This is a genomic window from Chitinophaga sp. 22308 (genome assembly GCF_052045305.1).
Taxonomy (GTDB): domain Bacteria; phylum Bacteroidota; class Bacteroidia; order Chitinophagales; family Chitinophagaceae; genus Chitinophaga; species Chitinophaga varians_A.
Window position 1 is genome coordinate 460,157 of record NZ_JBQEOP010000008.1, and the last position, 57,671, is coordinate 517,827.

General features: G+C 52.1%; 19 protein-coding genes (2 of these 19 running past the window's edge). 6 read left to right on the plus strand and 13 right to left on the minus strand.

Translation table 11 applies throughout. The features are described from left to right. The 12 genes from ACTJJS_RS30010 to ACTJJS_RS30065 all read right to left on the minus strand — a co-directional run. On the minus strand, positions 1–12,532 hold the 5' portion of the coding sequence (locus ACTJJS_RS30010; RefSeq protein ID WP_440667385.1) for a non-ribosomal peptide synthase/polyketide synthase. 8,354 nt of this gene lie to the left of the window's left edge; the window shows 12,532 of its 20,886 coding nt (coding positions 1–12,532); the start codon lies at positions 12,530–12,532; its stop codon lies beyond the left edge, outside the window. A gap of 24 nt (positions 12,533–12,556) precedes the next feature. Continuing rightward, the gene (locus ACTJJS_RS30015; RefSeq protein ID WP_440667387.1) at positions 12,557–19,141 is read right to left on the minus strand and encodes an amino acid adenylation domain-containing protein; all 6,585 of its coding nucleotides are present in this window, start codon (positions 19,139–19,141) and stop codon (positions 12,557–12,559) included. 36 nt (positions 19,142–19,177) lie between these two features. Next, positions 19,178–33,613: an amino acid adenylation domain-containing protein gene (locus ACTJJS_RS30020; RefSeq protein ID WP_440667389.1), complete on the minus strand. Its 14,436-nt coding sequence runs from the start codon at positions 33,611–33,613 to the stop codon at positions 19,178–19,180. 106 nt (positions 33,614–33,719) lie between these two features. Next, the gene (locus ACTJJS_RS30025; RefSeq protein WP_247655048.1) at positions 33,720–35,354 is read right to left on the minus strand and encodes an MBL fold metallo-hydrolase; all 1,635 of its coding nucleotides are present in this window, start codon (positions 35,352–35,354) and stop codon (positions 33,720–33,722) included. A 240-nt stretch (positions 35,355–35,594) separates the two neighbouring features. Then, positions 35,595–36,563: a 2,3-diaminopropionate biosynthesis protein SbnB gene (sbnB, locus tag ACTJJS_RS30030; protein ID WP_440667391.1), complete on the minus strand. Its 969-nt coding sequence runs from the start codon at positions 36,561–36,563 to the stop codon at positions 35,595–35,597. Positions 36,564–36,568: 5 nt separating this feature from the next. Then, positions 36,569–37,537, minus strand: coding sequence for a 2,3-diaminopropionate biosynthesis protein SbnA (gene sbnA, locus ACTJJS_RS30035; RefSeq protein ID WP_211092739.1), 969 nt, complete (start codon positions 37,535–37,537; stop codon positions 36,569–36,571). 1,088 nt (positions 37,538–38,625) lie between these two features. After that, positions 38,626–42,903 (minus strand): discoidin domain-containing protein, encoded by a 4,278-nt coding sequence (locus ACTJJS_RS30040; protein ID WP_440667393.1) that lies wholly within the window; start codon positions 42,901–42,903, stop codon positions 38,626–38,628. Between the two features lie 45 nt (positions 42,904–42,948). Next, on the minus strand, positions 42,949–43,482 hold the full coding sequence (locus ACTJJS_RS30045; RefSeq protein ID WP_440667395.1) for a hypothetical protein: 534 nt from the start codon (positions 43,480–43,482) through the stop codon (positions 42,949–42,951). Positions 43,483–43,494: 12 nt separating this feature from the next. Then, positions 43,495–44,286, minus strand: a complete 792-nt coding sequence (locus ACTJJS_RS30050) for a heme ABC transporter ATP-binding protein (RefSeq protein ID WP_440667397.1) — start codon at positions 44,284–44,286, stop codon at positions 43,495–43,497. Further along, positions 44,286–45,314, minus strand: a complete 1,029-nt coding sequence (locus ACTJJS_RS30055; RefSeq protein ID WP_440667399.1) for a FecCD family ABC transporter permease — start codon at positions 45,312–45,314, stop codon at positions 44,286–44,288. Before ACTJJS_RS30055 ends, ACTJJS_RS30050 begins: the two co-directional genes overlap by 1 nt. After that, on the minus strand, positions 45,295–46,167 hold the full coding sequence (locus ACTJJS_RS30060) for a heme/hemin ABC transporter substrate-binding protein (protein WP_440667401.1): 873 nt from the start codon (positions 46,165–46,167) through the stop codon (positions 45,295–45,297). Before ACTJJS_RS30060 ends, ACTJJS_RS30055 begins: the two co-directional genes overlap by 20 nt. 27 nt (positions 46,168–46,194) lie before the next feature. Then, positions 46,195–48,519, minus strand: coding sequence for a TonB-dependent receptor (locus ACTJJS_RS30065; RefSeq protein WP_440667402.1), 2,325 nt, complete (start codon positions 48,517–48,519; stop codon positions 46,195–46,197). 293 nt (positions 48,520–48,812) lie between these two features. On the opposite strand from ACTJJS_RS30065, the gene ACTJJS_RS30070 reads away from it, so the two are divergent. From ACTJJS_RS30070 to ACTJJS_RS30095, 6 genes are all read left to right on the plus strand, one after another. Continuing rightward, on the plus strand, positions 48,813–49,586 hold the full coding sequence (locus ACTJJS_RS30070; RefSeq protein ID WP_440667404.1) for a hypothetical protein: 774 nt from the start codon (positions 48,813–48,815) through the stop codon (positions 49,584–49,586). Positions 49,587–49,681: 95 nt separating this feature from the next. After that, complete coding sequence (locus tag ACTJJS_RS30075; RefSeq protein WP_440667405.1) at positions 49,682–50,101, plus strand: hypothetical protein; 420 nt, start codon at positions 49,682–49,684, stop codon at positions 50,099–50,101. A gap of 355 nt (positions 50,102–50,456) precedes the next feature. Then, the gene (locus ACTJJS_RS30080) at positions 50,457–52,775 is read left to right on the plus strand and encodes a PSD1 and planctomycete cytochrome C domain-containing protein (protein ID WP_440667407.1); all 2,319 of its coding nucleotides are present in this window, start codon (positions 50,457–50,459) and stop codon (positions 52,773–52,775) included. Positions 52,776–52,826: 51 nt separating this feature from the next. Then, on the plus strand, positions 52,827–54,281 hold the full coding sequence (locus ACTJJS_RS30085) for a DUF1501 domain-containing protein (protein WP_168873509.1): 1,455 nt from the start codon (positions 52,827–52,829) through the stop codon (positions 54,279–54,281). A 15-nt stretch (positions 54,282–54,296) separates the two neighbouring features. Next, positions 54,297–55,322, plus strand: a complete 1,026-nt coding sequence (locus tag ACTJJS_RS30090; protein WP_168873508.1) for a 6-bladed beta-propeller — start codon at positions 54,297–54,299, stop codon at positions 55,320–55,322. Continuing rightward, positions 55,322–57,475, plus strand: a complete 2,154-nt coding sequence (locus tag ACTJJS_RS30095; RefSeq protein WP_440667409.1) for a c-type cytochrome domain-containing protein — start codon at positions 55,322–55,324, stop codon at positions 57,473–57,475. Before ACTJJS_RS30090 ends, ACTJJS_RS30095 begins: the two co-directional genes overlap by 1 nt. Before the next feature lie 49 nt (positions 57,476–57,524). On the opposite strand, the gene ACTJJS_RS30100 is transcribed toward ACTJJS_RS30095, so the two are convergent. Beyond that, positions 57,525–57,671, minus strand: partial view of an SUKH-3 domain-containing protein gene (locus ACTJJS_RS30100; protein WP_440667410.1) — the 3' portion only. The gene runs 141 nt beyond the window's last position; only the last 147 of its 288 coding nucleotides appear in the window; its start codon lies off the right edge, out of view; its stop codon occupies positions 57,525–57,527.

Consider the following 57,671-nt stretch of genomic DNA (forward strand, 5'->3'; position numbering starts at 1 on the left):
GTTGCTGCAACAGGTGCTGCCAGCTTTGCATGAAAGCATCGATATCCGGTTGATGTAATAAATAGGTGAACTGCTCCGTATAGGCGTCTACGGTATTATCGTACAAACCATGGAACAACATGCCTTCCTGCAAGCCGCTCAACCGGTACATGGCGGTAATTTCGTCGCGGCGTTTGGTGCCGCCGGCCATTGGCATGTCCAGGAAGCGGTCCAGTTCCGTGATGCTTACCAAACCGCCCAGTCCGTAGTCAGACGGCGTCAGCAATGGTTGTTGAGCTGCCTGAGCCACCGCGTGCAGCACCATTGTTTCCAGCGCATCGATATATTTTTGCGCCAGCGCCGCGATGGTATCGCTATTGTAATGTTGACTGCTATAGCTCCAGTCCAGCACCAGTTCACCACCGGTGACCATACTGTTCACGGCTATCTTACGGCGTACAGTGTAATCGTCGCCCGCCTCTGCACCAGCCTGTTCGTCTGTAATGGTAAACCATTTGCCTCCGCTGGTCACCGCATCAAACTGCCCGAGGTAGTTAAAGGTGATATCCCACGGATCACCACCCTGCAATGTTTCCAGCTTATTAATATATTTCAGCACGCCGAAACCGATTCCTTTGTCGGGTATCTGACGCAGCTGTTCTTTCAAGTTGCGTAGCAAGGTACCGCTATCTCCTACGGTATTGCCTGGCAGCAACACCGGGTACAGGCTGGTGAACCATCCTACGGTACTGCTGATATCAACGCCTTTGTCGATGTCTTCCCTGCCATGTCCTTCCAGCCCGATCAGCACATCGCCATCGGCCCAGCTGTTGAGCGCCAGGGCGAGCGTGCTCAGTAATACATCATTGATTTCCGTGCGATAGGCGGCCGGTACTTCGTGCAGTAATTTTTGCGTGAAGAAAGTGTCCAGCTTCACCTGGCAGCTCTCCATATCTTTTATCCGCAGCACGCCGTCATAGGCTTTATCTACCGGCAAAGGCCGGTATTGCTGTACAATGCCGGACCAATAGTCCGCCTGTTTCAGCAAACGGTCTGTCTGCCCATACTTCACCAACGCTTCATACCACTGCCTGTAGGAACTGCTCTTTTTGCCCAATGACACGGGTTCATTACGGTACAGGCCATCGAGCAAACGCTCCAGGTCTTCCAGCAGAATACGCCATGACACGCCATCTACGGCAAGGTGATGAATGGCCAGCAGCAAACGGTTATGCTCCTCCGCCGCAGGTGTCAGGAATAACACCGGACAGATACAACTGCCTTTGGTAACATCAATATTGCGCTGATAGCTGTTGCCATACGTTTGCAGCATGGCCGGCAGCTCGTCCATTGATTCCGTTTGCAGGTTCACAATGTTCAGCATGGCTTCTGTATTGCTGTATGCCTGCTCCCATCCGTTGGCGCCGTACGTATATTTAAAACGCAGGCCGTCGTGGAACTGCACCAGTTGCATAATGGCGGCTGACAAGGTAGAAGATGGAATTCGCTTGTCTATCTTCAGCAGCATGCTCTGGTTAAAATGAGAAGGCGTGGTCCCTTCTTTTTCAAAATACCATTGCTGTACTGGTAACAAGCCACAGCTGCCGGTTTGTATTTCCTGGTCGGCAGACAGGCTGGTGGCTGCCCCTTTACGGGCAGACATCACGGCGTACAACATGGCAATGGTCTGGTAATCGAACAAATCACCTACCTGCAATTCGTAGCCAGCCCTTCTCACACGGCTCACTACCTGGATGGTGATAATGGAGTCACCGCCCAATGCAAAGAAGTTGTCATTGATACCTACCCTCTCCACGCCCAGCAATGTCTCCCAGATACCTGCCAGGGTGCGTTCCACGTCATTGCGCGGCGCTACATAGCTGTCTGTTTGCAGGTTTTGTCCGTCGGGGTCCGGTAATGCTTTTTTATCGATCTTGCCGTTTGCCAGCAGCGGGAAATAATCCAGCACCATCAGCAACGACGGCACCATGTAATCCGGCAGCTGCGCCGTAAGCTGCTGTAATATTTCATCTTTATCAACGTCTTCTTCGGCAACTACATAAGCTATCAGGCGTTTGTTGTCAAGATGGTCTTTTTTGACGATCACCACCGCTTGTTTTACGGTAGCGCAATTGTTCAATGCTCTTTCTATCTCTCCCAACTCGATACGGTAACCACGTATTTTCACCTGGTCGTCCATACGGCCCATAAAGAGAATATTACCGTCCGGCAGATATTTCACCATATCGCCGGTGCTGTACAACCGGTCGTTGGTATCAGGCGCAAAAGGATTGGCAATAAACTTAGTGGCGGTCAACGCTTCATTATGCAGGTACCCCTGCGCTACACCTTCCCCACCAATATACAAACCGCCGGGAACCCCTACCGGGCATAATTGCAGCTCGTTGCTCAACACATAGACCTGTGTATGGGAGAAAGGTTTTCCTACCGGAATACTTTCACCATAGGCCGCATCTTTATCGACGATATGCAATAATTTACCGATGGTGGTTTCAGTTGGTCCGTAGTGGTTTACCACCAGGCAACCGGTGCCCGCTGCATACACGGATGCCGCAACGGCTGACTCCAATGCTTCTCCGCCAAAGATCAACAGCTTCTCCGGCAATAGCAACCTGTCTTGTAAACACAGGGCCTTCCAGTGTGAGGGCACTATCTTCATACAGTCTATCGGATGTTTGTCCAGATAGTCATATAAGAGCGTGGTGTCCTGTACCATCTCTTTAGAGAAGATATGCAAGGTGCCACCAGTGGCCAGCGCACCGAAAATCACGGTATTGCCAAGGTCTGTCGCCATGCTGGACATGAGCCCGAAAGAGCTGCATTCCCTGATGGGCAGCGTATTGGTGAGACCGAATATATAATCTGCCAGGTTGCCATGCGTGACCACTACTCCTTTAGGTTGACCCGTACTGCCGGAAGTGTAAATAACATACACCGGATGGTCAGCCCTGGTGAGGCCAGGGAGATTGTCCGTTCCGTGTACTTTAATATCGCTCCAGTCATCATCCAGTAAGATGATATCTGCCGGACCGGCCTGTAACCTGTCTGCATATTTACCAAGGGTGATGATATTGGAGGCTTCGGTATCTTCCAGCATAAACCGGATACGGTCTTCCGGGAAGTCCGGTTCCACCGGCACATAGGCGCCTCCGGCCTTCAGGATGCCCATGATGCTGACAACCATGTCCAGGGAGCGTTCCATACAAACCGGCACCAGCGTGCCTGCTTTCACTCTTCTGCTTCTTAAATAATGCGCCAGACGGTTGGCGCGTTCATTCAGCTCGCCGTAAGTCAGCGTATCGCCCTCAAAGGCCACTGCCGTAGCTTCCGGCGTACGGCTCGCCTGCGCTTCAAACAGGTCGGCAAAAGTGATCTGTTTCGTATATTCTTTCTCGTAAGTTCCTTTAACGGACAGCAGTTGCTGTTCTTCACCGGAAGTAAGCATCGGCAACAACGCAATAGTTTGGTCCGGTGATGCCACTACAGCCTGCAACAGTTGCTGGAAATGGCCCACCATACGCGCTGCGGTAGCTTCGGTAAACAGGTCTGCGCAGTACACTACTGTTCCGTTCAATCCGTCCTCATCTTCGTCCATGCTGAAGACCAGGTCAAACTTGGCAGAGGTGTGTGCCACCGTTTCTTCTGACAAAACAATATCACCAAACCGGAGGTCCGGCTGGTTCACATTGTTCTGCAAACCGAATACCACCTGGAATACCGGCCGGTGGCTCCTGTCGTTGTCTACCACCACCTGGTCCACTATCTTTTCAAACGGCACTTCCTGGTGTTCAAATGCATTCAGTGTTGTTTGTTTTACCTGTTGCAACAGTGCGCGGAAAGAAGGATGGTTGCTCAGGTCTACCCGCAGCGCCAGCATATTAACGAAGAACCCGATCAGCCCTTCTATTTCCTGTTGCGTTCTGCCCGCAACAGGGCTGCCCACACAGATATCTTCCTGGCCGCTGTAGCGGTACAACATCACATTAAAGGCAGAGAACAATGTCATGAACAGGCTCACGCCTTCCTGGCGACTGAACTGATGCAGCTGCGCCGTCAGTTCAGCAGGCAACTGGAAGCTGATGGCACCTCCCCTGGTGCTTCTCACCGGCGGCCTTGGATAGTCTAACGGCAGGTTCAACGGAGTGATGCCAGCCAGGTTTTCTTTCCAGTAAGCCAGCTGTTTGTCCAGCATATCACCGGTAATGTAAGTCCGTTGCCAGATAGCGTAGTCTGCATACTGAATGTTCATATTGTCCAGCTGTAGCTGGGCGCCGGTGGACGCGGCCATATAAAACGCTACCAGCTCTTTCACCAGGATGCCGGTGGACCAGGCATCAGAAGCAATGTGGTGCGTGGTGATGATGAGGATATGTTCATCAGGCGCCTGTACCACCAGGTCTGCCCGCAGCATATGGTCCGCAGACAAATCAAACGGCGCGTCTGTCACCTTTTTGATAAAGGCTTCCAGCGCAGCCGGATTGTTTTTATATGCCGGTTGATCTGTGATGTTTAATGTCCAGTTGTCCTGTTCCATTATGTGCTGATATCCGCGGCCATCATTCTGCCGGATCACGGTCCTTAACACCTCATGGCGGTTCACCACACTGCGCAGGGCAGTTGACAGCGCTTCAGTATCCAGCGAGCCACGCAGGCGCAACACCGCAGGTACGTGATATTGTACGCTGCCTTCCAGCTGGTCAATAAACCAGAGGCGCTCCTGCGCGAAGGAAAGCGGAATACGGGCAGGCCGTTTTACAGCCTTAACGGCAGGCAGGGACGTTTGTCCGGCTTCCCGCTGCAAGAAGGCCGCCAGCTGGTCTATCACGGGGTACATAAAGATAGCCCTGACCGTTGTTTCTATGCCTGTTTTGTTGCGCAGGGCAGCTACCATACGCATAGACAGCAGGGAGTGCCCTCCCAGTTCAAAGAAATTATCGTAAACGCCTACACGCGGCAGTAGCAGTAATTCCTGCCAGATATCGGCCAGCACCTGTTCCATTTCGTTGCGCGGCGCTACATAGGCCTGCTGTGGCAGCAGGTCCGTAGGCAATGCCAGCAACGCTTTGCGGTCGGCTTTTCCATTAGGCGTTAACGGTACCTTCGCTATGGCTGTGAAGAAAGAAGGTATCATGTATTCCGGTAAACGGCCGCGGAGATAAGCGATGATTTCCTCCCGCTTAAAGTCTCCATCCGGCACTACATAACCGATGAGCGATTTATTGCCGTCAGGCCCGGTCTTCGTCAACACCACGGCTTCTTTTACCAGTGGGCATTGTGTCAGCACATTTTCGATCTCTCCCAGCTCTATACGGAAGCCGCGGACCTTTACCTGGTCATCGATACGGCCAAGATATTCAAGCGTTCCGTCCGGCAACCATCTGCAGATATCGCCGGTGCGGTATAACCTTCCTGCGGCTGATGACAACAAAGGATGATGGATAAACCGTTCGGCTGTCAGTTCCGGCCGGTTCAGATAGCCGCGGGCCACCTGTATGCCGCCGATATGCAGTTCTCCCGGTATGCCTGCCGGCGCCAGGTTGCCTGCCCTGTCAAGGATATAGAGCGGCGTATTGGCCACCGGCGCTCCTATAGGCACCAGCCCGTTTGCCTGTACTTCCCTCGGTGCATGCCAGCAGGTAACATCGATAGCTGCCTCCGTAGGGCCGTATAGGTTATATAATGCCGCCGTCCGGGATTTCTCATAAAAACGCACCACCTGCTGCGGCTTCAGTGCCTCACCGCTACAGAGCGCCCTGCGCAGTGACCCACAGGTATCGGCCGGCATATCGTCCAAAAATGCGTCCAGCATAGATGGCACAAAATGGATAGTGGTGATATTTTGCGCGGCGATCACTTCCCGCAGATACCCGGCTTCCTTATGCCCGCCCGGTTTGGCAAACACTAATTTAGCGCCGGCTATCAGCGGCCAAAACAGTTCCCAGACAGATACGTCGAAACAGAAAGTCGTTTTCTGCAGAACGGCATCACTTTCATTCAATTTAAAATAGTCTTGTGTCCACAGCAAACGGTTCACGATACCACCATGTTCGTTCATCACGCCTTTAGGCTGACCGGTAGATCCGGAGGTATAAATCATGTAAGCCAGGTGATGCGGCGCCAGGGCCGTTTCAACGGGCGTGACCGGTTCCTGTGAAATGGCATCAGGCGTCACCAGCTTAACCACATCTGCAATAGTTGCCAGTCTATCGGCGCTGACAGCATCGGTCAACAGGATATCCGCCTGAATATCCGCCAGCATAAAACGGATTCTTTCTTCCGGATACTCCGGGTCTATAGGCACATAGGCGCCGCCTGCCTTCTGGATGCCCAGAATGGCGATGATCATTGCTTCGCTGCGGTCCAGGCATACGGGCACCAATGTGTCTTCTTTTATGCCCTGCTTCCTCAGATAGTGGCCCAGCTGGTTGGTTTTTTCATCCAACTCACGGTAGGTCAACTGCACTGTATCCGCTACTACTGCCACGGCATCAGGCGTCTGCCGTACCTGCTGCCGGAACAGGTCTATGATGGTCTTATCTTTTGGATAATCCGCCGTGTTATTGTTAAACGCCAACTGCAACTGCTCTTCCTCTGCTGCAGAGGTGATACGCAGCGCGTTGATCGCTGTGGCCGGCGCCATCACGATAGCACGCAGCAGCTGTTCGAAATGCTTCATCATTTGTTTAATCCTGTCGGCACTAAACAAATCGGTGCAGTACTCTGCGTAACCACGGATAACATCTCCCTGCTCTTCCAGGGAAACGGTGATATCGCATAAAGTGGTTTTATGCGCCACTTCCTCGTATGCCAGGTGCAGATCGCCCAGTAACAATTCCGGTACCGGCGGTGTGTTCTGCAAAATGAACATGGTCTGGTATAGAGGGCTGCGGCTCATATCCCGGTCCTTCACCACCTGTTCTACTATTTTCTCGAAAGGCACCTGCTGGTGTTCATATGCATCCAGCGTTGTGCCTTTCACCTGCTGCAACAGGGAAATGAAAGAAGGATTATCACTGAGGTCTGTTCTTAATGCGACGGTGTTCAGGAAGAAGCCTATCAGGCCTTCTGTTTCCTGCTGCGTTCTGCCGGATACCGGCGAGCCCACACAAATATCGTCCTGGCCACTATAACGTTGCAGCAATACATTGTAGGCTGTCAACAGGGTCATGAACAGTGTCACGCCCTGCTCCTTCGACAACTGCTGCAATTTGCCGGTCAGGTCCTGGTCAAGCTGGAACCAGCTGATAGCGCCATTGAACTGTTGTACCGCTGGACGGGTGTAGTCCGCAGGTAGGTCTAACGGCGGCACGTTGCTCAACTGACGGTTCCAGTATGCCATTTTCTCTGCCAGCACCGCTCCGTCAAAACTATTACGCTGCCAGAGGGCATAGTCGGCGTATTGAATTTCCGGCTTCTCCAGTATGGGCGCACGTTTTTCGGCATAGGCACGGTACAGCTCCACCAGTTCCTTCACCAATATGGACATAGACCACCCATCACAGGCGATGTGGTGGATAGTGATCAGCAGCAAATGTTCATCTGCCGCCAGTGACAGCAGGTGCGCTCTGAGCATATGATCGCGGCACAGGTCAAACGGCGCATCTGCCAGGCTGCTCAACAGCTGCTTCAGGGCAGCTTCGTTTGACAACTCAGGTGTTGACGGTACCAGCGCCAGTTGCCACTGGTCTTTGTCCATAACATGCTGCCAGGCCACACCGTCTTTCGGGGCAATCACCGTACGTAATACTTCATGTCCGTTCACAATATTGCGAAGGGCAAACTCCAGTCCCTGTACGTCCAGGTTGCCGTGCAGCCGCAATATTACCGGCATATGGTAAGGCACGGTGCCCTGCAGCTGATCAATGAACCACAAACGTTCCTGGCTAAACGAAAGCGGAATATTGGCAGGCCTCGGTCCTGCCACCAGCGGCGGCAGGTGCGAACCTTTCTCCTGCTGTTGCAGGTATACCGCCAGCAAAGCAATGGTGGGATAGATGAAGAAGTCTTTCACCGTCAGCTCCACGTCCATGTCTTTGCGCACAGCGGCCACTACGCGGGTAGCCAGCAGGGAGTGACCTCCCAACTCAAAGAAATTATCTTCAATGCCTACGCGGTCCACTCCCAGCAGATGCTGCCAGATATCGGCCAGCCGTGCTTCTGTGTCGTTGGTGGGAGCTACATAGTTGATCAGGCGTTTACGTTGAATATCTTCCCATGCCGCCAGAAACTTACGGTCTACCTTGCCGTTGCCGGTCAGCGGTAATTTTTGCAAGGCCACGAAATCGGCTGGCACCATATAATCGGGCAAACGGTCCAGCAATTGCTGTTTGATATTTTTCTGCAAGGACTCGCAGATATCGGTGAACAGCGGAATGTTAGTTTTCACTGTGTCCGTAAAGCTGATACTGTTGCTGTAGGATTGTTCCACAAATCCGTCAAACGGATCACGCTCTATGAGGAGATTTACTTTCAGCGGATCTTCGTCCAGCAAAAAGCGGTAGCTGTAGCCCGCAGCGGTGGCTACATTCAATATTTCATTGACGGTGTGTGTGACCGCGTCCGGCGCGCTGATGTAATCAGACAGGTCGCCCACGTTGTTGCACAGGTTGTTTTTCAACGCATGCTCCAGCATCCGCTCTCTCCATACGCGGTGCCCGGGCACGTCCTGCAACGCTATCACCGGGATACGGTTCGTTAACTGGTCAATGATGCTGCTTTTGTCCGCAATAGCGTCCCACGGCTGCCAATCAGGCTGCAGCACGGGCTTTTCAATGCCTACGTGCATGATCACCGTATAACGGTAAAGGCTCAACTCATTGATATAGTCTCCCTGTTTCCAAACAATTTCCACATGGGTGATTTCCGGGAAACGGGTTTGCAAATGATAGAAATAGGCAGGAGAAAAACACAGCTCTTCTTCTTTTAACACCTCCTGGTCCACGCTCCATTCAAACTCGCGGACACTGGTTTTATCATGTAATTTGTCCAGTTGCAGCCGGCGTTTGAAAGAAGGCAGCAAGCGCAGGTCGCGCACGTCGCCCACTACAATGCGGCCTTTACCTTTTAACAGCGTAATGGCTTTTGCCAGCACATCCGTCATATAAGCGGCTCCCGGGAAATACTGCACAATTGAGTTTAAGATCACCAGGTCGATTTCTTCTTTTTCATCCAGGATGATTTCGTGCGCAGCGCACAGCTTCATCTCCGTATCCGGATAACGGCGCTCACCTTTGGCAATGCGGCGTAGTATCTGTTCTACCGACACACGGGAAAAGTCGGTACCAATATACCGCTCGATATGATCGGCAATCGGATAGAAGATCAACCCCGTACCAGATCCAATTTCCAGTACCCGCTTAGGTTTCAGCCCGATAATCAGGTTAGTGATATCATCCACCCACTGCTGCATGTTTTCTGCAGGGATAGGCCCGCTGGTGAAGCTGTCATTCCAACCGGTGATATTGAACTCTTCATCCAGGTCTTCTATCTCGTCTGTTTTACTGTAGGCCGTATCGTACAAAGCCCGCCAGCTGGCAATCTGCAACTGCGACAGCTCATATTCCTTCTGTTGCAGCGTTTCCTGTTCCGGTACATAATAGCTGACCAGCCGTTTTTCGCCGCTATGCTGTTGTTTTACCACTACGCAGCTGTCGCCTATTTCCGGCAGGTTGTTTAATACACGTTCTATTTCACCTGGTTCGATACGGTAACCGCGGATCTTCACCTGGTCGTCAATTCTGCCTGCGTAGGCAATGGTGCCGTCCGGCAGCCAACAGGCTTTATCGCCGGTGCGGTACCAGCGGCCGGGCGCATTCTCCAGCGTTACATATTTTTCTGCTGTTAGTTCTTCGTTGTTGACATAGCCTAATGAAACGCCGTCACCTCCTACGTAAATTTCACCGCTAACACCTACCGGCACCAGCTGTTTATTTTCATCCAGGATGCGGATACGGGTATTGGCCATTGGTGTACCGATGGGAACGGATATCTTTCCGGTTACATCATTCACTTCGTAGCAGGTGGCGGCCACTGTTACCTCTGTAGGGCCGTACATGTTCACCAGCTTGTCTTTTCCAAGTACGGCCAGCGCTTTCTCCAGATGCGGCAGCGAGGCCTTTTCACCGCCAAACAGAATTTTCCGCATAGGTTTCAGGCCCAGCACCTGGTTATCGACAAAGTTGTGGAACAAGGCCGTCGGGAAAAGCGCGATCGTAATTTTTTCCGCAGCAATGATCCTGGACAATTCGAATACATCTATCGCGGCATCGTCTTCCACCATGCATAAGCAGGCACCGTTGAGCAGCGTGCTGTAAATATCGAAAGTAGAGCCGTCAAACGCGTAGTTGGAGCATTGCAGCAGCCTGTCGCCAGGCTGTACTGATGTAGCCCCCCGGTCGAAGGCCAGGTTGATCAGGTTTTTATTGGTGATGGCGATCCCTTTGGGACGGCCGGTGGTACCAGAGGTATACATCACGTTCACGCAGGCATCGCCGGCAGTGCGTATACCCGGTGGCGTTACCGCGCTGTTACGCGCCGCAGTAATATCCAGTCCGGCTGTGAATGCAGCCATGCCTGAAGCGTTGAACAGCTCCCTGCTGGTATATAACAATGCGGCGATACCGGCATCTTCCATCATGCCATGGAGACGGTCTGCCGGGTAACCGGTATGAAAAGGCGCATAGGCATTGCCGCTTTTAAGGATGCCCCAGATACCGACAATCATCTCTATGCCGCGTCTTGACAGTAAAGCGATGGTATTACCGGGCTGAATACCTTGTTCCGCCAGGTAATTCGCCACCTGGTTGGCCTGCTCGTCCAGCTGTTTGTAAGTCAGCGTACGTTTGCCGAAAGTAACGGCCGGCGCGTCCGGAGAAGCAGCCACCTGTCCTTCGAAAATAGACACCACGCTTTCAGCGGACGGATAGAGCGTAGCGGTATCGTTAAATGACACCAGTAATTGATTCACTTCCGCTTCACTGAGCATGTTCAGCATACCGATAGGCTGCGCCGGGTTATCTACTGCCGATTGCAGCAGTACCTGGAAATGCGCTACCATACGCTGAATAGTGGCTTCACTGAAGATATCCGTGTAATATTCCACTTCCACTTCTATGCCATCGGGGCCTTGTTCCATGGACCAGGAAAGGTCGAACAGGCTGGTGGTACGCATGATTTTTTCATCCTGCATCGTCACCTCGCCCATTTTCAGTTCTTTGGTAGGCGGCACGTTCTGTAGTACAAAAACCACCTGGAACAAGGGGTTCTTACTGATGTCCCGCTCTCCCATCACGGCTTCCACTACTTTCTCAAACGGTACTTCCTGGTGCTCATAGGCATCCAGCAAAGTATTTTTCACCTGTTGCAGTAAAGAGGCAAAGTCCGGGTTACCGCCCAGGTCAGTACGCAGCACCAGTGTATTTACGAAGAAGCCGATCAGGCGTTCCATTTCTGTCCGCATCCTGCCGGCCACTACGCCACCGATGCTGATGTCTTCCTGCCCGCTATAACGGTACAACAACACTTTAAAAGCCGCCAGCAGCGTCATATACAAGGTAGCGCCGTGTTCCTGTGATAATTTCTCCAGCGCCGCGGTGAGCCGCTGAGGAATATGGAAAGTGACCAGCGCGCCGCGGGTGCTCTTTACCGCCGGGCGTTCATAGTCAGTTGGGAGGTTCAATAAAGAAGCGCCATCCAGTTGCTTTTTCCAGTAGGACAGCTGTTTGTCCAGCATATTGCCGGCCAAGTATTTACGCTGCCATACGGCATAGTCGGCAAACTGGATGTCGAGCGGCTCCAATACCGGTTCGCGGCCGGTGGCGGCAGCAGTGTATGCTTCGTTTAGTTCATTGACAAGAACGGCGGTAGACCAGCCATCGGAAGCAATGTGATGCATCACCAGCACCAGCAGGTATTCATCTTTCGCCAGCTGTATCAGGTGGGCACGCAACATATGATCGCGGAACAGGTCAAATGGCATCTGCACCAGCTCATCGATATACGCCTGTAAAACTGCCGCATCTTCATACCCGGAGGTGCCATCGATGATATCCAGCTCCCACTTGTCTTTTTCCAGGACACGCTGCCAGGCATGACCATCTTCCAGCCGGATAACAGTACGCAGCACTTCATGACGGTTCACCACTGTACGCAGCGCATAGTTCAGCGCAGCGACGTCCAGTTTTCCCTTCAGCCGCAATGCCGCAGGGATATGGTATTGCACGCTGCCTTCCAGTTGGTGAATGAACCACAAACGGTCCTGGCTAAACGACAAAGGAACGGGCCCGCTGTCGTTGGCACGGGCCTCCCTGATGCTACCGGAGAAATGTTTCTCCTGCACACCGGATTTATGTTTCTTAAAATATGCTATCAGTGATTGTTTGTTGTCCCTTAATCTATTGAGAAAACCAGCATCAATCTCTTTATCTTCGTCGGCTTCCACCAATAAATTATCATCTTCACAGGATACCCTGATTCCGCTACCGTGGGCCTCGTTCAACAGATCAATTATTTCGTTGAGATTAAAATCAAACATCGTGAATGGTTTAAAAAAATAGGATTATAGAATAATTTTTTTCTGTTTAGCAGTTGGAGCAGCCACCACCGGCATATTGACGCCGATATACTTCGCCAATGCAGCCACCGTTGTCAGCTGGAAGAAAGTCCGCACGGATACCTGCATCCCAAAATCTTCGTGTACTGTAGCGGCCAGGCGCATCACCAGCAGGGAGTGCATTCCGATTTCGAAGAGATTATCGTGTATACTTACCCGTTCTGTCTCCAGCAGCCGCGCACAAATAGCGGCCAGTTTTTCTTCCAGCGCATTCGTGGGTGCCACGTACAAGGCGGCAGACACCGGGCCCATATCTGATTCCGGTAATGCCTTCCTGTTGATTTTTCCATTCGCGGAAAGCGGCATTTCATCCAGTACCACCCATTGCGTGGGCACCATGTACTCCGGCAGTTTGGCTTTCAGGTATGCGAGCAGTTCTTCTTTATCGAAGTTTTCCTGCCCTACTACGTAACCTACTAATCCTAATTGCTGGTGCTGGTCTGCTTTGGTGATAACGACCGTCTGTTTTACCATCCCGCTTTTTTCTATCACCCTTTCAATTTCTCCCAGCTCGATGCGGTAGCCACGGATTTTCACCTGGTCGTCTATTCTGCCGAGGTGTACCAGCGTGCCGTCTGGCAGCCATTTGCCGAGATCGCCGGTGCGGTACATCGGTATATCGCCGTTGCCACGGAAGGGGTCTTTCACAAATTTTTCTGCTGTTAATTCCGGCCTGTTGAGATAACCGCGGCCTACGCCGATACCAGACACACAGATCTCCCCGGCCACACCAATGGGGCATAACTGCCGGGAGGCGTCCAGTACATAGATGTGCAGGTTTTGTATGGGCTTGCCTAAAGGCACATTGGCATGCTCCGGTGTTTCATACATAAAATGATGCGTAATATCATCGGAGGCTTCTGTAGGGCCATAGGCGTTCACCACAGGGACCGTATGGTAATTTTTATGCTGGAACCATTCCGCCAATAACTGCCGGGGAAGCGTTTCGCCCGTCACCAGCAGGTATCGCAGGTATTGGAGCGATACTCCTTTCACGGTGGCCAGTATGGCCGACAGGTAAGAAGGCACCACTTCCAGTATCGTCACCTTGTCCTTCTCCACGGCCTGCATCAGCTCCGTGGGCTGTAAAATGGTATCGGTGTCGTAAATAATCGTATAGCCGCCACATAACAAAGCGGAAAACATCTGCCAAACAGAAATATCAAAAGTAAAGGCAGCAGTGAAGGCGACCACGGAAGCAGCGTTCATCCGGAGATCATTTACTTTGGCATACAGGTGATTGAGCATGCCGGCGTGTTCGATCATGGCGCCTTTGGGCAAGCCGGTAGAACCGGAAGTATAGATCACATAGGCCAGTTGCGATGGCGCCGGCAATACCGGTAAGGCAGTGACCGGACAACTGTCGATGGCCGCACGCTCTTCGTCCAGGGAGATAATACGTACCAGCCCGGTTTGCGCCGGTTTGTGTTTGTCGGCGCTGCTGCTGATAACCACCTGCGCCTTGCTGTCGTTCAGCATATAAGCCACCCGGTCTTCCGGGTATGCAGGATCTATCGGCAGATAAGCGCCTCCGGCTTTCATAATGCCAAGGATAGCGATCACCATCTCCGGTGAGCGGTCTAAACAAACCGGTACCAGCGACGTATTATCTACGCCGGCCTCCCGCAGGTAGTGCGCCAGTTGATTGGAGCGCTCCTCCAGGGAGGCGTAGGTCAGCATCCGGTCTTTCATCACCAGTGCAGGCGCCGCAGGCGTGTGTTTGGCCTGCCCGCTCAACAGGTCGATCAATGTGCTATTGTGAGGAAAATCTACCGTAGTGTTGTTAAAAGTAACCAGCTGTTGCCGTTGTTCTTCTTCCGTCAACAGCGGCAAGGTGTTGATACGTGTATCCGGCGACGTGATAACGGCTTCCAGCAGCTGCATAAAATGCGTCATCAGCTGGGAGACAGTAGACTCGCGGAAAACATCGGTGCAGTACTCTACGTACCCTGTCAGCCCGTCGGCGCCGTCTTCCATAGACACCACGAGGTCAAACTGTGCCGTATTGTATTTCAGGTCCTCCCTGGCAACGCTCATATCGCCCAATTGAACCTGCTCCACCGCGGGGGTGTTCTGTAATTCAAACAGCACCTGGAACAACGGCGTTCTGCTCAGGTCACGGTCTGTGTTCACCGCCTCCACCACTTTCTCAAACGGAATATCCTGGTGGTCGTAAGCCGCCAGCGTGGTCTGTTTCACCTGTTGCAGCAAAGTGAGGAAAGAAGGATGCTGGCTCAGGTCACTGCGCAGCGCCAGGGTATTGACAAAGAAGCCGATCACACCGGCTACTTCTTCCTGTGTTCTGCCTGCAATGGAAGTGCCCACGCAGATATCGTCCTGGCCACTGTAGCGGTAAAGCAACACTTTAAATGCCGCCAGCAAAGTCATGAACAGCGTTACGTCCTGCTGCCGGGAGAACTGCCGGAGCTGCGCAGCGAAGGCCGGTTCCAGGGTGAACCGCTTTGACGCGCCCCTGGTGCTTTGAATAGCAGGACGCGAGAAATCGGCCGGCAGCTGCAATACTTCCACGCCTTCCAGCTGCTGTTCCCAGTAAGCCAGCTGTTTACGTAATTGTTCACTGTCCGCTATGCTTCGCTGCCAAACGGCATAATCGGCAAACTGAATGGGCAGCGGCGTCAGCACAGCCGCACGATTTTCGATATATGCGTTGTATAGTTCAGCGATATCATTCACCAGGATGGTCACCGACCAGCCGTCAGAAGAGATATGATGTAAGGTGATCAGCAAAATATGTTCATCTGCCGACAGGCGCACTAAACCAGCCCGCAACATATAATCTTTCGCCAGGTCAAAAGGCGCGTTGACCATGTCTATCAGCCGGTCCTGTAACAGCTCCGGCGAATCGTACATCTCGCCGGCCACCACGGAGAGCTGCCATCCATCTGCGGAAATAACCTGCTGGTAGGGTACGCCATGCTCCTGCCTGATGATGGTACGCAACGCTTCATGCCTGTCTACCACCGTATACAAGGCATGAGACAACGCCGCTTCGTTCAGCGTTCCCTTTAAACGTACCACCAACGGTACGTGATAGGCCACCGTGCCGTTCATCTGGTCAATAAACCACAAACGTTCCTGGCTAAACGCCAGCGGTGCCCGTTCAGGTCTTTTGCCGGCAACAATAGCAGGCCAGCCACTCTCTTTGTCTTTGCCAGCAAGGTGGGCTGCCATCGCAGCAATGGTGGGATACTGGAAAAACCGGGTAATACTCAGTTCTACGCTGAGGGTATTACGTATAGCCGTCACCACACGCGATGCCAGCAGGGAATGGCCTCCCAGCTCAAAGAAATTGGCATGGGTGCTGATGTCCTTCTTCTGTAAAAACCTTTCCCATATAGCGGCCAGTTGTTGTTCTGTTTCATTGGCCGGAGCGATATACGCTACCGTTTCCGGGTCGTCGCCCTCCAGCGCCCGCAACGCTTTTTTGTCGGCCTTGCCATTGGAGGTAAGCGGAATTCTTTCAAGCGGCACCAGGCGGGCAGGAATCATATAAGCCGGCAGCCGGCCTTTCAGGTATTCTGTCAGCGCAGCTTTATCAAAGTCGCCCTGCGGCACAATATAACCTGACAGGTATTTATCACCAGTGGCATTGACCTGCATCAGCACGACGGCCTGTTTAACGCCAGGATACTGTAGCAGCACGCTTTCTATCTCTCCTGGTTCTATACGGTGGCCATGTATTTTCACCTGGTCGTCAATACGTCCCTGGTAAACGATGGCCCCGTCTTCCTGCCAGCGTGCCAGGTCACCGGTACGATATAGTTTGGCGCCCGGGATATTGCTGAAAATATCAGCCACAAATTTTTCTGCAGTCAACGCCGGTTTATTCAGATAGCCACGGGACACGCCGGCACCCCCTACATATAGTTCACCAGTCACGCCTACCGGCTGCAACTGACCCTCACGGCTCAGGATATACGCCGTACGGTTGCCCAAAGGGTAACCAATAGGAATGGTTATACCGGGCGTTACGCTGTTGATATACCAGCGCAGCGAGAAACCGGTATTCTCCGTAGGGCCGTATACGTTAAGGACCTGTATTTCCGGGTATGCTGATTTGAATTTCCGGATATGTTCTTCCGATATCTTCTCCCCGCCTGTCATCAGGGCTTTCAATCCTTTAAAAACACTGATCTGGTCATCTACCAGCTGGTTAAACCAACTGGTGGTAAAGAACATTTTAGTAACACCGCGCTGCCGGATTTCCTGTTGAAGCAACTGGTTGTCCAGCATCTTTTTCTCCGGGCATAATACCAGGTGCCCGCCGTTCAGCAGCATGCCCCAGTATTCCACGGTGGTAGCATCGAAGGAAGGAGAGCCGGTAGATAAGATAACATCGGCGGCGCCCAGTTCCACGTAATCGCCGCCCATAGCCAGACTGGTCACGTTGCGGTGAGTTACCATCACACCTTTGGGCTGACCGGTAGAACCGGAAGTATAAATGATATAAGCCAGTGATTCAGGTGTAGTGGATACGGTAGGTGGAGGCGTGGCAACAAGCAGTTCCAGCACTTCGTCAACGCATATCAGCGTTGTACCCGGCACCTCTTCCCGCAACATAGACAGCTGTGCGCTGTTAGCAAGAATCAGTTCAGCCCGGGTATCTTCCAGCATATACCGGATACGCTCTTTGGGATACGCCGGATCTACCGGCACATATGCACCACCGGCTTTGAGTATGGCCAGTATGCTGACGATCAGTTGCACCGAGCGTTCCATACATAGTGGTACCATCGTCTCCTCCCGCACGCCTCTGTTGTACAGGTAAGCAGCCAGTTTATCAGACTGTTCCTGCAGTTGCCGGTAAGTGAGCTGTTCATCTTCAAAGCTAAGTGCAATAGCATCCGGCGCCAGCGCTACCTGCGCATCAAATAACGCGGTAATCGTTTTATCAGCCGGATAGGGAATAATGGAATCATTGCAGCGGAGTATCAACGCTTCTTTCTCGCTGTGGCTCAACATATCCAGCCGGCCAATGGTTTGCGTCGGGTCTTTCGCGATAGCGGCCAGCAACATTTCATAATGCGAAAACATTCTGCGGACGGTACTTTCGAGGAACAGGTCAGTGCTATATTCCAGGTAAATACTAATTCCTTCCGGACGTTCCTCTGCGATCCAGGTAAGGTCAAACAGGCTGGCGTTACGGGCCACCTGCTCTTCGGTAACCACTACGTCGCCTATACGCAGCGCTGGTATGGCCGGAACGTTCTGTAAAATAAATATGGACTGGAACAACGGGCTCCTGTTCATATTGCGTTCCTTCACCACGGCTTCCACTACTTTTTCAAAAGGAGCGTCTTCATGTTCAAAGGCTTCCAGCAAGGTGTTTTTCACCCGTTGCAACAAGGATAAGAAAGAAGGGTTTCCGCCGAGGTCCGTACGTAAAGCCAGTGTGTTGACAAAAAATCCGATCAGCGGCTCCAGTTCAGTGCGCATCCTGCCGGCGGCAGCACCGCCTACACAAATATCATCCTGGCCGCTGTAACGATACAATAGCACCTTAAATGCCGCCAGCAGCACCATATACAGCGTAGCGCCCTCCTGTCGGGCCAGTTGCCGCAAAGAGGCGGAAAGGGCATTGTCTATATTGAATACCAGGAATGCGCCCCTGGTACCGGCCACCGCCGGACGTTCCAAGTCCGCAGGCATTTCAGCCATGGTCGCGCCTTCCAGTTTATCTTTCCAGTAGGCGATCTTCTGGTCCATCACGGCGCCTGACAGATAATTACGCTGCCACACGGCATAGTCGGCATATTGTATGTCCAGTGGCGTATAAACAGGATCACGCTTTTCTGCAAAAGCGCTGTACCCTTCCATCAGCTCGTTGATCAGTACAGAGGAAGACCATCCGTCCGAAGCGATGTGGTGCATGATCAGCACCAGTACGTATTCTTCTTTGGTGAGGGTGATCAGGTGGGCACGCAACATATAATCTGCTGCCAGGTCAAATGGCCGGCTGATCAGTGCGGTGATGCGTTCCTGCAAGGCGGCACTGTCTTTCGTATAACCGGCGCCGTTGATGTGGTCCAACTGCCAGGTGTCACCGGTTATGGTTTGCTGCCAGGTACCTTCTTCATCAGCGTTGATAACGGTACGCAATATTTCATGCCGGCATACAATGCTGCGCAGGGCATGTTCCAGCGCCGCTGTATCCACAGCGCCCTGTAGTTTTAATACGGCAGGCACGTGATATTGCACGGAGCCTTGCAACGCATCGATGAACCATAAACGCTCCTGGCTAAACGAAAGCGGCGTGCGCTCACCCGCTTTCCGTTCCGTCGCCCGGATCTTTTCCGTAACGGGCGCTATGGCCGCGGTATCCACTGATGCCTTAAAGTAAGCCACCAGCTGCGCCTTGTTTTCCTTCAGGGTTTGCAGGAAAGCAGGCGCAAATTGTTGCTGCTGATTTGTTTTCAACACCAGCTCTTCTCCGTCCAGGGAGAGGCTTATTCCCAGGTCCTGTGCCTGTTCCAGTATCAGGACCACCTCCGACAAATTAAAACCCGGCATATACTTAATTAGTTAAATGATGAGAGAAAAAAGCCGTTACAACCTCATTTCCTGTAATCCTTCTGACGTTTCCGGTACCGCCGCCTGGCTGATTTTGATGTAAGCCGCCAGTGTTTTGATGGTGGTTAACCGGAAGAATGTACGGACGGATATATGCAATCCGAATTTTTCCTGTACAGCCGCTGAGAAGCGCATCACCAACAGGGAGTGCATGCCTAAGCCAAACAGGTTATCGTTGATGCCTACACGGTCTGTTTCGAGCAGTTTTTTGCAGATATCTTCCAGCACTTCTTCTATTTCATTGCCCGGTGCTTCGTATGGTGTCTGCACGACCTGTATGTCCGCCTCCGGCAATGCTTTTTTATCTACTTTTCCATTAGGCGTCAACGGGAGTCTGTCGAGCGTAACGAGTTGTTCAGGGACCATATATTCCGGTAAACGTTCTTTCAGATAAGCCACCAGCGCGTCGCGATGGTAGTCATCACCTGTCACGATGTAGCCGACCAGGCGTTTAGGGCCGCCGGTATCATCCCCTTTCGCCAATACTACGGCAGCCTTCACGCCAGGGTACTGTTGCAGTGTGTTTTCAATTTCACCCAGCTCGATCCGGTAACCGCGTACTTTCACCTGTTCATCTATTCTGCCCAGCATCTCGATGCTGCCATCAGGCAACCACCGTCCCAGGTCACCGGTGCAGTACATGCGTACCGTGCCATCTGCATGGAAAGGGTCTTTGATAAACTTCGCTGCCGTTTTCTCCGGGTCGTTCAGATAACCCCTCGACACGCCAATACCGGAAACACAGATCTCTCCGGCCACGCCAACAGGGCATAGCTGCCGCGCATTGTCCAATATGTAAATGCGGAGGTTCTGTATGGGCTTGCCCAGCGGTACGTTATTACGGGCGGGCGCTGCATACATGAAATGATGCGTAATATCATCAGATGCCTCCGTAGGGCCGTAGGCGTTCACCACCGGGATAGTGCCGTAGGAGGTATGGTTAAACCATTTCGTTAACACAGCCTGGCTGACCGGCTCTCCCGTCACCAACAAGTACTGAAGGCTGTCCAGCGGAGCGGGGTTATCTTCCATCAGGATGGTGGCCAGATAAGAAGGCACCAGCTCCAGCACGGTAACGCCATCACTGCTGAGACAGCGTAACAACGCGGCCGGATGATGGATCTCCGCTTCCGTATAAACCACCGTACGTCCGCCGCTCAATAAAGGCGAGAACATCTGCCAGACAGAGATATCGAATGTATAAGATGCAGTATAGGCCATAATGGTATCAGCATCCATCTTGAGATCATTTACCTTGGCAAATAAATGATTCAGCATACCGGCATGTTCCACCATTACGCCTTTAGGCCTGCCGGTTGAGCCGGAGGTATAAATAATATAGGCGAGATCGTTAGGGGCGGGCGCGGTAAACAACGGCGTTACCGCCTGCGCGTCCAGCGTAGCGGCATCTCCATCCATCAGGAAAGTGTTCAGCACCGTGATGTCGCTTAATTTTTCACTGCCGTAGTTGCTGCTAACGATCAGCGAAGCATTACAGTCGTCAAGGATGTAACTGATCCTGGCAGCCGGATATTCCGGGTCAACAGGCACGTAGGCCGCACCTGCTTTCAGGATGCCCAATATGGCGACGATCATGTCCGCAGAACGTTCCAGGCAAACAGGCACCAGCGAATTGCCGGTGATGCCCTCCCCTGCCAGGTAATGCGCCAGCTGGTTGGAACGCTCGTCCAGCGCTTTATAGCTCAGCACCGTATCCCCGGCGATGACAGCCGGCGCGCCGGGCGTAATGGCAGCCTGGGAGACAAACAGGTCTATAAACGTTTTATCCTGCGGAAACGCTACGGTCGTGTTGTTAAAATCAATCAATAACTGCTGTTCTTCTTCCTGCCGCAACATCGGAATAGAACCGATGTGCGCGGCCGGCAGCTGCACAACAAACTGCAACAGCTGCTCGAAGTGCTTCACCAGTCGCTGAATACTTTCTTCCGTGAACAGGTCCACACAATATTCTATGTAACCGCTTAAGCCGTCAGCATCTTCCTGCATGCAGCAGCTGAGGTCAAACAGGGTAACGGTATGCGGAATTTCTTCCTGTGTGATATGCAGTTCTCCTAATTTCAAATCAGGAGCGTCCGGCATATTAAAGAGCTCAAACATGACCTGGAACAAGGCCGTCCTGCTCATGTCCCGGTTTTTCTCCACCAGCTCCACTATTTTTTCGAAAGGCGCGTCCTGGTGGTCGTAGGCGTCGAGGGTGGTTTCTTTTACCTGCTGCAACAGCGTGATAAACGTAGGATTATCACTCAAATCGCTGCGCAGCGGCAGGGTATTGACAAAGAAACCGATTAGTCTCTCCACTTCCTGTTGCGTTCTGCCGGCGATGGTAGTGCCTACGCAGATATCATCCTGGCCGCTGTAGCGGTACAGCAACACTTTGAAAGCCGCCAGCAGCGTCATGAACAGCGTGGTGCCTTGTTGCTGCGACAATACCTGCAACTGGTCACGCAGTTCCCTGTCCAGGCGGAAGCGGCTGATAGCTCCGCGCGTGCTCTGTATCGGAGGACGCGAAAAATCTGTTGGCAGCTGCAATACGTCCACTCCCGACAGTTTCTCCTGCCAGTACACCAGCCGTTTTCTTAAAGCAGCACCTTCGAGGTGCGTGCGTTGCCAGATGGCATAGTCAGGGTATTGGATGTCCAGGGCAGGCAGGTGTGCCGCGCTGCCCGTGCTGTACGCACGGTACAACGTGATAAGCTCGTCCACCAATATCGATACCGACCACCCATCGGAAGCAATATGGTGCATCACCAGCACCAGTACATGCTCTTCTGCCGACACCCGCAGCAAATGCGCGCGCAGCATAAAATCATGGGCCAGGTCAAACGGTTTATATACCAGGCTGGTAATATAGTCCTGCAAGGCTGCGGCGTCTTCGCTTAAAGCGGCATCGTCCACTACCGCCAGCTGCCACTGGTCTTTGTCCAGCAGCTGCTGGTACGGTTTTCCCTGCGTTTGCCTGATGATGGTGCGCAGCGATTCATGGCGGTGTACGATCTGCCCAATGGCATGTCCCAGCGCGGCATTGTCCAGCACGCCTTTCAGCCTCAACACGACCGGCATGTGATAAGACACGCTGCCTTCCAATTGATCGATAAACCACAGGCGTTCCTGACTGAACGACAGCGGAATTTGTGCGGGCCTTTCTGCCGCGAAGAGCGCAGGCAGTAGCAGCCCTTTATGTTGCAGTTGCAGGTAGGCGGCCAGTGAAGCGATAGTAGGATGCAGGAAAAAGTCTTTTACGGTCAGCTCTGCTTCCATCTCTTTACGGATGGCAGATACCGCACGGGTAGCCAGCAGGGAGTGCCCGCCCAGCTCAAAGAAATTATCCTGCGTGCCGATACGTTCCAGGCCCAGCAGGCGTTGCCAGATATCGGCCAGCTGTTGTTCGGCAGCGGTGACCGGCGCCTGGTAATTCAATATGCGTTTGCGTTGTATAAATTCCCATTCCGTTAAAAACCGGCGGTCCACTTTACCGTTGCTGGTCAACGGTAACAGCTGCATGGGCACAAAAGCGAAAGGCACCATGTATTCCGGCAGCCTTTGTTGTAACTGCGCCCGGATATCTTTCTCCAATACTTCGCAGATATCGGGGAACAGGGGGATATTGGTTTTTACACCGTCGGTGTAACCGGCGGACTTGCTGTAGGATGGTTCCACAAAACCGTTGAACGGCACTTGTTCCAGCAGCAGGTTTATTTTAAACGGATCTTCGCTCAGCAGGAAACGGTAATGATAACCGGCGGCTTTAGCAGCGGCCAGTATCTCGTTCACCACTTTGGTATCATCGTCCGGCGTCAAAATATAGTCTGCCAAATCGCCCACCTGGTTAACGCTTCTGTTGGAAAGCGCCTGTTCCAGCAGTCTTTCTTTCCACAGCCTCGGGTTAGGCACATGCTGCAAGGCAATACGGGGCTGACCGGCAACTAAGCGGGACAAGACACTGTGTTTATCGGCTATTTCGTCCCATGCCTGCCATTGCGGCTGCAGCACCGGTTTTTCTATATCTAGGTGCAACACTACGGTGTAGCGGTAAAGCGTCAGTTCATTGATATAATCGCCCTGTTTCCATTGAATGTCCACATGGGTAATTTCCGGGTACAATGATTGCAGCTGGAAGAAATAAGCGGGCGAAAAACACAGCTCTTCTTCTTTCCATACTTCCTGGTCCACATTCCATTCGAATTCGCGGAGGCTGGTTTTGCTCTGCAGCTTGTCCAGCTGCAGCCGGCGTTTGAAAGAAGGCAGTAAACGCAGGTCTCTGACGTCCCCGATCACGATATGCCCCTTCCCTTTCAACAGGGTAATGGCGTTGTCCAGCACATCAGACATGTACTGCGCGCCCGGGAAATATTGTACAATAGAGTTCAGGATCACGGTATCAATGGTGGTGCCTTCCTCCAGCGTCACTTCATGCGCTGCACATACCTTCAGCACGGTGTCAGGATAGTGGCGCAGGCCTTTGTCGATGTGTTGTTGCAGCTGACGGGTAGACACCTGCGAGAAGTCGGTGCCAATATATTTTTCGACGTGACCGGCCAGCTGGAAATAAATCAGGCCGGTACCGCATCCTATTTCCAGTACATTACGCGGGTTGGTGGACAGTACCACGCCGGTAATATCTTCCAGCCAGCTACGCATGTTCTGCGCCGGTATGGCTTCGCCGGTGAAACTGTCGTTCCAGCCGGTGATGTTAAATTCCCCGTCGAGGTCTTTTACTTCATCGGCTTTGCTGTAAGCTGTTTCATACAGTTCTTTCCAGGTGGCCACCTGTTGCAGGTACAGTTCCTGTTCTGTGCGGAGCACGGCCTGCTGGTCGGGCACATAATAGCTGACCAGCTTTTTGTCGGCCGCCTGTTGTTCTTTAACCACCACGCAGCTGGCAGCCACTGCTTCCAGGTTGTTCAGCGCTCTTTCTATTTCACCGGGTTCTATCCTGTAGCCGCGCATTTTAATCTGATCGTCCATGCGTCCCAGGTACTCCACTGTGCCGTCCGGCAGCCAGCGGGCACGGTCACCGGTGCGGTACAACCGGGCGCCGCGTTGTTCGCTGAAGGGGTCTGTCACAAATTTCTCTGCTGTTAATTCAGGTTGATTCAGGTATCCGCGGGAAACGCCGGCGCCGCCCACATACAGCTCTCCCGGTGTGCCTACCGGCAACAGTTGCATGGCGCTGTCCAATACATAGGCGGTACGGTTGGCCAACGGACGGCCGATAGGAATACTCTTGCCCGGTACCACCGCGGTGATATTCCAGGTAAGGGAGAAAGTGGTATTTTCCGTAGGGCCGTAACCGTTAATGATCTGTGTAGCAGGATAAGCCGCGCGGAATTTACGGATATGTTCCTCTGATAATTTTTCGCCGCCTGCCATCACTGCGGTCAGTCCTTCAAAAATAGAGATATCGTCATCCACCAGTTGATTAAACCAACTGGCGGTAAACCACATTTTGGTCACGCCCCGCTGACGGATCTCCTGTTTGAGCAACTGGTTGTCCAGCAGCCTTTTTTCCGGACATAATACCAGTTGTCCGCCATTCAGTAACATGCCCCAGTATTCGATGGTAGTGGCATCGAAAGAAGGAGAACCGGTAGACAGTAAGGTGTCTTCTCTGCTCAATTCTACGAAGTTGCCGCCACGGGCCAGGCTGGTCACGTTGCGATGGATCACCATAGCGCCTTTGGGCCGGCCGGTAGAACCGGAAGTATAAATAACATATGCCAGCGAATCCGGGTCTGTCTTCACGACCAGGGGATGCGCCGGCATAGCGGCCAGTAAATCCAGAATATTATCTACAAAAATCAGGGTCGCGTGTTCCGCTTCCGCTGCCAGCAACGCCTGTTGGTCGGTAGTGGTCAGCACCAGTTTGCTGGCGGTATCATGCAACATATAGGCAATACGGTCTTTAGGATAAGCCGGGTCAACGGGCACGTAGGCGCCGCCGGCTTTCAGGATACCGAGGATGCTCACGATCAGGTGAATGGAACGTTCCATGCATAGCGGCACCATCGTCCCTTCTTTCACGCCCTGTTTACGGAGGTAATGGGCTATCCGGTTCGATTGTTCTTCCAGTTCCCGGTAAGTAAGCTGTTGTTCTCCGAAAGACAAGGCGATGGCGTCCGGCGCATGGGCCACCTGCTCTTCAAACAAGGCGGTAATCGTTTTATTGACCGGGTAAGGCACTACATTGTCGTTGAAGGTCACCAGCAGCTGATGCGTTTCTTCCGCGCTCAGCATTTTCAGTTCTCCTATAGCGGTGACCGGGCTTTGTACGGCAGCTTCCAACAGCGCCATATAATGCTGTATCATTCTCCGGATAGTGGCTTCCTGGAATAAGTCTATGCAATATTCCACTTCCAGCGCAATGCCGTCCGGTCTTTCTTCCACGGTCCAGAAGATATCAAACAGGCTGGTGCTGCGGATAACTGGTTCAGTCGTCATAGCGGCTTCGCCTAAACGTAGTTCAGACATCAGCGGGATATTCTGCAACGTGAACATCACCTGGAACAACGGATTTTTCCGGATGTCCCGCTCGCCCATCACTTCCATCACCACCTTTTCAAAAGGCACTTCCTGGTTATCGTGGGCATCAAACAACGTATTCTGCACTTCTTTCAAAGCAGCGGCAAAGGAAGGATTGCCACTGAGATTGCTGCGGAGCGCGAGGGTGTTCACGAAAAAGCCCAGCAACGGTTCCAGTTCCACCTGTGCCCTGCCGGCGGTAGCGCATCCGATGCAGATGTCTTCCTGCCCGCTGTAACGGGACATCAATACTTTCAGGGCAGTGAGCAAGGTGGTGAAAAGGGTAACGCCCTGCTGCTGTCCCATTTTCTTTACCCGGGCGGACAAATCCTTGTCCAGCTGCATGTAGATCACAGCCCCCCGGGTGCTTCTCACTACCGGACGTTCAAAATCCGTAGGCAGCTGTAGCAGGGTAACGCCTTCCAGTTTTTTCTTCCAGTAGGCCAATTTCTGCGCTACCAGCGGTCCCTGTAAAAAGCGGCGCTGCCATAAAGCGTAGTCCGCATATTGAATTTTTAATGCGGGCAGCTCCGGCTGACGGCCGGCCTGCCGCGCATTGTATATTTCTATCAGTTCCTGGAAAAAGATATGTGCAGAGGAATCATCAAAAACAATATGATGTATGACCAGCACCAACACATGCTCCGCGTCTGAAATACGGACCAGGTATGCCTTCAGCATATTGCCTTCAGACAATTTAAAAGGCGTGTTCACCAGGCCGGCAATATACGTTTGCAGCGCCGCCGCGTTATGCTGGTACAACGGGTCGTCTATTTCCTCGAGGTGAAAGCTGACCGATTCCTGTATCTGTTGATAGGTATGACCATCTTCCTGGTCAATGTTGGTCCGTAATATTTCATGGCGGTCCACGATATACTGCAACGCGTACGCGAGCGCGTTTTTATCCAGGCGGCCTTTCAGTCTGGAAATAGCCGGCAGGTTGTATTGCACGCTGCCTTCCAGCTGGTCGATGAACCACAGGCGTTCCTGGCTGAAGGACAACGGGATGCGGGAAGGCCGCTCCTGTTTTTCAATGACGGTGGGCAATACATTCAGCACGGCTGCCGGCACTGGCGCGGTGTGTTTTTTAGTAGCGGCGATTTTCGGTAAAAAACCGGCCTGCTGTAATTCGGTGATGGTGTCTCTGAAACATTTTTCGATGAAGTCAATATCATCGTCGGTATGCGCCGCAGAGAGGAAACAGGTTTTACCTTCCCATATATATACGCCTTTTTCCAGCAGATGGTAGAAGAAAAGGTCCATGTTACCGGAAATGGAGAAATAAAACAGGGAGCCAAAGTGGTTCACTTTGATGGGCACCTGGTTATCATCGAGCAGTTTGGTGATATTGCCGATCAGGCGGCTGGTGCGCATATTCAGCTTTTCCTGCAAAGCGGGGCCTTGCCTTTCCAGTTCCCCTAAAACGGCCAGGGAAGCCACCATGCTCAACGGATGTTTACAGAACGTACCAGCCAGGAAAGTAGTTTCCGCTTTGGGATAGGAATCATCTTTATAGTTCCACAGCCCGCCGTCAAAAGCCTGCATACACCAGTCCTTGCCGGCAATGATGCCGATGGGCATACCGCCGCCGGCGATCTTGCCGTAGGTGACCATGTCTGCGCGAATACCAAAATGGGCCTGTACTCCGCCCGGGTGAACACGGAAACCGGTAATCATTTCATCAAAGATCAGGATGATTTTTTCCTGTTCTGTCATGGCACGCAGTTCCTGTAACAGCGCTTTGGGCTGATAGCCCGGCCTTCTGCTCTGAATGGGTTCCACCAGTACGGCCGCCAGTTCGTGTGCATGCGCACGGATCTGCTCCACCACATTGGGATTGAGGTAATCGAATACCAGTACGTCGGCCACCATGTTGGGGATAACGCCCGGCGCAATGGGGATGCCAATGCGGTCATGTTCGATATCCTCCACCATGGCCAGCGTACCATCAAAATAGCCGTGATAGGAACCGAGGAAAATAGCGATCTTCTTTTTACCACTGGTGGTACGGGCCAGTCGCATGGCAGACATTACCGCTTCGGTGCCCGAGTTGTGGAAGCTCACCCTGTCCATGCCCGTGAGCCTGGCAATGCGGGTGGCCACTTCTCCCGCCAGGTAGGTCTGCGGCCCAAGCTGGTAGCCTTTCTCCAGCTGCCGGTGAATAGCTGCCGTCACTATCTCGGGGCGATGGCCTAATAAGTTGACACCAAATCCCATGGTCAGGTCCACATATTCATTTCCGTCCACGTCAGTCATTTTTGACCCGAGAGAAGACTCGGCCACAATGGGATATACCATTTCTTTGGTCGCAAAGCGGAAGCCGGCGGATACGCGGTTGTCCGCCAGTACCGGGCGGTACTTCTCCGTAAGCGCCTTGGAGGTTTTGGTTTTGGTAGTGTATTTTTCAATAAACGCGTTCAGGTAGGCCTGTTGTTCCGGTGGCAACTGTTGTCCCGGTTTGGTTTCTATTTTCGGGAAAATAGACATGCCTTTTTTAGGCGCAGCAGCGGCAGTATTGGCCTGTGGCGCTGGTGCTGCCACAGGATGCCCGTTCGCAGCATGACCATTCGCGGCATGACCGTTGCCATTGTTATGAACAACGGCCGGCGGCATGCCCTGCGACATCCATTGAAACTGTTGCGCAATAACGCTTAGTTGTTGCTGCATCAGCTGCACCGTGTCCTGGATAACGTTATACCCCCCGGGCGCTTGCACCTGCGGGGCAAACGCGGGTGCAGGCAGCGGAGCTGGCGCAGGAGCAGCAGGCGGTGTTGCGGCTGCTGTTACCGGAGCTACAGGAGCTGTTTCCACCGGCATACTATCGGCCGTTACAAACACGGTGGCATGTTCCGCGATATACTCTGCCATCAGCTGGATAGAAGTCAGTTCTTCAAAGATCAGCCGCATGGAAAAACTCAATCCATATTCATTTTCTATTTTTCTCACCAGGCTGGCCATGATGAGGGAATCCGCTCCCTGCGAGAGGAAGGGCACGTGCACGTTTAGTTCCTGCGAGGGTGACATCTTCAGCAACCTGCGCAGATTGTCTGCCAGGTATTCAGCGATATATCCGGCACTATTGGGAAGTAAATGATCTTTGTGACTCATGGGCGTGTTTTTAGGGATGGTTATTTCCGCTACTGCAGGTAAACTTTCTTTCGGCTGACGATTCTTTTTTTCTATCCAGTAGCGTTCGCGTTGGAATTGATAGGTAGGCAAAATGGCTTTATGAGGGGCACCGGCAGCATAAAATGTCTGCCAGTTGATATTAATTCCTTTTACATGCAACGCCATCAGGGCATTGAGCATGGTCGTCCAGGACGAACGTCCTTCTCTCATCACCGGCAGCAAACGATGTTCTTCATATTTCAGCGTCAGTTGCGCCATCGACAAAAGCGTGGGCTGTGGTCCCAGCTCCATCAGGTTAAATTCACCCGTTTCTTTTATCGTTTGAATGCTTTGCGAGAACAGCACCGGCCAGAGGATATGTTTGCCCCAGTAGGCGGCGTCCGTCACTTCTTTGCCGGCAATAGCGCCTGTCACGTTAGATACCAGCGGAATTACCGGTACATGGTAATGCACACCGGAGGCTATTTGATGGAACTCTTTGAGCACCGGTTCCATCAGCGGAGAATGGAAAGCGTGCGACACCTGCATTTCCCGGCTACCTATACCGGACTGTTTCAATGTTTGCGTCACGGCACGCACGGCAGGCGTCTTTCCGGAAATAACTGTCAGCTCCGGCCCGTTGATTGCCGCAATAGCGATGTCGTTGCCATATGGCCGGATAGCTGCTGCTACGCTGACAGCCGTTGCAAACACCACGACCATGCTGCCTTCTTCGGTGACGGCGTTCATCAGCGCAGCCCTTGCAGTGATGAGCGCCAGGCCGTCGTACAGGCTGAACACGCCTGCCGCATAGGCCGCTGCGTATTCACCGGCGCTATGCCCCAATACGATGTCAGGCGTAACGCCCCATGACTTCCACACTTCTGCCAGCGCACATTCTACGGCAAACAAAGCCGGTTGGGTGAAAACAGTTTGCCGTAACAGGCAGTTGGCTTCTTCTTTATCCTTTTTATAGAGCAGGTCTGTCAGCGAGAAAGGCCACGTTTTTTTCAGAAAAGCATCGCAGTCATCTATCACGCGTTTAAATACCTCGTTGTGGTCATATAGTTCGCGGCCCATGTTCCAGTATTGGGCGCCTTGTCCGGTGAACAACCACGCGATTTTGCCGGGCGACCGCAGGGCATCTCCGGTGTGTACGCTATGCTCCCCCCTACCGGCAACATAGGCCTTCAACTGACCAGCAGCATCTTCTCCGGACACAGCCTGCCAGGCCATCCGGTAAGGGTGGGCATCACGACCGGTGGCCATGCTCCGGGCAATAGCGCCGATGGTGTCTGTGCTGTGAGGCAGGAAAGCGATATATGCTGACACCATCGCCTGCAAGGCAGCCGGTGTTTTGGCCGACAGCAGCAAAGGATAGGCCGGCAACGTTTTTTCTTCGGGAGCTGTCACTGTCAGCGCTTCTTCCAATATCATATGCACGTTGGTACCGCTCAGGCCAAAGGCACTGACAGCCGCTCTCCGGGGCAACGCCGCAGCAGGCCACGGCGTGAGGATATCTGTCACCTTCACGGCCATATCCTTCCAGGGGATAAACCGGTTAGGCGTATTAAAATGAAGACTCGCAGGAATCTGGCGGTGTTGCAGGCTTAGTACGGTTTTTATAAAACCGGCGATGCCCGCCGCCGCCTCCAGATGCCCGATATTTGATTTCAGGGCACCCACCAGCAAAGGCGTTTCCTTTTTACGGGAGCGGCCATATACAGCGTTCAGGGCCAGTACTTCTACCGGGTCACCAAGACGGGTACCTGTTCCATGTGTTTCGATGTATTGTATGCTGCCGGCATCCACGGCGGCATTCTTCAGTGCCTTTTCTATCAGCTGCTGCTGCGCGATACCATTGGGTGCTGTCAGGCCATTGCTTTGCCCGTCGTGGTTGACGGCGCCGCCCTTTATCACCGCGAGGATATTATCCCCCGCTGCCAGCGCATCTTCCAGCCGTTTCAGCACCACCACGCCGGCGCCCTCTCCCCTCACATAGCCGTCCGCGTTATCATCAAATGTTTTACACTGCCCCGTTGGGGAAAGTGCTTTCATGCGGCATAATTTGATCGTCGTGTCCGGCGACAGCATCAGGTTCACGCCACCGGCCAGCGCCAGGGAACACTCTTTGCGCAACAGGCTCTGTGCCGCCTGGTACACGCTCAGCAGGGAAGACGAACAGGCCGTGTCCAGCTGCAGCGCGGGGCCGTGGAAATCCAGCAGGTAAGCGATCCTGCCGGCGGCAATGCTTCTTTCGATACCCAGACCGGTAAATACATCTTCGTAGTAGGTCACATCGCTGTTATCACGGATCACCTGCTGATAATCATCTGTGCTCATGCCTACAAAAATGCCGCTGTCCGTGCCTCTCAGGGAGGACGGCGCAATGCCGGCATGTTCCAGCGCTTCCCAGCAAACCTCCAGCAGCAGCCGCTGCTGCGGGTCCATCGCCGCCGCCTCTTTGGGGGAAATACCGAAAAACAACGGATCAAACTGGTCAACGTTTTCAATAAAACCACCGTGACGGGTATACATTTTACCGGGCGCATCTTCCCGTTGATCGAAATAAGCGGATATGTCCCAGCGGTTGTCCGGCACTATGCTCACCGCATTGCGGGATGATCTTAACAACTCCCACATCGCTTCAGGCGAGTTCACATTGCCCGGAAAACGGCAACCGATGCCCACAACGGCCAACTGATTACCGGCAGGCGTTGTCTGCGGTGCTATATGTTTATTTTCCGGCAACGGGAGCGCCATTCCGGCGAAATGCGTGGCCAGGCTTTGTACGGTGGGATAATTGAATACCACGGTATTTTCCACCGGCATATGCAGAAAAAGTTCCAGGTCGGCCGCCAGTTGCACGGCCAGTATGGAAGTAAGGCCATATTCAGCAAACGTCCTTTGGGCCCCCATTTCTGCCGGCGTAGTATGCAAATGCTGTATCAGCCAGGCCTGCAGCCATTCCTTCACACGGGACAACGTATGTACGTTGACGGTAGTAGCCTCCGCTACCGGCAGGGTAGCTACCGCTTCTGCCGGGGCGACAGCTTTCTCTGCGGCGGCTATTTCTCCGATCGCCTCGTTGTAAGCGCCTTTGATATATTCTTCAACAAATAAATGTCTCCTTACTTTTCCGCTGGTGGTCTTGAAGATCTTCCTCACCGGAATTACCTGTTTCACTTCCAGTCCCAGCCGCGACGCCACAGTTCTTTTCACCAGTGATATCATGGGCAAAAATTTCTCCGCAGACATTTTATGCACCACAAAAACAACGATGGATTCTGATCCATTGGCCTCATCAGGGATGCCACAGGCCACTACTTTACCGGTATCAATTTCGTCCAGCGTTTCTAAAGTATGCTCTATATCATGCGGATATACGTTGCCGCCATTCACGAAAATGATGTCCTTTACCCTGCCCATGATATACAACACATCGTTCAGCACAAACCCGGTATCGCCGGTGTTCAGCCAGCCATCCTTGAAGGTGCTTTTGCTGGCAGCGTCATTGTTGTAATAGCGACCGGCCACACAAGCGCTTTTCACCCAGATAACGCCGGCATGGCCGGCAGGCAGTGCAGTGCCTTTCTCATTGGCGATCCGCAGCTGAAAATCACCTATCAGGGTACCCACGGCCACCACTTCGAGGGTGTCTGCCGCTGGCTTCTTCTCCAGGGCATTGGTAATATCTTTCCCGATCGTCAACGCTTCCCTTTTCACAAATACGCTCTGGAAAGGCACATCCGCCTTGGGGAACGTGATTTCCAGCGTGGCCTCCGCCAGCCCGTATACTGCGCGCATGGCCATCGGATTGAGCTTATAGGCCGCCATCCTCTCGTTGAAAGTTCTCGCCAGGCTGGCTGAAATAGGCTCGGCGCCATTCAGGATGATCCTTAAAGAAGACAGGTCTAAACCTTCTCCTTTCTCTTCTGAAAAATGATTTAAATAATATTTATACCCGAAGTTGGGAGAACAGGTGATGGTAACGCGGTAATCAGAGGCTTTCTGCAGCCATAACAACGGATGCCTGATGAACAGGTCCGTAGGCATGATGTATTGTTGTATGCCCGCCGCCAGCGGATTAAGATGGTAGCCAATTAATCCCAGGTCGTGGGTAAGCGGCATCCAGCTCAGAAAGATATCATCGTCGGTGCATTCATAGGCTTCCAATACTGCGGAGATATTGGCGATCAGGTTGCGGTGCCGGAGCTCCACACCTTTGGGATTGCCGGTAGAACCGGAAGAAAACTGGAGAAACGCGATATCGTCCGGTGTAACATTTACCGGTGTTCCCGCCGGGAAATTGTCTTTGTTTTCATCCAGGAACAGCACCTGGTCATAAAAAGTGCGGTCGGCAGCGCCATCACTATAATCCTGTTTGCACAACTTTTCATAATGCGCAGGCGTGGTAACGATGTAAGGGTTTTTAAGATATGCCCTTATCTTATACAGTTTTCTGGCATTTTCGCTGTAATGCGTAACAGAAACCGGTACAGGTATGATCCCTCCTAAAATACAGGCCCAGAAATACTGAATAAACTGCTGGCTGTCGTCCAGCTGCAACACCAGTTCATCACCGGGTTTCAATCCTTTATGTTGTAAATATCCCAACAGCTGCAAAGCGTCCTGGTACAACTGATGATAGGACAGGAAATTGGTCCTGTTAGCTGCTACTATAAAACTGACGCCTTTATCGCGTTGATCTTTCTGGTTAATCAGCAGCTCAGACAGGGTCTTCGAGGACAGCTCTTTTCTCATTTGTGCTCAGTTATTTGTTCAGTAAAAACAATGATTTAACCTGTAGAAAGATGGGACCACCACCTCACTACATCCATACTATCAGCCGGCATAGGGTTAGTAATGCTTATTCTGCGACAGCATATTTCCGTTCGTACAGCAATTCCTTTTCGCCAAACAGGCGCTCGGCGATCATACCTTTCTCCTGGCAGTTTTTAACGAGTTTGTCAGACTGGATAATAGGATTGGAGGCATCCGTATATTTAATGCTGCTGATAAACTCCAGCCATGGTTCCATGCCCATTGCATACACGTACACTTCTTTCGGGTTAAAGATTTCCACCAGCGACATTCCTTTTACACAATCAGAACCTGCCAGCCTGCGGCTGCTGTCCTGCTCACGGGTGATCTTCTTTGTCATCAGCGGGCCATAGAGCCAGGTCAGGGGCGCGCCATCGCATTCCATGCCCAGGAACATCACGTCCACATCACCGATGCTGTCATGAATATGTTGGTAGAGCGCTGGCTCACTAATGCGGGAATCCGCCAGGAATAAAAGTTTGAAGCCACTGATCTGTACCAGGTAGCAGGCTTTGGACAAGATATTGAGATCGCTGTGTTCTCCGGTAAACGGTAATCCTGTGATAGTGGTATTGCTAAACGTAATGGTCTCCATTTCTTCTATCGCTTCCACCTGGTCAAAACCAATGTTCTGGAACATCAGCCGCAGGTCAGGGTTCTCCAGCTGTCCGGAGTTGGTACGGGGCACGATCAGGTGTTTGATCTTATGACGGAGCGGTAACAGTGTTTCAAACAAAATATGGTCCTGGTGATTGTGGGTAATCAGTACGTAATCGATCACGTCCGGCAGGTCGGCATCGGAGAAATGTTCAATATCGCTGTCGTATCCGTAGTAGCTGATCAGCGGGTCTACCAGGATGCTGACATCTTTTGTTTCCACCAGGATACAGGCGTGGCCGAAGTAGCGCATGCGGATTTTATCACCAGTATATTTCTTATAAACGGGGGGCGGTGTGGTAGTAAAAAAGGTATTAAAAAGCGCTTCGTCCTCTGGGGAGATGGCTAACAATGTCTTGATATATTCCATGCTTTTCGGACTGCGCTTCATTCTGGCCAGTTCATCGATGCCGGCATGGTCAAAGGGTATTTCCAGGTGCAACACTCCCGGCTCATTGAGCCGTGGGGTGCTCAGGCAGAAAGGACGATGGTCATTTTCTGTCACCCACAGGGCGATGCTTTGGGAAGACTTATTATAGAAGCGGCTCTTATAGAGCAGTGCTTCAAAAAAACGGAAATCCGCGTTGTTGTTACGGTCGTAGAACAGTTCCACATATCCTTTGAGGATAGGCGGCACTTTTTCGTACAACGATTCCATGCCCATGCCTTTTCCTTCTGACTCCAGCAGACGGTCCAGTTCTTTTACGGCTTTGGAAAACTTCAACGCTTTCTCCTGCTCTTTCATGGTTTTTTCATAGAGGGCGCTCACTTCATCTACACGGTCAACCGGTATGTCCATAAAAGGTCCCCCTTTCATTTTGGGGTTCAGCACCGCTTCCGCATGAACAGAAGGTTCCATGATAAAGGAGTCCATGATATTAAGATGCCGGCCCACTACGTTCATAGCGGCCGTGGCAGGTGATATCAGGTGGCTCCAGGCGTACCATCTGTCAAATAAGGGTTCAATTACTACGTTGGGTTTTAAGTAAAATTCATTACCACTCATGATGGTGAGATTTCGCATTAAAAAATATTGATCATAAAAGTGTTTCCTCCCAGGTGTAGCAGACCTTACCACGACGTAAGGTCCGGCGTCCGCCTGGTGGAAACACTTGTGTATCATGAATGTCACAGGAGCTGTAGTCAATCCGGCAGTTTGGTAAGTTCCACCCATACCAGTGATTATCGGATAAAAACATGCTTCCTGCGAGCATCCAGACGACTTAACAAAAATACCTGTGATCTGGTGTCGGGCTGTTTACTGTTAATCGGCGAGTACCGTACCGACGCCTGCTACTTTTGCTTTTTCATAAAAGTAAACCGCAGTAGCAATGTCAAACACGGCCATTCCCATCGGATTAAACATGACCACCTCTTCCATCCCCGCATTTTGTAATTTGTCTTCACAAATGATATCCACAAGTGACAGCGTGCTTTCTTTCGTTAGTCCCTGCGTTTTGTGCATCACTTCGATGTCTGTATTTTCCCGGCATACTTCCTCCCAGTCATCGACCACGATGTATTTAGCGTAGTTGATAAATTCGGGCACATAATCTCTCAGGGAAACATTCAGTTGCAGGGATCCTTTCTTAGGCGCTTTGTTGATGTATGGCTTTTTTGATACAGTACAGGTCATGAGTATATCAGCATGCTCGAACGCTTCTTCCCAGGTATGGACGATATTTACTTTATCTTTTAAGGACGCAGGGACCAGTGACGGGTCGGGTTGATTAAGATCGTAGATATTCACATGGTCCAGGCGGTCACCCAGCAACGTGCTGATCATGTCCAGGTGTTGCTGGCCGATAGGCCCGAAACCGATAATACCTACGGTTAATTTCCCCTGCCGGTTGCGTTGCAGGTATTCCTTCACTACCAGGCCGGTTACCGCTGCCGTACGAACAGCGCTGACATGGCTGGTATTGATAATACAGGCAGGCACACCGGTGTCTGCATCATTTAATATAGTGACAGAATTAGCACGTGGAATATTCTTCCTGATATTATCCGGAAAGCTGGCGATCCATTTAATACCGGAAAAAGATACTTTACCGCCTACAAATGCAGGCATAGCGATGATACGGTTAGTGACGTCCCGGTATCTCAGGTAAGGTTTGATGGGTTGGGCAAAATCTCCATCCTTCAATGTGTGGACTGTTTCCCGGATCTTTTCGATCACTTCTTCCCAGTTAATTCCCAAGTGTAACAGATCGGACTTACTTAAATAGTACATGTTTATTATGCTTTTATGGTAGATAGCTTTTCCATCATGTTATTTACCCATTTCTTGTCGTATACATTGTTGATATAGGAATCTCCGCGGTCGGCGCAACAAAACAGTGTAACAGGAGCACCCTCGATAGCGTGTGAATTAAAATAGTTCTTGATAGCGGCATAGACGGCACCGGAAGAGGCGCCTGCGAAAATGTTCTGTTCTTTAACAAGCTCGTGACAGCCTTTCACCAATTCTTCGTGCGACACGATCATAATTTCATCGATAATGGCATGTTCCAATATGGAAGGTACTTTGCTGGAGCCCAGGCCGGAGACATATCTCTTTTGGGGAGGGATATTAAAAATCACCGAGCCTTCAATATCTACGGCGACAATGGTGACGTTGGGAAATTTTTCCTTTACTTTTTGGGATATCCCGCTGATGGTGCCGCAGGAACTCACCGCAATAAACATATAATCCAGCTGCTCAAACCGGTCGCAAATCTCTTTTCCCAGGGTGTTATAGTATCCCCGGAAGTTATCAGGATTATCATACTGGTTCGTCCAGAAGCTGTTGGGATGCCGGGCGCACAGTTCTTTTACCGTTTCGATCCTGGTCAGGAGATACCCCCCGGTGCTGTCTTCCTTCTCCACTTTCACTACCTTGTCCGTAAACAGACGTAGCATGGCCTCATTCTCCCGGTTGATATTAGGATCGATGACAGGGATAAAGGACAGTCCCAGATCTTTGCAGATCCTGGCCAGCGCGATGGCAAAATTACCGGAGCTGGACTCAACGATCACCGTATCGCTGTTGACTTTACCATTACGGATGGCGTTAGAGAGAATACTCAGCGCAGCCCTGTCTTTAATGCTGCCTGAATAGTTCCTGTATTCCAGTTTGGTGAACAGGGACACTCCCGGCATGTTCAACGCTACAACTGGCGTATTTCCGATCAGACCGCTGATCTTTTCGAGGGAAGATAACATCATCTCATCAGGTTTTCAATGATTTAAAATGGGACATCGGGATAACAAAATGTTTTCCATTTACCTACCCGTTGCTGTTTCCTATATATGTTTTATTACATCCATATCTCACCATAGTTGACACAATACTGCATTCACCGTAAGGGATAAATTTTCTTACAGGCGTGACAGATATTTTGTTCATATGAAAGAGAAGCCCAGACTACGCAAGGGCAACAACATTGACAACAGTATCATAAGGCATGTGTATTAAATACCTTTCTACTGCACTTAGGCCCTGTTGTAACAATTGTAGCATAGCGGCAGCAATCAGCACGGTTTTCCGTTCCCGATTAAATATCCAATACCATTAGTAATGTAAGCCGGGTCTGGTAAAACGACAGTTATACCGACCGGAAAAACCAGGTGCACAGTTTTTTTCTTAAATCTCTTTGTGGAAATTCGCTCTTTCCGACAATACACAGTTTGTAAATCAAGTTTGTCATAACTTGACCCGGGTCATTCTAAACAGGTTTTTAAGGATGACTGACAACAGTGCTTATACACAAAATGTATAAATGCTGATGCTGGAATCTCTTACTGGTCTCTACATGTTCATGGGATTGAAAAATAGGGTCAGAGAAAACATAGTTGTGGTGGAAACAACCTTTTTATATCGTAAATACTTTCCAGTTCGTGATGGAAACATATTCGTTAGCGAAGTAAAGTAAATAAATAATTCTCAAACAACAAAAAGTCTTATCAAGAAAATGCAAAAAATTATTTTTCCCGTAACATTGAGTCACACTCCCAAACACCAGTAAAATAGCGCCTTTACATAAACACCATGAAATATTACCTCACCGCATACTGCCATTAAACTACCGACGACTGCGGTCAATATTAGATGTCAAAACAGGTATTATTTACGTTTATTAATTATAATAGGAAACCAAACAATCATGACCAATGCAGTAATATTTCAGTAGAAATATTGATTATAATAAAAAACAAAACCCCGCGCAGGTGCACGGGGTTTTGTTTTTTTATCCAGCTCACATAAGGCCTGACAGCCATTGTGACGGCAGTTATTTTTTCGCTCACTGCGAAAATCACTCGGTGATCACGATCTTGCCTGTTTTCAGCGGTTTGGCTGAAGGCTGTTTACTATTGTAAATACTATAGATATAAACACCTGTGTTCAGATTACCGGTATTGACAGTGCTGCCATCATTCACATATTCAACGCGCACCATCCTGCCTCTGACATCATATAACCGCAGCAGCAGCGTAGCATTATCATGACTGCGTACAGTCACGCTTCCGCCCAGCTGCACCCTTGTGGGATATACGCTGATATTGCCAACCTGTTGTTTACCAGCCAGCACCGCCTTTGTTGCAGATGCCGTAGTGTCCGGGCAACCGGCGAATGACAGTTCAGCGATGGAAGTCCACGGATTCGCGTTTACCTCAGAAGTGGCCACCAGTTTTACATAACGGGCTTTCACGGTGGGAGAGAAAACAACATCCTGTGCCGCCGTACTGTTCACAAAATTGCCACTGGCCACCTGCGTCCAGTTGATGCTATCGGCGCTCACCTGTACCTGATAGGCATTGATGCGCCCATTGGTACCTGACTGCCGGGGCAGATAGGTGAGCTTGCTCAGGTTATACGCGCCGCCGAGATAGATGGAGATATAATGTGGCATGGGCGCCGTACTGTTGTACCACTGCGTATGCCAGAAGGTACTGTTGTTTCCGTCAATAACATTGACCGCCGGAGCGCTCTCCCCTGTTGTTTCCTGGCTGTCGAACTGCGATACCCTCAACTGCGTACGTGGTATCGGATTGTTACAGGCCCCGGCCACAGGCGGATTGCCAGGACTGCCCGCGCCAAAGCCTCCCACACCGGTATTAAAGGTGCCCGCCACATAATAGATGGTAGCGCCTTTCTTCCCGCTGCTGTCACGCGATACGTAGATCGTACCGGCCCCGTCAGGCTGAGGATTTGATGGTGTAACGTTGCCCACCTTGTTCTTCACTTTCACCAGCTTCGCGGAATCCCAGGTGAGTCCTGTAGCGGCCTCCCAACCTTGTTTTTCAGCGGCGGTATAATATAACGTTACCTGTAGGCTGCCGGCACTGTTGTTATTGGCAGTCGTGATCTTATATGTTTTTGAAGCCAGGTAATGTGCAGGGACGGTATCCCAGAACGGCACGGCAGTGGCGCCTGCACGGTCTATCTGCACAGTGGCGCAGCCATAGTCAAAGGCCGACAGGTTTTTCACTTTCGCCAGGACCTTGCCGGTGCTGTCCGCAAAGTAAACGGTGGCATTGGGCCCGAGGTACTGCGTAGTGCTGGTATTCAGTGTACCCGCCACCGTAGTAACGGCAGGCCGTGTATTAAAGATCAGGTTAGGCCTGGTAGAGCCATAGCCCGGCGCGTTGAAACTACACCCTGCACCATTGGTCTGCCGCTGGAATGCCGTAGGATTGGCACCGCTGACAGAAATGGACGCAACGAGATTGTCTCCCTGGTCTGTGCCGTCCGCATTGTTGTAGCAGGACTGTATAAGGATGTTACTGCTGCCGTCCCAGTAGAAGGGCTGTGAGAAAGGAACCTGTACCCATCCGGTATCCGCCACGCTGATGCTGCCACTGTACACCGTTGTGACCGGACTGTTATCAAATTGTGTGTCCGTAAACGTTGGCTGTGAGGTGGTGCCTACTGCCAGGTTGAAATTCTGGAACGTGCTGGTAGTAGTGACGGTACGTGAAATCACATGATAAGCAATGGAGTAGATATTGCCGCGTTGCAACCCTGCCGCTCTCAGCTCATCTGCCGGATAAATAGTCTGGGTACGTTTGTCAGACTGTGTGCCATTGAACGGGCTGGACGCGCTGCCCCCCGTAGTACCGTTGCCGTAAGTGAGGTTAACAAGCCCCGTATCTCCTACCGGCGATCCGTCCGGATAGCTGATATTCACGCGGCAGGTTTGGGCTGACGGGTTAGCCATCGCATTCGTAGTACCGTTGACGTTAAACGACAGCAATGCATATTTGCCGGCCGGGTCTGTCTTACTGCCGTACACCCTGAGGGTAACGGTGCGTGGCGCCGTCTGTCCGGATGCGAAGACCAGCGTGTCGCCGGGCGTGGTAAAGCTGCCGTTGGTGGTCACATCATAATCGATGCCCTTCACCGCGGAAGACGTAGAACCTGCCACCAGCTGCACATTGGCATTGCCGGAAGGAGCCGGGCTGATGGTCAGGTCAACTGTATAGTCCGTATAAGGCCTGCATCCTGATTTACTAACGCCGCCGGCGGCCGTATTGACAGTGGTAGCCGAAAAAGAAACCAGTGGCGTGATGGCGTTATTAAATTTGGTACCAAAAACACCACGGCCATAAAAACTCACCCGCAGCTCACTGCTGTCGGCCACACCGTTGTTGTAGGCAAAGATGTCCGTAATGTCTGCAACCGTGGGCAGTCCGATGGAATACAGCGACCAGTCGGCCATGTTCTTGTTGCGGTAGTATACGCCTCGCGCGGTGGCAAGGTATACCGATTCGTTGGTAGCGTAACGGTCTTCCAGCAGCCGGATAATATTCACCGGCGGCAGCGTGCCACTGATGTCCGTGAAAGTGTTCCCCTGGTCTGCGGAGCGGTACACCTTGCTGCCGCAGGAAACATACACCACATTGGTATCGCTTTTAATGGTTGTAACGCTGGCGGCTACACTGGTGGCCACCGGCGCGGCCACGCTGACAAAGGTCGGCGATGCCGCCAACGCATTGCGGGTACGGTATACTTTCTGATTGGTGGTGACATAATACACCACATTGGCATCCGCATTGCTGACATGCAGCGCCTTGATCTTTTCTGTGTTGTTCACCAGCCTGGTCCATGCGGGAGAGGCTGCGGTAATGTTGGTACTGCGCCACAGTCCCGTATCAGCGATGAACGCCACGCTCACATTGGCGGGCGTAAATTCCAGCTCCATCTTATTGGAAGCGGTGAACGGCACATTATAGGCGCTTTCACTACCGGTTACCGCTCTTCGCTTACCGTTTTCGTAATAATACACCTGGTTGTTAGTGTTATAGTCAAATGCGGAACGTGAGCCCCAGTCGCCGCCCCTGTTGGTAAACCACGGATTGACGGCGTATTTGTAATACAGCTCTCCGTTGTCCTGCGTGCCAATGCTGATCATATCCCGGCGGATAGGGCTGTTGGAGGCGTGATACACTTCCGTTGACGAAAGCCCGTCGCTGCGTGGCACCCAGTTGGTACCCCCATCTGTGCTGAGCCACACGCCGCCATCATTATAGTTAAACACCTTACTGGTATTATAGGGACTTACCTTGATGCCATGCATGTCCGTGTGGATCATGGTCCACCAGCCGGTCTGTATCTGTGTCCAGTTGCTGCCGCCGTCTGTACTTTTCCATACAATATGCGCCACCAGGTAAAGGATGTCCGCATTCACCGGATCTGCGCCAATAGCGAAGTTATAGTTACCCTGGCCGCTGGAGGTGGCATTATAGCCTACCAGATTGGGTGCCACGTCGCCTTTTACCTGTGTGAAACTGGTGCCGCCATTGGTGGATTTATAGATCACGCCGCCGGAAACGGCATCATTGGCGCCCACCATTCCTACATACACCCGGTTGGAATCGGCAGGTGTTACGGCAATCCTGCTGCCTTTGGCCCCCGCAGCCGGCAAGGTAAGCGCAACAGGCGTCCAGGTTTCGCCCATATCAGTGGACGTATAGAACCCACCGGCCATGTTTACGGCATAGATAGTTGTGGTATTGTTGGACGCCTTGTAAGCCATATCCGTGAACTGGCCGCCACTGAGCTTGTTGGTCCAGGAAGTGCCTCCATCCGTTGTTTTCCATATGCCATCGTTGGTAGCAGCGATCAGCACATTATGATCTGTTTTCGACATAAGCAGCTCTACTGCCATCCGGTTGCCGATGCCGCTGTTGGAAGGCAGCCACGACTGCCCACCGTCAGTGGTTTTGTAAACACCCAACGCTGTGCCATAGTAGTTGGGATCACCTGTTCCCAGGTACATGATCTGATCATTGGTATAATCAATGCATACGGAAGCGCAGGACGCTTTAGGCAGCTCGTCGGTGCCCTGTAACTGCCAGGTATTGGCCGTGTCCGTACTTTTCCAGAGGCCCCATACGCTAGTGGCGTAGATGGTGGCTGCATTGGAAGGGTGGAACTTCATCTGTGTAACGCGGCCGATGCCGTTGATCTGTCCCGAAGAGTTGACCGGGAACAGCACCGGGCCTATATTCCGCCAGTTGCCATAGTTTTGCGCCGCGGCAGATACCGATAAAAAAAGGGCGGATAAAAACAGATATATATATTTACGCATAGTCATTGCGGTTATTTCAGTTGATGATGGGGAATCGCTATTGTTCTACAACTTTTTGCCGGAGTTATCATTGTTCTTCTCCTGTTCTTTCTTGTCTTTAGCGTGCTTTTCCTGTATGTTCGTCTTTAGTTGTTTTTGCTGCTGCCATATCTGCACCTGCCTTTCGCTGCTAAGAATAGACCCGTCCGGCTGTACATAGGGCAGTACCTGCCTTCTCCACCACTGGTACTTTTTGTAGGCGAAGGCATATTTGCGTGCATCTTCTTCCCTGTCGCGTTCCGCTTCTGATTCTTTTCTTTTGAAAATGCCCAGGAACCGCCGTTTCCGCTCCGTGTTCTTTTTCACGTCCAGTATTTCATCTTCTTCTATAGGCAGTTCCTTCCCCTTCCAGAAATCGTTGAAAGATTTTTCTATCACGAAAAAATTAACATTGGGATCATCCATCATAGTGACCCAATCAGGTTCTTTTGGCTGCTGGCGTGACTCATGGCGTTGCGCCGATACCGTTGTACCGAGCAACAGCCATGTTATCAGCAGCATGCAGTGCCGTAAAGGCTTCCAGACAAATTGCTTTTTCATTATTCAGGTTGTTTAGGTGTGAGAAACAGATATTGGTGAATGATAAACAGGTATAACGGCCGCGATGTCTTCACTATCCAACTGATATACCTGTTGAATGTGGGCAGGCGTCAGCACCTCTTCACGGGCACCTTGTGCCACCATCCGCCCTTTGTGCAGCAACAGGACGTTATCGGCAAACTTCGCAGCGATATGCAGGTCGTGCAGCACCGCTACAATGACCAGGTCCTGCTGTTGCAGCAGTGCTTTTAGCTGGCGCATGAACCGGAACTGGAAGTGTACGTCCAGGAAAGTGAGCGGCTCGTCCAGCAGCAGGTAACGGCAGCCATGGAGCGGGCTTTCCCATATCTGGGCCAGCACACGCGCAAAATGTACCCGCTGCTTTTCCCCGCCGGACAGACTGAGATAGTCGCGCTCCGCCAGGTCTTCCAGGTCAAACAGCGCCATCGCCTCCTTGCAGTAACGTTTATCCGTTAGCGTGGGCACGCCCTGGATATGCGGATAGCGGCCCATCAGCACCACTTCCCGCACTTTCAGCGGGAAGGCCAGCTCCTGCTGCTGCGACAGCGCCGCCCTGACAGCGGCCAGTTCTTTCACGGAGAAATCGGTGACCAGCCTGTTACCGTACATGACAGTGCCCGACGCCGGCGCCAGCTGTCCCGCCGCAATCCGCAGCAACGTGGATTTGCCGGCGCCGTTAGGCCCCATGACAATGTGCATCCTGCCAGGGCCCCATTGTACACTGATGTCTTCCAGCAATAGGTTGTTGTGTTTTATACAGGTAATACCAGATAAGGCAAGCATCAGAAATAATATTTTTTCTTCTTCAGTAAAAAAATAAACACAGGCACACCGGCCAGGGAAGTAACAATGCCTATCGGCAGCTCCGCAGGCCGCAGCAACAGCCTGGCCGCAATGTCCGCAGCTGTCAGCAATATGGCGCCGGTGAGTGCGCCGGCAGCCACCAGGTAACGGTTGTCTGCTCCCTTCCAGATACGCAGCAAATGCGGCACCACCAGCCCCACAAAACTGATCACTCCTGTAAAAGCCGTTACCACCGCTATCATGATCACATTGATGACCATCACTTCCATCTTCAACCGCTTTACGCCAACCCCTGACAACTGCGCTTCCTCCTCTCCCAGCATCAACAGATTGAGCCTGGCCGCGCAGGCCATGGCCCGCCAACAGCACAGCGTCACCACAATAGCGGTGATGATCACTGATTCCCAGTTGGCGCCGGACAAAGTGCCGAGGTTCCAGAAAGTAATAGAGCGCGCCTGCGGGTCCCTCGCGATGTACGACAAAAAGCCGGTGCCGCTGAGGAACAAGGCATTGACAGCTATGCCCATCAGCAACAACGTAACAATGCCTGTTTTACCGTTTTCCCTGCTGCCTGACAAGCCCAGCACCATAAAAGTGGCCAGCATAGCGCCGGCACACGCAGCCAACGGCAACATCCAAACGCCGGCATGAAAGTGGAACGTTGCGCCTGTCACAAAATACAGCGCGGCGCCAAAAGCGGCCCCGCTGGAAGTGCCTATCAGGCCCGGCTCTATGATGGGATTCCTGAACAGCGCCTGCAACAGCACGCCGCCTACCGCCAGCGCGGCGCCGGCAAATAAACAGAACAGCACGCGAGGCAATCGTATTTCCAGAAAAACCCGCTCATGAAGCGTATAATCGCTTCCGTTATAAAACAGTTTTCCCGCAGCACCGGCGATCTCCCTGATATGGATATCTATGGCGCCCAGACAGGCAGACAACAATACTGCTGCCACCAGCAACGCAGTCAACCAGGGGAATACACCTTTATTTGGGCTGTTTTGCATGTATCAGTTTTTGCAGTGTCAGCACATTGGCGCCGGTACGCGGCCCCAGGTATATCAGGTCATGTTCTTCTACCCGGTAGATGCGGTTATTACGCGCGGCTTTAGTGCCGGACACACCGGGCAGCTCCTTGATCTTTCCGATAGACCCCAGCCTGTCGTAACCGAAATCCGTCAGCAGTATCACATCAGGGTCTGCTTGTGCTATCAGTTCCGCGGAAACCTGTTGCATGCCTTTATTGCCTCCGATAGGAATGACCCCGCCGGCCCATGCCACCATCTTCGCTGCCGTGCTCTTCTCTGTTACAGCGAGATAAATATTCATGGCGCGGCCAAAGTGAATGATCACCACATGGGGCGTATCCGTATAGTGTTTACCGTTAGCCAACGCTTCGCTCATCTGGGCGTCCAGTATCCGGCAAAGACTGTCAGCCTGGCGTTCTCTCCCAAAGTAACTGCCCAGTTCCCGGATCATGCCTTTATCCTGTTCTATCGTAAACACACTGTCAGCAAAGGTTTTCATCGGTATCTTCATCTTCTCCAGCTGCTGCATTACCTGTTCGGGCCCTACGTTATTGTCATGGACCACCAGCGTAGGTTCTTGCGAGATAATGCCTTCCGCGCTCAAAGCCCGGTGGTAGCCCACTGTAGGCAGCGCTTTAATGGCCGGCGGATAGGTACTGGAAAGATCTACCGCCACCAGGTCTTTTTCTGCGCCCAGCGCATAGATCACTTCGTTGTACTGCTTAGCAAGGCAAACAATACGTTTACTTCCGGCATGCTGGTCCTTGTTGCCAAACCGGCCACAGGAACATGTCAGCAGCAGCATGGCCGGCAACAGGTATATATTTTTCATGGTGATACTTTAGGGGATGATTAACTTTCAGAATTTATAGGCCAGATTAAAACCGCCGTACCACACGGCTTTATAGGGCCCGGGAAGATAAATATTAGGCGGCGCTGCGCTGTAGTTGGCATTCAGGAACACCATCGTGTAATACCTGCTGCCTGTTATGTTATTGCCGCCGGCAAATACATCGAGGCTGAAATGCTTCCCGAGATCACACCGGTAACCTGCCTTAGCCTGCAACAGCGTATAGGCATCGGCGTAGTGTGCATTGTCGTATGTAATAGGCATACGGTCTACATACTGCCAGGTGGTATTCAGATAAACGCCCCATACTGACACGAGGTCCACACCGGCATTAAACAGATGCGGCGATACGCCGGAAACTTTGTTGCCGCTGTAGTCCACCGTCTTGGCGTTGTTGTTGTTATCACTTTTAAACTGCCTGTAGGTAAAGCTGGAATAGGTATAACTTACAAATGGCCTTACCAGTGAAAATACCTGCGGATGTTTTGGTTGCAGCGCATAGGCGATATCCGTTTCCATGCCCAGGTTTTGCTGCGCGCCGGCATTGGTGCTCATCGTATACAGCACGGTACCGGTGTTGCCCTCCGTGACAGCCTGTGAGGTGAGCTTGTCTTTGATCTCCATATCAAACACCGCCACCTGGAACGACAGCCGCTTCCCCAGCAGACTGCCTTTGGCCCCTGCCTCATACTGTACCGCCTTCTCAGGGCGCAGGGCTGTATTCACTGCGCCAATCTGCGGAATCACTACCTGCCCGGACACCGGCGGCGAATATCCTTTGCTCACGCCGGCGTAAAACGACACTGTTTCGTTCACGGTTTTCAGCACGCTCACCTGCGGTGTCAGTACGGGCGTAAACGTTTTATGGCCCGACTGGTCCTTGTGCGTGGGATTGGCCGTATTGGTCAACCGGTCGGTAATGCTGTATTCGATGTAGTTATTGCTGACGCCGGCCGTAACAAGGAAACCCTGCGGCAGCTTCAGTTCCCATTGCGTAAAGAGACTATACTGCATGGCAGAGACCTCCAAGTCACCGGTGGGTGGCCCTTGTACAGCATTGGCGAGCGCATACCCTTTTTTGAAGGAATTTGTTTTCTGGTATTCAGCGCCCACGGTACCATTCAGCGTAACGGCTTTTCCCGCAAAGCTCAGCCCGAAAGCTGTGCGTGCGCCCACATTTTGGGCGATGTTGGACGTCAGTCCGGCTGCAAAAGCCTGCGACTGTTTGTAGCCGCTGAAATAAGCACTGGTCATATTGTTGACATGCGGGGAAAAGGTGTACTGATGAGAAAGCCCTGCGCGGTATGTTTCAAAGGCAACGTATCCTTTATTCTTCAGATAGGGTATTTCACCGGTGTCTTTACGCTGTGCAAACTGGCTGCTGTCCAGCTGTCCGGCCAACTGGTCATTGGAATTGTTATAGGCCGCATATACGGAGAAGGTTTGTTTTTCGTTACTGTGAAAATCCCCGATGAAAGACACATAGTCTTTTTTGGAGGCGCTGTTGATACGGTAACTATCATAATTCTGATGGCCATAATTCAGCATAACGGACGACTGTTCGTCGGCATATTCGAGGCGGGTATTGGTCCTGAAAAGGCCATAGCTGCCAGCCACCGCCTCCTGTGAAATACGTGTGCCATATACCGACGGCTTCAGCGTATACATCCTGAGCACCCCGCCAATGCCGCTGCCATAGAGGCTGGAAGCCGGCCCTTTGATCACTTCCATGCGGCCGAGGATAGAAAAGTCTATATCATCGAGAATGGTGGTCCCTTCCCCATCCGTCACCGGAATACCGTTCAGGTACGCCTTGTAGCCGGTACCATTGAAGTTGGTACCATTACCATAACCGCGTATGGTGATGCGTTGTCCGCCGGCCATTGTCCTTTTCTCCATCCGTACTCCGGGGATCAGGTTGAGCGTATATTCCGGGGAAATACCGTCATTACGCTGCAGGTCTTTCCGTCCCAGCACCGCCACCGACTGCGGCTGTAGCAAATTACTGCGGGGCTTCGCCGCGTTGACGGAAACCTCACTGAGATTATAGGACGTGGCTGCAAGACCTATCAGCAAAAGCGGGCCATTGCCTTTTACGCGCACGGTCTGCGGCTCATAACCGGAGGCCATTACCAGCAACCGGTCGTAATGCTCGCCGATACTGAATTCTCCGGCGACATCGGTTGTTGTTAATAGTTGGTCGCCTGCATAGATACCGGCACTTTTTACGGGAGACAGTGTGTAGAGATCATAGACCCTTCCTTTGAAAGACTGTTGGGCATAGGTATGTAGCATGCATAGCCATGCCACCGCCAACAAGGACATTTTTTTCATTGTTTATCAGATGTTTGGTTGAAATATAATGCTCGTCAATATTATCTATGGGCCAACGTCAGCAGGTTCAATGTCACGATGGGATCAGGTTCACAGGAGCGGTCAGATTTTTCAATGTCAGCTTGGATGTTCACTTAAATCAGGATAGCCATTCGTTACTAAAGCTAGTAAAAATTTATCATGATGCGGAATTTTTTTTCAGTTCGATTTTATGCAAGCGACAGTGCATACCAAGGTTAATATCCTTATATCCGGTGATAGAATGGTTGTTGTCCTTACCTTATATTTGCACGATGTATCCGAAAAAGAACTTCCCGAAATTTTCCACCGCACGGTATTGCATCGTGGCATGTTTTATCATGGCCTCCCATCTGCTACAGGCACAGGACGCCTCCGATACGCTGGAGGTATACAGGATCATATTTGCTGCAACCGGTAAACCAGCCAGCAGTAAGACGCCTTCCCCTTCCATGACCGTCTGCTATCATCCTGACTACCTGTCCGCCACGCAAACCTATGCGAACCGGAAAGCTACCAGCTGGCTTATATGGCACCACAAAAAGATGTTGCTGCAAATTGACGGTAAACAGGGGCTTCCCTTAAACTACAGGATGCAACTAAAAACCAATGTATATCTCCCGGAAGAAACGATCGACAGTACGGCAACCCCGGAGACAAACAACTCCGCTGACAACGGCGACTGGGACAATGCCAACGAATATAACGGCCCCGGATATGGGAAAATAGACTTCACCGCAGACACTATGACCATTGTAGGATACGGATGCCGAAAAGCTGTCATCAATTATTATTATCCTCCGCAATGCACTAATGGCCTTATCAGCAGCGTAACGGTATGGTATACACCTGATCTGCCCGGGTTTTACCTGCCTCCTTTTACCTACCTGCAAAAGATACCCGGTGCCATGCTGATGATTTGTGTCACAACCGCGGACGGCGCGACAGATGGTTATAAGGCGGCTGATATCGTAAAAGAACAGAAGCCTGTTTCTTTCTTCAGGCCGGCAAAAGATATTCAGGTCCTGTATCCGCCGCGGCTTAAGTAATAGCAGGTTGATGACGGTGAATATTTACCGGCGCCGCATGCTCCCGGCAGTGAGTATCGTTATTTTCATCGTTCACCATTAAACCTGTAGTTCAAATGAAAAAAATTCTTTTGTTTGTATCCCTCGTTGTGATAAGCGCCTTCACAACGACTGGCTCCTCTTTTGGTACCAATAACGACGCCCATCACAGCCAGGCGGCTGCCAGATTAACAACTACCTACTATCCCAGCAACTGGAAAGGTGTGGCCATTGATCCGGCAGATGCCGGCTATATGTATGCTTATACATACCTGATCAATTATTCCGCCGGGACCGCCACGCTCATGAGCGGCCCTAACTACTCCATGCTGGCCCTTACTGCTTCCTGCCGGAACGAATGGCTCAATTCCAACATTAACCCTTCCTGTGTGTCCGGTTGCAGAACGTGGTCTTATTATTACAGCGCAGCCCCTTCCTTCACCTCTAAGTACAATTACCTGGTGTTTGGATGCTCTGATGTGATCGATTTTAAATAATGCCGGCCGGCGGCATACTTTTACTGTATGCTGCCGGTTTTGATTTCTCCCGTGAAAATAAAATGTAACGATATTACTCCCCAACATTTGCGCAACGATCTCCCGCCATCATGTGACACCTGTTTACCGTTCCTAAAAAAAATAATTCTTCCTTGCAAATTTCTGAATAGAAACACTATATTTGTTTATGTTCATACATATGAACTTGTTGGATAGCAAGGATAAGCAAAAATAGCATCGATCAAAATCAAAATAGCATAACTATGCCCGCCATCGGGCATTACCACGTTCCTATAGCACGGGGAGATGGAGATTCATGTCAATAAGTGAACAATAATATTCCGAAAACCAGATTATGTTCCAACGTTATGTAAAGGCCGCCGCCTGTATCCTTACCATTTTTACGGCCTGCCATCATCAGGATGCGCAGGACCAGCCGTCTGATAAAATGCCAGATATAGTGGACTACAACTTCCACGTCCGGCCCATTCTGTCCGACAAATGTTTTGCCTGTCACGGCCCGGACGCCAATAAGCGCGAAGCCGGCCTGCGCCTCGACATTGCCGACAGCGCCTACAAAGCGCTGAAAGACGATCCCGGCGCACATGCACTGGTGCCCGGCAACCCGATGGCATCGGCAGTATACCAGCGCATCAGCAGCACCGATACGGCCATGCGCATGCCGCCGCCATCCAGCAACATGACACTCAGCAGCTTTGAAGTAAAGCTGATTGAGAAATGGATCAAACAAGGCGCTCAATACAAACCGCACTGGGCTTTCGTCACGCCTGTCACCCCGGCACTGCCGCAGGTAAAAGACCGCACATGGCCGCACAACGAGATCGACTTCTTCACCCTCGCACAGATGACGGAAAAAGGACTGGCACCTAACCCCGTGGCAGATCATGAACGGCTGCTGAAACGCCTCAGCCTCGACCTCACCGGTCTCCCTCCCACCATAGCACAGATGGACCGCTTCGCCAAAGACACCAGCGACAAAGGCTATGAACGAATGGTGGATGAACTGCTGCAGGACAGCGCCTACGGAGAGAAAATGGCCGTTCACTGGATGGACGTGGCCCGCTATGCAGACTCCCACGGTTACCAGGACGATAACTACCGCAGCATGTGGCCGTGGCGCGACTGGGTGATACACGCTTTCAACACCAACCTCTCCTATAAGGATTTTGTGACCTGGCAACTAGCCGGAGATATGATCCCCGACGCCACCCGCGAACAACTGCTGGCGTCAGGCTTCAACCGCAATCATAAAATCACGGAAGAAGGTGGCGTAATAGACGAAGAATATCGCGTGGAATACGTGACCGACCGTACCAATACCTTCGGCAAAAGCCTGCTGGGCATCACGCTCGAATGCGCCCACTGCCACGATCATAAATATGATCCCTTTTCACAGAAAGAATATTACCAGGTCTTCGCCTTCTTCAACAATGTAAAGGAAGTCGGCCTCGAATCAACGGTGGGCGGTCCGGAAACCTACGCCAAAAAGCCTTACATGGAGATCACCAAAGAAGACCTCCGGGGCGTGCTACGGTTTCTCAACAAACAGGATACGGCGAAGCTTATCGTATCAGTGATGGGAGAAAGAGATACAGCAAGAAAAACATTCATACTGGGCCGGGGCAACTATGACAATCCCACTGCGGAAGTCACCCCAGCCACGCCCAAAGCGATATTGCCATTCAATACCAACAGTTACCCGGGCAACAGGCTGGGCCTCGCCAAGTGGCTGTTTGATCCTAAAAACCCGCTCACCGCCCGCGTTTTTGTAAACCAGGTATGGCAGGATATTTTTGGCAGAGGCATCGTAAAAAGCACCGGCGACTTCGGCATGCAGGGCGACCTGCCCAGCAACCCCGCGCTGCTCGACTGGCTGGCGACGGATTTTCAGCAACATGGCTGGAACATCAAAAGGCTGGTGAAACAACTGGTGATGTCATCCACTTACCGTCAATCTGCTGTGATCTCCCGGGAGAAGCTAAAGGCCGATCCGGAGAACATATACCTCTCAAGGGGACCACGTTTCCGGCTGCCGGCAGAAACAGTACGCGATCTCGTATTGCAAAGCAGCGGCCTCCTCGTCCATGAAGTGGGAGGTCCCAGCGTAAAACCCTATCAGCCCAAAGGACTGTGGGAAATGGCCACCTCCGGCCGCGGACAGCTCTCGACCTATCGCCAGGACCACGGCGCAAGCCTCTACCGCCGCGGATTGTACACGTTCATCAAAAGAACAGTGCCGCCGCCCTCCATGATGATCTTCGATGCCAGCAACCGCGACCAGTGCGAAGTAAAACGGTCTGCCACCAACACACCGCTGCAGGCGCTCATGATGCTCAACGATCCTACCGTGCTGGAAGCCTCCAGGGTACTGGCCTCCCGCCTGCTGCAACAAAACAACGGCATACCGCAGCATATACAGCAGGCCTTCCGCCTGATCGTCTGCCGCACGCCACAGGCACACGAAACCGCCACCCTGCTGCAATACTACGAACAACAACAGGCATACTATAAAAAACAACCGGCCAACGCCGCCAAACTGCTGCACCATGGAGAATATCCGATGGCAGCAAATCTTGACCAGGCCTCCTGGGCTGCCATGATGCAGGTGATCACCACCATTTATAACCTGGAAGAAACGCTGTCCAAAACATAAACCGGTAAAGGTCCATCTGCCTCAACATCATTCCCGATAAAAAACAACACGATGAAAAACGAATTCCTGGAGCACCACCTGAATATGAACCGCCGGAAATTCCTGTCACGGCTTAGTTTGGGCATCGGCAGCGTAGCACTTGGCTCCCTGCTGATACCCGACCTTTTCGGTAAAAGCAGTAGCCATGAAGCACCTTTCATACCAGGCATGCCTCACTTTGCGCCCAAAGCCAAAAGGATCATCTACCTGTTCCAGAACGGCGCCCCTTCCCAGCTGGAGAGCTTCGACTATAAACCCAAACTGCGCGAGATGATGGGACAGGAACTGCCGCCGTCCATACGCATGGGACAAAGGCTCACCGGCATGACCGCCGGACAGTCGTCCTTTCCCCTGGTAGGGTCCCACTATGATTTCAAACAATATGGGGAAGCCCGCGCATGGGTGAGCGACCTCTTTCCGCATACCGCACAGATCGTAGATGATATTTGTATTGTGCGGTCCATGTTTACCGAAGCGATCAACCATGATCCGGCACTCACCTTTTTCCAGACAGGCGCACAACAGGGAAACCGCGCCAGCTTTGGCTCCTGGATGAGCTACGGCCTCGGCAGCGAAAACAAAAACCTCCCCGCCTTCTGCGTACTGTTGTCACGCGGCAAGGGCAACGGCCAGGGCGTATACTCCAAACTGTGGTCCAACGGGTTCCTCGACAGCATTCACCAGGGTGTACAGTTCAGCAGCGGTGATAACCCGGTATTGTACCTCAACAATCCCGAAGGTATCGATATGGGCAACCGCCGCCAGATGCTTGACCAGCTGGCCGCCCTTAACGACCAGTCCTATAAAGATTTTGGCGATCCGGAAATCAACACCAAGATCCAACAGTACGAGATGGCCTACCGCATGCAAACAGCCGTACCGGAACTGACCGATCTCTCTAAAGAATCAGACGACATCATCAAACTATACGGGCCCGAATGCCTTGTCCCCGGCACCTTTGCAGCCAACTGCCTTTTGGCGCGCAAACTCTCGGAAAGCGGCGTACGCTTCGTGCAGCTATATCACCAGGGCTGGGACCAGCATGGCAACCTGCCCAATGAAATGGCCGGCCAGGCAAAAGATGTGGACCGCGCTTCCGCCGCATTGATCACCGATCTCAAACAACGCGGACTGCTCGATGAAACGCTCGTCATATGGGGCGGCGAATTTGGCAGAACAAACTACTGCCAGGGCAAAATGACGGCCGATAACTACGGCCGCGACCACCACCCGCGCTGCTTCTCCATCTGGATGGCCGGCGGCGGCGTAAAGCCAGGCATCGTCTACGGCGAAACAGACGAGTTCGGGTACAATATCATCAAAGACCCGGTGCATGTGCACGATTTCCACGCCACCGTTTTACACCTGATGGGGCTAGACCACGAAAAACTCACCTTCAAACACCAGGGCCGCCGCTACCGGCTCACCGACGTAGCAGGAAAAGTTATACCAGGGCTCATGGCCTGATAAAAAATACGATTCATGGAGAGAAGAAAATTCATACAAGCATCAGCGTTAGTTACCGCATCATTTTACATTTCCCGCGACCTCTTCGCCCGTCCCAAAGGGCCGGTATACGGCCATCAGGATATGCGCTACACCCTCGACACCCGCTGGGGCACGCTCGACAGCAGCCGGCATCCCGTAAAAGACTGCCATGAGATGGTGCAGGACAAAAAAGGCCGCATTATCCTCCTTACCAACGAAACAAAAAACAACATCCTCGTCTACAATAAATCCGGCAAACTGCTGGAATATTGGGGACATGAGTTCCCCGGTGCGCACGGCCTTACCCTGGCCCATGAAAACGGCACCGAATACCTCTTCATCACCGATACGGAAAAACACCAGGTGTATAAAACCACCATGGACGGCAAAATCGTGATGACCATCGACTATCCCGCGGAAACAGGCTTCTATAAGAAGAAAGAGGAATTTGTGCCTACAGAAACCACCGTCACCGACGAAGGGGACATCTATATAGCAGACGGATACGGCGCGCAGTATATCATGCATTACGACCGTCAGGGCAAACTGCTGCATACTTTCGGCGGCCGCGGCGAAGGCGACGCCCATCTGGACAACGCCCACGGCATCTGCATAGACCGCCGCCAGGGTACGCCCACCCTGCTGGTGACAGACCGCACCCGCAACTGTTTCAAGCGTTTCACAATGAGCGGACAGCTGCTGGAAGTGATATCCCTTCCCGGCGCCTGTGTATGCCGCCCGGTGATCAAAGGCGACCATCTCTACGCAGCAGTATTGCGTTCTCCCGATATGAATGCCAGCGGCAGCGGCTTCGTCACCATCCTGGACAAAAACAACAAAGTGGTGTCCAACATTGGCGGCACCGCCCCTGTCTATAACGATCAGCAGCTACAGCCCATGCAGCAGGCGGAGAAACTGTTCGTTCACCCGCACGACGTATGCGTGGACAACGATGAAAACGTTTATGTAGCACAATGGGCCTCCGGCAAAGTGTACCCATATAAACTCAGGAGGGTATAATGACGTGGAACCTTATCCGCTGGCAATACGCCGGCAGCCAGCTTTTATTTGCCGCTAATATTTTTGCGCTCGTATTGTTCATCGCCGGCAGCAGCGCCATTATACCTGCATGGTTGCAGGTAGTGGGCCGCATGCACCCCCTGGTGTTGCATTTCCCGATCGTATTGCTGCTGCTGGGCTCCCTGCTGCTGTTTGTGCAGCTGCGCGAACCGGAAGCCAACCGCTGGAAAACACAATTCACCGCCTGGCTGTTGCTGGCAGCAGCGCTCAGTACAGCCGTCACCGTTATTATGGGATTGCTGCTTGCCAGGGAAGAAGGTTATGCCGACGGTAATATCCAGTGGCACAAATGGGGTGGAATGGCCGTATTATGGACCGCATCTTCATTATACTGGCTGCGAGAAGCTTCCAGGCCGTGGTTGCCGAAAACGGGTGCATTGGTAACGGCAGTCCTGTTATTGGTGACCGGCCATTGGGGTGCTGACATCACCCATGGCAATAACTTCGTGCTGGCGCCTGTTACGCCGCACAACACGCCCGTGCCATTGGAGAAAGCGCTGGTGTATGACCATCTCGTGAAACCCGTTCTGGAAGAAAAATGTATGAGCTGCCACAACGCAGGGAAAGCGAAAGGCGGCCTGTCGATGGAGCTTCCGCAACAGCTGCTGGCCGGCGGGAAAAGCGGCAAATTGTTCATCCCCGGCAATCCCGCCATCAGTTTGATAATGCAGAGATTACACCTTCCGATGGATGACAAAAAACATATGCCTCCGGCCGGCAAACCACCACTCACCGAAGAAGAAGTGGCCCTGCTTTACTACTGGATCAAAGGCGGCGCAGACTTCAAAACGCCGGTGGCATCGCTGCCGGCGCGTGACAGCCTGCGGTTGCTGGCCGCTGCCCGCCTGCAACCCGCAGCTGCCAAAGAGCCGGTGTATGATTTCTCTCCCGCAGATGATAAAATGGTGCAACGGCTGAACAACAACTACCGCGTCGTATATCCGGTGGCGTTACATGCCGCCCCTCTGGTGGCGAACTGGTACAACAAAGACAAGTTCAATATTGCTTCCGTTAAAGAGCTGCAGCCGGTAAAAGAACAGCTGACAGAAATGCACTTGCAGAAGATGCCGGTACAGGATGCCGACCTTGAAGTACTGGCGCAGTTTAAACAGCTGCGGGTGCTCAATCTCAGCTTCACCAATATCACCGGGCAAACACTGGCCACCCTCGCCAAATTGCCGCACCTGCAAAGCCTTTCTGTATCAGGCACGCCGGTCACGCTTCAACAGCTCACCACCCTGAAAGCCGCACCTGCCCTGCAAACACTGTACGTATGGAACACCGGTCTTTCCCATGCTGATATTCAGCAGGCACAAAAAATACTGCGGCAGGTCACCGTGGTGGAAGGCTTTACGAATGACAAAGGAGAACAACTGAAGCTGAACCAGCCAACCATACTCAATACAGCGGCCGTTTTCAGGAGCAGCATACAACTGAAACTGCAACACCCTGTGAAAGGCGTGGAAATACGGTATACCCTGGACGGTAGCGCCCCTGACAGCCTGCATTCACCGGTTTTCAAAGACAGCCTCCTGATCACCGGCAACACTACCGTGCGTGCCATTGCCTGTAAACAGGGATGGTATGCCAGTGATCCGGTACAGCTCCAGCTGGTCAAAACCACCTATATACCGGACAGCGTTACACTGGTCAACCAGCCGGAAGGGTCTTATCTCGCCAGCGGCGGCAGCACCCTGACAGACGGTCAAAAAGGCGGAACAGACTATAACAATGGTAAATGGCTCGGCTATACGAAAAATGTACTGGAAGCGGTGGTGCGGTTTCCCCAACCGGTGCCGCTTAAATCGGTGAGCATCGGCATGCTGCGCAATGTGGGTTCTTATATCTTCCCGCCTCGCCAGGTTGAGATATGGGGAGGCGTTCATCCGCAGCAGCTCAAATTGTTGAAGAAAATCAGTCCGCCCGCAGGCAAAAAAGACGACCCTGTTGCTGCGATGGACATTGATTGTGCTTTCCCGGTGACACAGGCGTCCTACATAAAGATCGTCATGACACCAGCCATCCTCCCGTCCTGGCATCCCGGCAAAGGGAAACATGCCTGGGTGTTTACGGATGAGCTGCTGTTCAACTAAATAAAACCAATTGATGTATTGGCCGGTGATGACATGTCACCGGCTTTTTTTATTCGCCCCACCAATCCGGCATAGGCACCTGTTTCAGTTCTTTATAGCTTTTGGTGATCAGGTTATTCAGCGCTTCGGCGCCTTTTCCTGCTTCCAGGATATAACCGTCGTTCAGGGTATATATCGTCCCTTCTTCATTGATGGC

Bases quoted from the DNA above. Each gene is read 5' to 3' on its own strand.
- ACTJJS_RS30015 (WP_440667387.1), bottom strand. From the start codon at position 19,141: ATGCCGGGTTTTAATTTGTCGGAGGTGGTCCTGATACTGGAACAGGCA.
- ACTJJS_RS30020 (WP_440667389.1), bottom strand. From the start codon at position 33,613: ATGAGAAAAGAGCTGTCCTCGAAGACCCTGTCTGAGCTGCTGATTAAC.
- ACTJJS_RS30025 (WP_247655048.1), bottom strand. From the start codon at position 35,354: ATGCGAAATCTCACCATCATGAGTGGTAATGAATTTTACTTAAAACCC.
- sbnB (WP_440667391.1), bottom strand. From the start codon at position 36,563: ATGTACTATTTAAGTAAGTCCGATCTGTTACACTTGGGAATTAACTGG.
- sbnA (WP_211092739.1), bottom strand. From the start codon at position 37,537: ATGATGTTATCTTCCCTCGAAAAGATCAGCGGTCTGATCGGAAATACG.
- ACTJJS_RS30040 (WP_440667393.1), bottom strand. From the start codon at position 42,903: ATGCGTAAATATATATATCTGTTTTTATCCGCCCTTTTTTTATCGGTA.
- ACTJJS_RS30045 (WP_440667395.1), bottom strand. From the start codon at position 43,482: ATGAAAAAGCAATTTGTCTGGAAGCCTTTACGGCACTGCATGCTGCTG.
- ACTJJS_RS30050 (WP_440667397.1), bottom strand. From the start codon at position 44,286: ATGCTTGCCTTATCTGGTATTACCTGTATAAAACACAACAACCTATTG.
- ACTJJS_RS30055 (WP_440667399.1), bottom strand. From the start codon at position 45,314: ATGCAAAACAGCCCAAATAAAGGTGTATTCCCCTGGTTGACTGCGTTG.
- ACTJJS_RS30060 (WP_440667401.1), bottom strand. From the start codon at position 46,167: ATGAAAAATATATACCTGTTGCCGGCCATGCTGCTGCTGACATGTTCC.
- ACTJJS_RS30065 (WP_440667402.1), bottom strand. From the start codon at position 48,519: ATGAAAAAAATGTCCTTGTTGGCGGTGGCATGGCTATGCATGCTACAT.
- ACTJJS_RS30070 (WP_440667404.1), top strand. From the start codon at position 48,813: ATGTATCCGAAAAAGAACTTCCCGAAATTTTCCACCGCACGGTATTGC.
- ACTJJS_RS30075 (WP_440667405.1), top strand. From the start codon at position 49,682: ATGAAAAAAATTCTTTTGTTTGTATCCCTCGTTGTGATAAGCGCCTTC.
- ACTJJS_RS30080 (WP_440667407.1), top strand. From the start codon at position 50,457: ATGTTCCAACGTTATGTAAAGGCCGCCGCCTGTATCCTTACCATTTTT.
- ACTJJS_RS30085 (WP_168873509.1), top strand. From the start codon at position 52,827: ATGAAAAACGAATTCCTGGAGCACCACCTGAATATGAACCGCCGGAAA.
- ACTJJS_RS30090 (WP_168873508.1), top strand. From the start codon at position 54,297: ATGGAGAGAAGAAAATTCATACAAGCATCAGCGTTAGTTACCGCATCA.
- ACTJJS_RS30095 (WP_440667409.1), top strand. From the start codon at position 55,322: ATGACGTGGAACCTTATCCGCTGGCAATACGCCGGCAGCCAGCTTTTA.